The organism is Curtobacterium sp. MCBD17_003 (genome assembly GCF_003234885.2).
Classification (GTDB): Bacteria; Actinomycetota; Actinomycetes; order Actinomycetales; family Microbacteriaceae; genus Curtobacterium.
In genome coordinates this window covers 2,504,320-2,561,990 of record NZ_CP126275.1, presented here as the reverse complement: position 1 = coordinate 2,561,990, position 57,671 = coordinate 2,504,320, and the positions used below count along the sequence as shown (strand labels likewise).

At 72.6% G+C, this 57,671-nt stretch carries 46 protein-coding genes and 2 tRNA genes (1 of these 48 running past the window's edge); 28 read left to right on the top strand and 20 right to left on the bottom strand.

Translation table 11 applies throughout. The features are described 5' to 3' along the window. Positions 1-88: 88 nt before the first annotated feature. From DEI88_RS12050 to DEI88_RS12040, 3 genes are read right to left on the bottom strand one after another with little or no spacing between them, the layout of a single operon-like run. Positions 89-1,270 carry an Mrp/NBP35 family ATP-binding protein gene (locus DEI88_RS12050; RefSeq protein ID WP_111071245.1) on the bottom strand — a complete coding sequence of 394 codons (1,182 nt, stop codon included), beginning with the start codon at positions 1,268-1,270 and terminating at the stop codon, positions 89-91. Continuing rightward, the gene (locus tag DEI88_RS12045) at positions 1,263-1,808 is read right to left on the bottom strand and encodes a DUF1003 domain-containing protein (RefSeq protein ID WP_111013692.1); all 546 of its coding nucleotides are present in this window, start codon (positions 1,806-1,808) and stop codon (positions 1,263-1,265) included. The genes DEI88_RS12050 and DEI88_RS12045 overlap by 8 nt, the downstream gene beginning before the upstream one ends. A gap of 52 nt (positions 1,809-1,860) precedes the next feature. Continuing rightward, positions 1,861-3,189 (bottom strand): magnesium transporter MgtE N-terminal domain-containing protein, encoded by a 1,329-nt coding sequence (locus DEI88_RS12040; protein WP_111010847.1) that lies wholly within the window; start codon positions 3,187-3,189, stop codon positions 1,861-1,863. A gap of 68 nt (positions 3,190-3,257) precedes the next feature. On the opposite strand from DEI88_RS12040, the gene DEI88_RS12035 reads away from it, so the two are divergent. After that, the gene (locus DEI88_RS12035; protein ID WP_111071246.1) at positions 3,258-4,205 is read left to right on the top strand and encodes a YflT domain-containing protein; all 948 of its coding nucleotides are present in this window, start codon (positions 3,258-3,260) and stop codon (positions 4,203-4,205) included. Between the two features lie 42 nt (positions 4,206-4,247). Here DEI88_RS12035 and DEI88_RS12030 read toward each other — a convergent pair whose 3' ends face one another. Continuing rightward, positions 4,248-4,733: a GNAT family N-acetyltransferase gene (locus DEI88_RS12030; protein ID WP_111013639.1), complete on the bottom strand. Its 486-nt coding sequence runs from the start codon at positions 4,731-4,733 to the stop codon at positions 4,248-4,250. A 30-nt stretch (positions 4,734-4,763) separates the two neighbouring features. Continuing rightward, positions 4,764-6,242, bottom strand: coding sequence for an aminopeptidase P family protein (locus tag DEI88_RS12025; protein WP_181441158.1), 1,479 nt, complete (start codon positions 6,240-6,242; stop codon positions 4,764-4,766). Positions 6,243-6,335: 93 nt separating this feature from the next. Between DEI88_RS12025 and DEI88_RS12020 the strand changes: the two genes are divergently transcribed. Beyond that, positions 6,336-7,211 (top strand): PHP domain-containing protein, encoded by an 876-nt coding sequence (locus tag DEI88_RS12020; protein WP_111071248.1) that lies wholly within the window; start codon positions 6,336-6,338, stop codon positions 7,209-7,211. Between the two features lie 87 nt (positions 7,212-7,298). Here DEI88_RS12020 and DEI88_RS12015 read toward each other — a convergent pair whose 3' ends face one another. Next, positions 7,299-8,834, bottom strand: a complete 1,536-nt coding sequence (locus DEI88_RS12015; protein ID WP_111071249.1) for a DEAD/DEAH box helicase — start codon at positions 8,832-8,834, stop codon at positions 7,299-7,301. A gap of 119 nt (positions 8,835-8,953) precedes the next feature. Here DEI88_RS12015 and DEI88_RS12010 point away from each other — a divergent pair, with 119 nt between their 5' ends. Next, the gene (locus DEI88_RS12010) at positions 8,954-9,667 is read left to right on the top strand and encodes a ferritin-like fold-containing protein (protein WP_258368670.1); all 714 of its coding nucleotides are present in this window, start codon (positions 8,954-8,956) and stop codon (positions 9,665-9,667) included. A gap of 119 nt (positions 9,668-9,786) precedes the next feature. Here DEI88_RS12010 and DEI88_RS12005 read toward each other — a convergent pair whose 3' ends face one another. Both DEI88_RS12005 and DEI88_RS12000 read right to left on the bottom strand, forming a co-directional pair. After that, positions 9,787-10,089, bottom strand: coding sequence for a hypothetical protein (locus DEI88_RS12005; RefSeq protein ID WP_111071251.1), 303 nt, complete (start codon positions 10,087-10,089; stop codon positions 9,787-9,789). 13 nt (positions 10,090-10,102) lie between these two features. After that, positions 10,103-10,327 carry a DUF3107 domain-containing protein gene (locus DEI88_RS12000; protein ID WP_111010909.1) on the bottom strand — a complete coding sequence of 75 codons (225 nt, stop codon included), beginning with the start codon at positions 10,325-10,327 and terminating at the stop codon, positions 10,103-10,105. A gap of 103 nt (positions 10,328-10,430) precedes the next feature. Between DEI88_RS12000 and DEI88_RS11995 the strand changes: the two genes are divergently transcribed. Further along, positions 10,431-13,634: a UrvD/REP family ATP-dependent DNA helicase gene (locus DEI88_RS11995; RefSeq protein ID WP_111071252.1), complete on the top strand. Its 3,204-nt coding sequence runs from the start codon at positions 10,431-10,433 to the stop codon at positions 13,632-13,634. Then, positions 13,631-16,921, top strand: coding sequence for an ATP-dependent helicase (locus DEI88_RS11990; protein WP_258374905.1), 3,291 nt, complete (start codon positions 13,631-13,633; stop codon positions 16,919-16,921). The genes DEI88_RS11995 and DEI88_RS11990 overlap by 4 nt, the downstream gene beginning before the upstream one ends. 3 nt (positions 16,922-16,924) lie before the next feature. Here DEI88_RS11990 and DEI88_RS11985 read toward each other — a convergent pair whose 3' ends face one another. Next, positions 16,925-17,926, bottom strand: a complete 1,002-nt coding sequence (locus DEI88_RS11985; RefSeq protein ID WP_111071253.1) for a phosphotransferase — start codon at positions 17,924-17,926, stop codon at positions 16,925-16,927. A gap of 147 nt (positions 17,927-18,073) precedes the next feature. On the opposite strand from DEI88_RS11985, the gene nudC reads away from it, so the two are divergent. Both nudC and DEI88_RS11975 read left to right on the top strand, forming a co-directional pair. Then, positions 18,074-19,009, top strand: coding sequence for an NAD(+) diphosphatase (gene nudC / locus DEI88_RS11980; RefSeq protein ID WP_111071254.1), 936 nt, complete (start codon positions 18,074-18,076; stop codon positions 19,007-19,009). Positions 19,010-19,088: 79 nt separating this feature from the next. Then, positions 19,089-20,804 (top strand): ATP-dependent helicase, encoded by a 1,716-nt coding sequence (locus DEI88_RS11975; protein ID WP_111013632.1) that lies wholly within the window; start codon positions 19,089-19,091, stop codon positions 20,802-20,804. Here DEI88_RS11975 and DEI88_RS11970 read toward each other — a convergent pair. After that, positions 20,695-21,651: a hypothetical protein gene (locus DEI88_RS11970; RefSeq protein WP_181441159.1), complete on the bottom strand. Its 957-nt coding sequence runs from the start codon at positions 21,649-21,651 to the stop codon at positions 20,695-20,697. The two genes, DEI88_RS11975 and DEI88_RS11970, sit on opposite strands and share 110 nt — an antisense overlap. Positions 21,652-21,732: 81 nt before the next feature. Beyond that, positions 21,733-23,094 carry a zinc-dependent metalloprotease gene (locus DEI88_RS11965; protein ID WP_111036484.1) on the bottom strand — a complete coding sequence of 454 codons (1,362 nt, stop codon included), beginning with the start codon at positions 23,092-23,094 and terminating at the stop codon, positions 21,733-21,735. A 135-nt stretch (positions 23,095-23,229) separates the two neighbouring features. On the opposite strand from DEI88_RS11965, the gene DEI88_RS11960 reads away from it, so the two are divergent. The 4 genes from DEI88_RS11960 to DEI88_RS11945 all read left to right on the top strand — a co-directional run bounded on the left by DEI88_RS11960 (position 23,230) and on the right by DEI88_RS11945 (position 28,662). Further along, positions 23,230-24,342 (top strand): YlbL family protein, encoded by a 1,113-nt coding sequence (locus DEI88_RS11960; RefSeq protein ID WP_111071256.1) that lies wholly within the window; start codon positions 23,230-23,232, stop codon positions 24,340-24,342. A 162-nt stretch (positions 24,343-24,504) separates the two neighbouring features. Next, positions 24,505-27,555, top strand: a complete 3,051-nt coding sequence (locus DEI88_RS11955; protein WP_181441160.1) for a UPF0182 family membrane protein — start codon at positions 24,505-24,507, stop codon at positions 27,553-27,555. Between the two features lie 80 nt (positions 27,556-27,635). After that, positions 27,636-27,709, top strand: a tRNA-Met gene (locus DEI88_RS11950). Positions 27,710-27,855: 146 nt separating this feature from the next. Further along, complete coding sequence (locus tag DEI88_RS11945) at positions 27,856-28,662, top strand: carbon-nitrogen hydrolase family protein (RefSeq protein WP_111071411.1); 807 nt, start codon at positions 27,856-27,858, stop codon at positions 28,660-28,662. On the opposite strand, the gene DEI88_RS11940 is transcribed toward DEI88_RS11945, so the two are convergent. Further along, the gene (locus DEI88_RS11940; protein WP_111049532.1) at positions 28,649-29,854 is read right to left on the bottom strand and encodes an aminotransferase class I/II-fold pyridoxal phosphate-dependent enzyme; all 1,206 of its coding nucleotides are present in this window, start codon (positions 29,852-29,854) and stop codon (positions 28,649-28,651) included. The genes DEI88_RS11945 and DEI88_RS11940 overlap by 14 nt on opposite strands. Positions 29,855-30,144: 290 nt before the next feature. Here DEI88_RS11940 and DEI88_RS11935 point away from each other — a divergent pair, with 290 nt between their 5' ends. The 5 genes from DEI88_RS11935 to DEI88_RS11915 all read left to right on the top strand — a co-directional run bounded on the left by DEI88_RS11935 (position 30,145) and on the right by DEI88_RS11915 (position 36,236). After that, on the top strand, positions 30,145-31,893 hold the full coding sequence (locus DEI88_RS11935) for a S1C family serine protease (protein WP_258374906.1): 1,749 nt from the start codon (positions 30,145-30,147) through the stop codon (positions 31,891-31,893). Between the two features lie 176 nt (positions 31,894-32,069). Further along, positions 32,070-33,113: a glycosyltransferase family 2 protein gene (locus DEI88_RS11930; protein WP_111071257.1), complete on the top strand. Its 1,044-nt coding sequence runs from the start codon at positions 32,070-32,072 to the stop codon at positions 33,111-33,113. Position 33,114: 1 nt separating this feature from the next. Further along, positions 33,115-34,008 carry a CDP-alcohol phosphatidyltransferase family protein gene (locus tag DEI88_RS11925; RefSeq protein WP_111013627.1) on the top strand — a complete coding sequence of 298 codons (894 nt, stop codon included), beginning with the start codon at positions 33,115-33,117 and terminating at the stop codon, positions 34,006-34,008. Beyond that, positions 34,005-34,916, top strand: coding sequence for a glycosyltransferase family 2 protein (locus DEI88_RS11920; protein ID WP_258374907.1), 912 nt, complete (start codon positions 34,005-34,007; stop codon positions 34,914-34,916). The genes DEI88_RS11925 and DEI88_RS11920 overlap by 4 nt, the downstream gene beginning before the upstream one ends. A 45-nt stretch (positions 34,917-34,961) precedes the next feature. Next, positions 34,962-36,236 (top strand): CDP-glycerol glycerophosphotransferase family protein, encoded by a 1,275-nt coding sequence (locus DEI88_RS11915; protein ID WP_111071258.1) that lies wholly within the window; start codon positions 34,962-34,964, stop codon positions 36,234-36,236. Positions 36,237-36,259: 23 nt separating this feature from the next. Here DEI88_RS11915 and DEI88_RS11910 read toward each other — a convergent pair whose 3' ends face one another. The 4 genes from DEI88_RS11910 to DEI88_RS11895 all read right to left on the bottom strand — a co-directional run bounded on the left by DEI88_RS11910 (position 36,260) and on the right by DEI88_RS11895 (position 38,983). Next, a complete protein-coding gene (locus DEI88_RS11910) occupies positions 36,260-36,541 on the bottom strand; it encodes a hypothetical protein (RefSeq protein WP_111027115.1) in 282 nt (93 codons plus the stop codon). A 114-nt stretch (positions 36,542-36,655) separates the two neighbouring features. Then, positions 36,656-37,426 (bottom strand): ABC transporter ATP-binding protein, encoded by a 771-nt coding sequence (locus tag DEI88_RS11905; RefSeq protein WP_111071259.1) that lies wholly within the window; start codon positions 37,424-37,426, stop codon positions 36,656-36,658. Next, the gene (locus DEI88_RS11900) at positions 37,426-38,244 is read right to left on the bottom strand and encodes an ABC transporter permease (RefSeq protein WP_111071260.1); all 819 of its coding nucleotides are present in this window, start codon (positions 38,242-38,244) and stop codon (positions 37,426-37,428) included. The genes DEI88_RS11905 and DEI88_RS11900 overlap by 1 nt, the downstream gene beginning before the upstream one ends. A gap of 43 nt (positions 38,245-38,287) precedes the next feature. Further along, positions 38,288-38,983 carry a phosphocholine cytidylyltransferase family protein gene (locus DEI88_RS11895; protein WP_111010825.1) on the bottom strand — a complete coding sequence of 232 codons (696 nt, stop codon included), beginning with the start codon at positions 38,981-38,983 and terminating at the stop codon, positions 38,288-38,290. Between the two features lie 265 nt (positions 38,984-39,248). Between DEI88_RS11895 and DEI88_RS11890 the strand changes: the two genes are divergently transcribed. Genes DEI88_RS11890 through DEI88_RS11880 form a run of 3 tightly spaced genes read left to right on the top strand, consistent with a single transcriptional unit; the run spans position 39,249 to position 42,471 of the window. Then, positions 39,249-40,610: an ABC transporter ATP-binding protein gene (locus DEI88_RS11890; RefSeq protein ID WP_258374908.1), complete on the top strand. Its 1,362-nt coding sequence runs from the start codon at positions 39,249-39,251 to the stop codon at positions 40,608-40,610. A gap of 56 nt (positions 40,611-40,666) precedes the next feature. After that, positions 40,667-42,157 (top strand): ABC transporter permease, encoded by a 1,491-nt coding sequence (locus DEI88_RS11885; protein WP_111071261.1) that lies wholly within the window; start codon positions 40,667-40,669, stop codon positions 42,155-42,157. 50 nt (positions 42,158-42,207) lie between these two features. Further along, the gene (locus DEI88_RS11880; RefSeq protein ID WP_111010823.1) at positions 42,208-42,471 is read left to right on the top strand and encodes a DUF3039 domain-containing protein; all 264 of its coding nucleotides are present in this window, start codon (positions 42,208-42,210) and stop codon (positions 42,469-42,471) included. Positions 42,472-42,483: 12 nt separating this feature from the next. Here DEI88_RS11880 and DEI88_RS11875 read toward each other — a convergent pair whose 3' ends face one another. Continuing rightward, the gene (locus tag DEI88_RS11875; RefSeq protein ID WP_375334618.1) at positions 42,484-43,731 is read right to left on the bottom strand and encodes a nicotinate phosphoribosyltransferase; all 1,248 of its coding nucleotides are present in this window, start codon (positions 43,729-43,731) and stop codon (positions 42,484-42,486) included. Positions 43,732-43,965: 234 nt separating this feature from the next. On the opposite strand from DEI88_RS11875, the gene murI reads away from it, so the two are divergent. The 3 genes from murI to rdgB are packed head-to-tail and all read left to right on the top strand — an operon-like array spanning position 43,966 to position 46,288. Next, positions 43,966-44,823, top strand: a complete 858-nt coding sequence (gene murI, locus DEI88_RS11870; protein WP_111010821.1) for a glutamate racemase — start codon at positions 43,966-43,968, stop codon at positions 44,821-44,823. Continuing rightward, positions 44,820-45,569, top strand: coding sequence for a ribonuclease PH (gene rph, locus DEI88_RS11865; protein WP_111010820.1), 750 nt, complete (start codon positions 44,820-44,822; stop codon positions 45,567-45,569). Before murI ends, rph begins: the two co-directional genes overlap by 4 nt. After that, a complete protein-coding gene (gene rdgB / locus DEI88_RS11860) occupies positions 45,566-46,288 on the top strand; it encodes an RdgB/HAM1 family non-canonical purine NTP pyrophosphatase (RefSeq protein WP_111071262.1) in 723 nt (240 codons plus the stop codon). Before rph ends, rdgB begins: the two co-directional genes overlap by 4 nt. A 125-nt stretch (positions 46,289-46,413) precedes the next feature. Here rdgB and DEI88_RS11855 read toward each other — a convergent pair whose 3' ends face one another. The 3 genes from DEI88_RS11855 to DEI88_RS11845 all read right to left on the bottom strand — a co-directional run bounded on the left by DEI88_RS11855 (position 46,414) and on the right by DEI88_RS11845 (position 48,687). Beyond that, positions 46,414-47,115, bottom strand: coding sequence for a DedA family protein (locus DEI88_RS11855; protein WP_111011582.1), 702 nt, complete (start codon positions 47,113-47,115; stop codon positions 46,414-46,416). A 159-nt stretch (positions 47,116-47,274) separates the two neighbouring features. Continuing rightward, positions 47,275-47,355, bottom strand: a tRNA-Leu gene (locus tag DEI88_RS11850). Between the two features lie 48 nt (positions 47,356-47,403). Then, positions 47,404-48,687 (bottom strand): MFS transporter, encoded by a 1,284-nt coding sequence (locus tag DEI88_RS11845; RefSeq protein WP_111071263.1) that lies wholly within the window; start codon positions 48,685-48,687, stop codon positions 47,404-47,406. A gap of 39 nt (positions 48,688-48,726) precedes the next feature. Here DEI88_RS11845 and mnmA point away from each other — a divergent pair, with 39 nt between their 5' ends. The 6 genes from mnmA to gatA form a co-directional block, all read left to right on the top strand. Continuing rightward, positions 48,727-49,848: a tRNA 2-thiouridine(34) synthase MnmA gene (mnmA, locus tag DEI88_RS11840; protein ID WP_111071264.1), complete on the top strand. Its 1,122-nt coding sequence runs from the start codon at positions 48,727-48,729 to the stop codon at positions 49,846-49,848. Between the two features lie 886 nt (positions 49,849-50,734). Then, positions 50,735-53,227 carry an NAD-dependent DNA ligase LigA gene (gene ligA, locus DEI88_RS11835; protein WP_111071265.1) on the top strand — a complete coding sequence of 831 codons (2,493 nt, stop codon included), beginning with the start codon at positions 50,735-50,737 and terminating at the stop codon, positions 53,225-53,227. A gap of 210 nt (positions 53,228-53,437) precedes the next feature. Then, positions 53,438-54,850, top strand: coding sequence for an alpha/beta hydrolase (locus DEI88_RS11830; protein ID WP_146246002.1), 1,413 nt, complete (start codon positions 53,438-53,440; stop codon positions 54,848-54,850). A gap of 80 nt (positions 54,851-54,930) precedes the next feature. Beyond that, on the top strand, positions 54,931-57,120 hold the full coding sequence (locus DEI88_RS11825; protein ID WP_111013617.1) for a transglycosylase domain-containing protein: 2,190 nt from the start codon (positions 54,931-54,933) through the stop codon (positions 57,118-57,120). A 72-nt stretch (positions 57,121-57,192) separates the two neighbouring features. Further along, positions 57,193-57,492 (top strand): Asp-tRNA(Asn)/Glu-tRNA(Gln) amidotransferase subunit GatC, encoded by a 300-nt coding sequence (gatC, locus tag DEI88_RS11820; protein WP_111011576.1) that lies wholly within the window; start codon positions 57,193-57,195, stop codon positions 57,490-57,492. Between the two features lie 17 nt (positions 57,493-57,509). Then, positions 57,510-57,671, top strand: the 5' portion of a protein-coding gene (gene gatA, locus DEI88_RS11815) for an Asp-tRNA(Asn)/Glu-tRNA(Gln) amidotransferase subunit GatA (protein ID WP_111013685.1). Its footprint extends 1,362 nt past the window's final position; the window shows 162 of its 1,524 coding nt (coding positions 1-162); the start codon lies at positions 57,510-57,512; its stop codon lies off the right edge, out of view.

The window sequence follows — 57,671 nt, the reverse complement described above, 5'->3', positions numbered from 1 at the left end:
CGCACCGCTCGCTTCCGGTCGAACCGCGTGATCCCGGTGTTCGACCGGAATCCAGCGGTGCGACCGCGCCGACGCCCCGACGAGCGGGTCACCGCACGCCGAGCCCGAGCTTCCGGCCCGCCAGACCGCGGCCCATCGCGACGAGACGGTCCGCGACGGCGGTGAGCGCCACGGCAGCGGGGTCCTCGGGGTGAGCCGCGACGACCGGGACACCGGCGTCCCCGCCCTCGCGCAGCGCCACCGACAACGGCACGCTCCCGAGCACCGGCACGGGCTCGTCCTGCCCGACGGACAGCCGTCGGGCGGTCTCGGCACCGCCGCCCGACCCGAAGAGCTCGAGGACGCTGCCGTCCGGCTGCACGAGGCCGGCCATGTTCTCGACGACACCGACGACCCGCTGACCGGTCTGGCGCGCCACGACGCCGCTCCGCTCGGCGACGTCCGCCGCCGCCGCCTGCGGTGTGGTGACGACGAGGACCTCGGCGTGGGGCAGCAGCTGCCCGACCGAGATCGCGACGTCACCGGTGCCGGGCGGCAGGTCGAGGAGGAGGACGTCGAGGTCGCCGAACCACACGTCGGTGAGGAACTGGGTGATCGTGCGGTGGAGCATCGGCCCGCGCCAGGCCACGGCCGTCGAGGCGTCGTCGACGAACATCCCGATCGAGACGACCTTCACGTCGTGGGCCACCGGCGGCAGGATCATGCTGTCGACCCGGGTCGGCCGCGGCGCCCGCCCACGCTCGTCGGTGAGCCCGAGGAGGCCCGGCACGCTGAACCCGTGCACGTCCGCGTCGAGGACGCCGACGCGCAACCCACGGCGGGCGAGCGCCACCGCGAGGTTCACGGTGACGGTCGACTTGCCGACGCCGCCCTTGCCGCTCGTCACGGCGACGACGCGGGTGAGGGTCTCGGGGGTGAACTGCACCCCGCGCGGGCGCCCCGCGCGCAGCCGCTCCGTCAGGGCCGACCGCTGGGCCGGGGACATCACGGACAGGTCGACGACGACGTCGGCCACGCCGGGCACGCTCGCGGCGGCCGCGCGGACGTCGCGCTCGATGGTGTCGGCGGCCGGGCACCTCACGATCGTGAGCTGCAGGTCGACCCGCACCGTGCCTCCCGGCTCGGCGTCGACACTCCGGACCATGTCGAGTTCGGTCACCGGCCTGCGGATCTCCGGGTCGAGCACACGACCGAGCGCGGCCACGACGGCACCCGCGAGCGCGACGTCGCCGGTCGTCGCGGGTCGGCCGGGAGGCGCGACCTCAGCCATGCAGACCGCTCGCCGCCGTCTCCTGTCCGGCCTTCGCGGCGGCGTCGGCGGCGTCGGACGCCGCCGCTGCGGCCGCGGCGGCCGCTGCCTCGTCGCGACGATCCAGTTCCTCGAGGAGCGACCGGAGCTCGGAGCGGATGAAGTCCTTCGACGCCATGTCCCGGACGGCCAGGCGCAGCGCGACGACCTCGCGGGCGAGGTACTCCGTGTCCGCGAGGTTCCGCTCGGCGCGCTGCCGGTCCTGCTCGAACTGCACGCGGTCGCGGTCGTCCTGCCGGTTCTGCGCCAGCAGGATGAGGGGTGCCGCGTACGACGCCTGCAGTGAGAGCACGAGCGTCAGCGCGGTGAACCCGATCGCCGCGGAGTCGAACTGCCAGGCCGCGGGGGTGAGCGTGTTCCAGCCCATCCAGACCACGACGAACAGCGTGAGCCCGACGAGGAACCACGGCGTGCCCATGCCGCGGGCGATCGCCTCGGTCAGTCGGCCGAAGGCGTCCCCTCGGCCGCGGCGTCGGCTCGGCAGCACCCGCGTCCGCATGCCCTTCGGCGAGTCGAGGCGGAGCTCGTTGCGGTCGGTGCGGCGACGGTCGTCATCTCGTGCTCGTGCCACCTGTGGTCCTCCTTCCGGCTGTCACCGGGGTCCTGCGCGTGCGTTGCCGTGGTCTGGAGGCCGGGCCGGAGGGCCCGTCCTGACTTCGCCAGTCATCCGGCAGGACGTGGTCGAGGACGTCGTCGATCGTCACCACCCCGACGAGACGGTGGGCGTCGTCGACGACCGGAACGGACACGAGGTTGTAGGTGGCCATGATCCGCGTGACCTCGGCCGCGCTGGCGTCGACGCGGACGGGCTCGAGCTGGGTGTCGACGAGCGTGCCGAGGCGCTCGTTCGGCGGATAGCGCAGCATGCGCTGGAAGTGGACGAAGCCGAGGAACCGTCCGGTGGGCGGCTCGTACGGCGGCAGGGTGACGCACACCGCGGCGCCGAGCGCGGGAGCGAGCTCGTGTCGGCGGATGAGCGCCAGACCCTCGGCGACGGTCGCGTCGGCCGAGACGATCACCGGTTCCGTCGTCATGAGCCCGCCGGCGGTGTCCGGCGCGTACTCGAGGAGCATGCGGACATCGGAGGCCTCTTCCGGCTCCATGAGCTCGAGCAGGGCCTCGCTCCGCTCGTCCGGCATCTGCGCGAGGACGTCCGCCGCGTCGTCCGGCTGCATCTGGTCGAGGACGTCGGCCGCGCGGGCGTCCTCGAGGCCCGAGAGGATGGCGATCTGCTCCTGGTCCGGCATCTCCTCGAGCACGTCGGCGAGACGGTCGTCGGGGAGTTCGCCCGCGACCTCGAGTCGGCGCTCGGCGGGGAGATCGAGCAGTGTCGAGGCGAGGTCGGCCGGCAGCAGGTCGGAGTAGGCGGCGATGACGTGCTCGGCCGACTGGGACTCGCCGGGGAGCGTGTCCTCCTCGGTGACCTCGTTCCAGGACGCGAACGTCGTCGGGCCCTTGCCGAACGGCGAAGGGGTCGTCTTCGGCTTGCGGAGGAAGAGCTGCGCGACCTCCCAGTCACCCTGGCCGCGGTCCTCGATCGCGACGTCCTCGATCGTGGCGCGGACGCGGTCCCGCGTCACGAGCACCCGGCGACCGAGCATCTCGGCGATGACCCGGACCTCGCCCCCGCGCTGCTCGAAGCGACGCATGTTGACGAGCCCGGTCGTGATGACCTGTCCGGCGCCGATCGAGGTGATCCGGCCGATCGAGACGAAGATGCGGCGCTTGCCGGGGACCTCGACGATGAGCCCGACCACCCGGGGCGGATCCGCTCGGCGGTAGACGACGAGGACGTCACGGACGCGGCCCACACGATCGCCCGCGGGGTCGAAGACGGAGCACCCGGCCAGGCGGGCGACGAAGACCTTCGTGGCGCTCACCCGTCCAGCGTAGTCGCTCGCACCTGGTTCACGTCGGGCGCCAAGGGTGCTGGTGGAAGATGCCCTGTGTGAGTACTCAGAGCCCGTTCGGTCGTCCCGGCGCCGCGTTCCCCACCCCACCGCGCGGCGACGTCCTGGGCACGTACCAGACGTACCCCGAGGCCCAGCGCGTCGTGGCCCAGCTCGCCGCGGCGGACTTCCCCGTCCGACAGGTGTCGATCGTCGGCAACGACCTCAAGACCGTCGAGCGGGTCACGGGCAAGCTGACCTACGGACGCGCGGCGCTCGCCGGTGCACTCAGCGGGTTGTGGCTCGGGTTCTTCTTCGGGATCGTGCTGACGCTGTTCTCCGGAGCGCCGGGCGGGTCGTTCTGGGCCGCCGCGCTCATCGGCGCCGCGTTCGGCATGCTCTACGGGGTCGTGAGCTTCTCGGTGACGCGGCGGCAGCGCGACTTCACGAGCGTGCACCAGGTCCTCGCCATGAACTACCAGATCATCGTCGACCCCCAGCTCACGATGCGGGCCCGGCAGCTGCTCGGTCAGCAGCAGGGCGGTTGGGCGGCGGGGCCCCAGCAGTTCGGCGGGCCGCAGTACCCCGGCCGACCGCCCCAGGGTGGGCACGGCCAGGCTCCGTACGGGCAGCAGCAGCCGCCGTACGGGCAGCAGCAGCAGGCTCCGTACGGGCAGCAGCAGCCGCCGTACGGGCAGCAGCAGCAGCCGCCGTACGGGCAGCAGCAGCCGTCCGGACAGCAGCAGCCGTCCGGACAGCAGCAGCCGCCGTACGGGCAGCAGGGGCAACCGGGCGCCGTCCGGGCCGAGCGGCCGTCCGGACAGGAGGCCCGCCCCGGCCAGCCGGGCCCGCAGGCACCGGCGGACGAGCCGCCGCGCTACGGGGAACGGGTCAGCCCGACGCCGACGCCGACGCCCGCGCGGCCGGCATCCGACGACTCGGGCGACCACGAGGGCGCCGAGGACCGCCGTCACCAGGGCGGCCGGCGGGACGACCAGGCCGACTGAGCACGTGGACGGCGCGGGGCCAGCCGCACGCGGGTCAGTCGGTCACGCCTCGGGGGCCGTCAGCACCTTGGCGTAGCAGACCGACAACGGAGCGCCGACGTACGGGCCGAAGTTCGCGATGCGGGTGAAGCCCTCGCGCTCGTAGAAGTGGATCGCCCGACGCTGCTCCGTCCCGGTCTCGAGGACGAGCGCCGGAGCCCCCAGGGCCCGTGCGGCGACCTCGAGCTGGGCGAGGAGCGCCGCGGCGACCCCGGTACCGCGCGCCTCGGACCGCACGTACATGCGCTTGATCTCGACGACGCCGTCCTCGACCACCCGCAGTCCGCCGCAGCCGAGCGGCGCGCCGTGGGTGTCGCGGGCGACGAAGAACACCGCGATGGACTCGGCCGTGGGCTTCTCGCCGGGTTCGGTGTCGCGCCCGTACGTGCCGTCGATCTCGATGCGCTGGGCGGCGCGCAGGCGAACGGCGTCAGGGGCGTCGAAGTGCTCCGGGGCGATCGTGAACGGGCGCGTCTCGGGGGTGCTCACGGGCAGCAGGGTACCGGTCGGCCTCTGGGCTCAGCGGCTCGCGACCCAGGCCTCGACGTCCGAGGCGGTGCGGGGGATGCCGACGGACAGGTTCTCCGCGCCGTCCTCGGTGACCAGGATGTCGTCCTCGATGCGGACGCCGATGCCGCGGAACTCCTCGGGGACGGTCAGGTCGTCCTCCTGGAAGTACAGGCCCGGCTCGATCGTGAACACCATGCCGGCCTCGACCGTGCCGTCGAGGTAGAGCTCGCGACGGGCCTTCGCGCAGTCGTGCACGTCGAGCCCCAGGTGGTGGCTCGTGCCGTGCACCATGTAGCGGCGGTGGTACTGGGCCTCTGGGCGCAGGGACTCCTCGGCGCTCACCGGGAGGAAGCCCCACTCGGCGGTCCGCTCGGCGATGACGCGCATGGCGGTCGCGTGGACGTCGCGGAAGGTGATGCCCGGGCGCACGATGGCGAACGCGGCGTCCGCGGCTTCGAGCACCGCGTCGTAGACCAGGCGCTGCACCTCCGTGAAGCGTCCGGAGACCGGCAACGTCCGCGTGATGTCGGCTGTGTAGAGGCTCTCGACCTCGACCCCGGCGTCGATGAGGATGAGGTCGCCCGGCGCGACGGCGCCGTCGTTCCGGGTCCAGTGCAGGATGCAGGCGTGGGAGCCCGCCGCGGCGATGGTGTCGTACCCGACGGTGTTGCCGTCCGCCCGGGCGCGACGGTTGAACGTGCCCTCGACGATGCGCTCGCCGCGGGGGTGTGCCAGGACCGTGTCGAAGTCCGCGATGACGTCGTCGAACCCGTGCTTGGTCGCGGTGACGGCACGACGCAGCTCGTTCACCTCGTACGGGTCCTTGACGAGACGCATCTCGCTGAGGTCGCGGGCGAGCACGTCGTCCGTCGCGGGCGTGTCGCTCGTGGCGTCGATCCCGCCCACCGCGACCCCGAGCCGGCCGTCGAGCGCCTCGGTGAACGCGGGGTCGGCGTCACGGACGAGGAGCGCGTGGGTGTCGAGCCGGTCCGCCACGTCGGCGAATGCGCCGAGATCGCGCGTCGCGATGCCGAGGTCCGCCGCGACCGCCTCCAGTGACGGGCGCGGTCCGACCCAGAACTCGCCGATCTCGGGGTTCGCGTAGAACTCCTCGGAGTCCCGGCCCGCACTCGCTCGGAAGTACAGCGTCGCGTCGTGGCCGTCGGCCCTCGGCGTCAGGACGAGGACCGACCCGACGACCGCGTCCGTGCCCCAGCCCGTCAGGTGGGCGAACGCGGAGTGCGGTCGGAACGGGTAGTCGCAGTCGTTCGAGCGCACCTTCGCCTGGCCGGCGGGGACCACGAGGGTCCGGCCCGGGTGCAGCGCGGAGAGCCGTGCCCGGCGCTCCGCAGCGAACGATGCCTGCTCGCGTGCGTCGGGCAGTGCGCGGTCGTGTTCCGCCCAGTTGGACGCGATGTGGTCCTTGAAGGTCGAGGACCCGGGGGTCGTCGATCGGTTGCTCGTCGCGCGGGGAGTCGGCTCGGCCATGCTCACATCATCCCACCATGCGTCGTGCACCGACCCGGGCGCCGTGGGCGTCGATCGCGGGGGCACCGGGGAGTCCACGGCTAGCATGGCCGGGTGCCCGATCCCCTCATCGACCTGCACACGCACTCGAGCGTCTCGGACGGCACCGAGCGGCCTGCCGACCTAGTGCGTGCGGCATCGTCCGCGGGCCTCGACGCGTTGGCGCTGACGGACCACGACACCACGGCCGGGTGGGACGAGGCCATCGCGACGGCCCGGACGCTCCCGATGACGCTCCTGCCCGGGCTCGAACTCAGCACGCGGATCGGCTACCGGAGCGTGCACGTGCTCGGGTACCTCGTCGATCCCACCCACCCCGAACTCGTCGCCGAGACGCAGCGGATCCGCGAGGGCCGCGTCGATCGTGCGATGCGCATGGTCGAGCGGATCGCCCGCGACCACCCGGTGTCGTGGCAGGACGTCATCGCCCAGGCGAGCCCGGGTGCCACGATCGGCCGACCCCACATCGCGGACGCACTCGTGGCCGCCGGGCTCGAGGCCGACCGCAGCGCGGCGTTCCGCGGCATCCTGCACCCCGCCGCGGGCTACTACGAGCCCCACGAGGCGCCGTCGCCGCTGGCCGGCGTCGAGCTCATCCGTGCCGCGGGCGGGGTCCCCGTGATCGCGCACCCGGCGGCGTCGACCCGGGGGATCGTGCTCGACGAGCGAGCGCTCGAGGACCTCGTCGAGGCCGGACTCGGCGGGCTCGAGGTCGACCACCGCGAGAACCTGACGCACGGCAAGCGCGTCCTGCTCGACTGGGCGGACCGCTACGGGCTGTTCGTGACCGGCTCGAGTGACTACCACGGCACCGGCAAGCCGAACCGGCTCGGCGAGCACCGCACCGCCGAGCGCGCGTTCCGGACCATCGTCGCGTCCGCGACCGGTTCCGAACCGGTCGTCGGCGACGGATCCCGACTCACCGTCTGACGAGCGAAGCGCGTCCGGCCGGGAGGCTGGACGCGCGTCGACGGGACCCGTCACGGTGGTCGTCGCCGGACGACCACCGTGTGCGGACTACTCGGCAGCCGGACCGCTCGCAGCGGACGAACTCGCCGCGGACCCCGCGGACTGGCCGCCGGTGGCCGCCGCATCGGCGGCCGTCGACCCTGCCTGACCACTGCCACCACGACGGCGGCGACGCCGACGCCGCGGCGAGCTGCCCTCGGGACCGGTCGTGCCGGCGGTGGTCTCCGCCGCCTCCGGCTCCGCGCCGATCGCGTCGGAGCCCGCGGCGGGCGCACTCGTCGTGATCGGGCCTCCCGACCGGGTGCGCGAGCGGGACCCGGACCGGCCGCCCTCGGACCGGCCGCCCTCGGAGCGGCCGCCCTCGGACCGCTGCTTGGTCGGCGCGGCCGCGTGCGGGGACGAACCGGGCAGACGGCCCTTGGTGCCGGCCGGGATGTCGAGGTCGGTGTACAGGTGCGGACTGGACGAGTAGGTCTCGGTCGGCTCCGGCTGCCCGAAGTCGAGCGCCTTGTTGATGAGCGACCACTTGTGGAGGTCGTCCCAGTCGACGAACGTCACCGCGATGCCGGTCTTGCCCGCGCGGCCGGTCCGCCCGGCCCGGTGCAGGTAGGTGTCCGGGTCGTCCGGGATCGTGTGGTTGATGACGTGGGTCACGTCGTCGACGTCGATGCCGCGCGCTGCCACGTCGGTGGCGATGAGCACGTCCCGCTTGCCGGCCTTGAACGCGGCCATCGCGCGCTCCCGCTGCTCCTGGTTCAGGTCGCCGTGCACCGCCGCGGCGTTGAACCCGCGGTCCTGGAGCTCTTCCATCAGCCGGGCCGCGGCGCGCTTGGTCCGCGTGAAGACGACGGTCTTGCCGCGCCCGTCGGCCTGGAGGATCCGGGCGATCACCTCGTCCTTGTCGAGCGCGTGCGCCCGGTAGATGACGTGCTTGATGTTCGCCTGAGTCAGGCCCTCGTCCGGGTCGGAAGCGCGGATGTGGATCGGCTTCGACATGAACCGCCGGGCCAGCGCCACGATCGGGGCCGGCATGGTCGCCGAGAACAGCATGGTGTGGCGCACCGCCGGGACCGACTGGAAGATGCGCTCGATGTCCGACAGGAACCCGAGGTCGAGCATCTTGTCGGCCTCGTCGAGGACGATCTCCTGCACGTGGCCGAGGTCGAGCACCCGCTGCCGGTGGAGGTCGATGAGGCGACCCGGCGTGCCGACGACGATCTGCGCGCCGTCCTTGAGCTGTTCGATCTGGCCCTCGTACGCCTTGCCGCCGTAGATCGCGGCGAGCTTGACCGGACGGTTCGACGCGGCGAGCTCGAGGTCCTCGAACACCTGGACGGCGAGCTCGCGGGTCGGGACCACGACGAGCGCCTTGACGCCCGGCTCGGGGTCGTGCCCGAGCCGTTGGATGAGGGGGAGGCCGAAGCCGAGCGTCTTGCCCGTTCCGGTCTTGGCCTGGCCGATGATGTCCTGGCCGGTGAGTGCGAGCGGGATCGTCTGCTGCTGGATCGGGAAGGGCTCCGTGATGCCCTTGGCCGCGAGCGCGTCGACGATGTCCTGCTCGATGTCGAGATCTGAGAAAGTCAAAGAGTTCAACCCTGTTCGTTGTCGGGGAGTCCGCTCAGTCTACCGTTCTGCGCATTTCCGCAGTTCGGGACGCTGGCGGACTGGGGATGGGGCACGCGCGCGGCCCCTATGCTGGTCCGGTGGTGTCGTGGTGGAACCGGAGACGCGCGCGTCTCGCGGCGAGCTGGCTGGCGTCGCGGAACCCCCGCGCGGCCGCGTCCGTCGAGCGGCTCCAACTCGACGACGTCTCGCCCGAACTGACCGTCTACCTGGGCCAGGCCGCGTACCTGCAGCTGTCGTTGTACGAGGCCATGGGGCGTGCCGGTGCCTCGGCGCCGACCATGTCGGGGCGCCTCGTCACGGGCGTGCTCGCCACTACCGCGCTCGATCGGCACCGCGCCATCGTGGCCGAGATCGAACGGTCCGGACACGAGCCGGCGGAACTCATGGAGCCCCACCGCGAGGCCATCGACGCGTTCCTCAGACGGACGGCCGGTGCGGACTGGGCGGAGTCGATCCTCACCGGTTACGTGACGGCCGGGATCCTCAACGACCTGTTCGCGAACCTCGCCCGGTCGCTGCCGACGGACGTCCGAAACCGCTTGCGTGGGGTGTTCGACGCACGCGAGGAGCCCGCTGTCGTCGAGGAACTGACGGCGGACATCGCCCGCGACCCGCTCGTGGCCTCGCGCCTCGCCATGTGGGGGCGGCGCCTCGTCGGTGACACGCTGCTCGTGGCGCGGTCGGCGCTCGCCTCGCACGCCCGTGAGGACGAGGAGCGCCTCGAGCCGGTGTTCACCGAGCTCATCGCGGCCCACACCCGGCGGATGGACGCCCTCGGGCTGACCGCCTGAGCCGAACCGGGTGACCGGACCCGGTGCGGATCCCGGACCCGGTGCGGATCCCGGACCCGGTCCGGGTCTCCGCTCCGGACCGTGGTGCTCCCGGCCGCCCGGGCCTCCCGGCCGATGCGTCAGGAAGCGGTACCGACGGTGCGGAGGCGCTCGAAGAACGCGGCGTCCGCGCGCTCCCGCCGGCGCCCGACCGACCACGCCGTCACCAGCGCGACGACCCCGGCGACCACGAGCGTGACCACCCAGATCCAGGGTTCGCCGTACGACCACCCGACCCAGGTGAGGGCCTCCCACAGCACGGCCGCGACGGCCCCGCCCACGGCGGGGGCGAGGAACACGCCCCGCGTCACGTGCCACGGCACGACGATCTGCGCGAACAGGCCGGTCAGGATCCCGCCGAGCACGGCGAAGAGGAGTTCCATGTGGACCGAGGGGTCAGGCGACGAAACCGATGCGGCGCGACTCCTCGGAGCCGACCTCGACGTACGCGAGGGACGCGACCGGGACGATGAACCGTCGGCCCTTGTCGTCCTGGAGCGACAGGTGCGTGGCGCCCGAGGAGAGCGCGGCCGACACGGCCTGCTCGATGTCGGCGGCCGTCTGCTTGGTCTCGAAGGCGATCTCACGCGGGCTGTTGGTGATGCCGATCTTGATGTCCACGAGCACAGCGTATCCGAGGGCCCAGGGGCGGGCTCCGGCGTTCACCCACAGCGCACATGCGCGCCGTCCCGGTGGTGTCGGCGGCCCTCGGTAGCGTGACGGCGTGCCGACCGCGACCTCGACGACCAGTGCGCCCCGCCGTGCCGTCCTGCGCGACGCCGGGCTGACCGGTCGCGGGCGGGCGGGTGCCGCGGTGGTCGTCGCCCCGGTCCTCCTGGACCCCGCGCAGCGGTCCGTGCTCGCGCTGCCGCACGACACGTGCGCCGCCGTGATCGGTGCGCCGGGCACGGGCAAGACCACGGTGCTCGCGCAGCTCGTCGCCCACCTGCTGTCCGAGCCCGGGGGCGTCAGCGCCGACGGGTACACGAGCGTCCTGACCCTGACGTCGTCGCGTCCGGCCGCCACCGCCCTGCGGGACCGCCTGGCGGCGGCCGCGGACCGCGTGGTGCCCGGCGCGCTCGCCCGGACCGTGAACTCGCTCGCCTTCCAGGTCGTCACGCACGCCGCAGCGCTCGTCGGGCAGGAGGCCCCGACGTTGCTGACCGGTGGGGAACAGGACGCGGTCCTCGCCGACCTCATCGCCGGGCACGCCGTCGACGGCACCGGCCCGGCCTGGCCCGATCCGATCACCCCTGCCGTCCGCGAACGTGCCGGCTTCCGGACCGCGCTGCGCGACGTCATGATGCGCACGGTTGCCGCCGGCATCGAGCCCGACGACATGCGCGAACTCGCAGGCGACCACGGGCGCCCGGAGTGGGCGGCCGTCGGGGACCTCGTCGACGAGTACCGCGCGGCGGTCACGGCGTACCGCGAGACCGCGCTCGACGCGGCGGAACTCGTGGCGTTCGCCACCGCGGCCGTGGCGCGGGGCGAGGTGCCGCCCGCGGTCGCCGCGCTCCGCCACGTCCTCGTCGACGACGCCCAGGAACTCGTGGAGGGCGAGGTCGCGTTCCTCGGTGCGCTCGCCCGAGGGGGCGTGCGGATCGTCGCCTTCGGCGATCCGGACATCGCCTCGAGCGCGTTCCGCGGCGCCGAGCCCGACGTGCTCGGCCGCCTGGCGGTCCGGCTCGGCGTGCCGGCCGTGCACGAGGTCGTGCTCGACACCGTCCACCGACACCCGCCCGCGATCCGGGCGCTCGTGAGCGCCGTCACCGCCCGGATCGGTGCTGCGGCCGCGGGGCGGCAGCGGGTGGCGGCCGCCGCGGGTGCGGACGACCGGGCCGACGCCGTGGTGCACCTGGAGGCTCCGAGCCGCGCCGGCCTCGTGGCCGCCGTCGCCCGTCGGTTGCGGGAACACCACCTGTTCGACGGCGTGCCGTGGGAGCGCATGGTCGTCGTCACGCGGAGCGGGGCAGCCGTGCCGGACCTCGTCCGCGCCCTGGCCGTTGCCGAGGTCCCCGCCACCGCCGCGAGTGCTCCGGCGCGCCCGCGGGACGACGTCGCCGCTCGGGCGCTCATCGACGCGGCGGCGGTCGCCCTCGGGGTCCGCGCGCTCGACCCCGCCCTCGCCACCGCGTTCGTGTCCGGGCCGCTGGGCGGCCTCGACGCCCTCGCGGTACGGCGGCTGCGGCTCGCCCTGCGCCGCGAGGAGCTCGCCGCCGGGGGCACGCGTCCCGCGGACGACCTGCTGGTCGAGGCGCTCTCCGGCCCGGACCGCTTCACGACGATCGACGCGGGCTTCGCGCGCCGAGCCGGACGCCTCGCGGCGAGCCTCGAGCGGGCGCGCCGCGATGCCGCCGGGGGCGCCAGCATCGAGGAACTGCTCTGGGGGCTGTGGGAGCGCAGCGGACTCGCCCGCACGTGGGGCGGGCAGTCGGCCGCCGGCGGTGTCGGCGCGGCCGAGGCGGACCGGCATCTCGACGCGGTGGTCGGTCTGTTCACGGCGGCGAAGCGGTTCGTCGAACGCACACCGGACGCCCCGGCGCGTGTGTTCGTGGACGACCTGCTCGGCGCCGACCTGCCCGAGGACACGATCGGACCCGACCGGACCGCCGGCCGGGTCCGCGTGGTGACGCCGCTCGCGACCATCGGGGTGGAGTGCGACGTCGTGGTGGTGCTCGGACTCCAGGACGGCGTGTGGCCGAACACCCGCGTCCGTGGCAGCCTGCTCGACCCCGACGGCCTCGTCCGGGCCGCCGCCGGGATCGAGCGCACACCGACCGACGAGCGCGCCGCCGTGGTCGCCGACGAGCTGCGGCTGTTCGCCAGGGCGGTGTCCCGCGCGACGACCCAGGTGGTGCTCGGCAGCATCGCCAACGACGACGAGGCTCCGAGCCCCTTCCTCCGGCTCGTCCCGGTGCCACCGGACCGCACGCCGAACCCCCACCCGCTCTCGCTCCGGGGCATGGCCGGGTCCCTGCGCCGACGGGTCGTGACCACCGGCGATCCGGAAGCGGCATCGGCCCTGGCACGCCTGGCGGCGGAGGGCGTCCCCGGGGCCGATCCGGACGAGTGGTACGGCATCGCCGAGCCGAGCACCGACCGACCCCTCGTCGACCTGACGGCGGAACCGGTGGTGCCGGAGGACGGCGGGGCGGCCGTGCCCCCGACCGTCGCTGTGTCGCCGTCGCGCATCGGGACCTTCGAGGAGTGCCCGCTGCACTGGTTCGCCCAGTCCTTCGGCGGTGGCGCACCGAGCCCGGCCATGGGCATCGGGACGATCGTCCACGACGCCATGGAGCACGCGACCGACGTCGACGTCGAGTCGCTCTGGCGCCGCGTCGAGGACCGGTGGTCCGAGCTCGTGTTCGAGTCCGACTGGATCGCCGAGCGGGAACGCGCTCGGACGCGGCGGATGATCGAGGGTCTCAGCGACTACCTCCGCACGGCTGCCGCCGCCGGCCGTCGGGTCCTCGGTGCCGAGGCGTCGTTCGTGCTGGTGACCGGCCCCGCTCGCCTCCGCGGCAGCATCGACCGGATCGAGGAAGCGCCGGACGGCACCGTCAGCGTCGTCGACCTGAAGACGGGGACGACGATGCCGGGCAAGTCCGCCATGCCGGAGCACGCACAGCTGGGTGCGTACCAGCTCGCGCTCGCCGACGGGGCGGTGGAGGGCCTCCCGGCCGACGTCCCCGTGTCGGACGCACGGCTCGTGTTCGTCGCGAGCGGGCAGGGTGGGCACGCGTTCACGGAACGGATCCAGCCCGCGTTCGACGACGATGCCCGCGCGTCCTACCGGGAGCGCCTGCACACGGTCGCCGAAGGCATGGCGGGGCGGGTGTTCGTCGCCCACGTCGACGACCACTGCGAGCGCGCCCGGACCGGTGTCGAGTGCCGGATCCACGTCGTCGGGGAGGTCACCTGGTGAACGGCGTCCCCACCGCGGAGCAGGACCGGCACGCCGAGGTCGCGCCGACGGCATCGGCGGAGGCGGCGGTCCCGTCGGCTGCGATGCACGCGGCAGCCCGCCCTGCGGCCCGGTACTCGGCGGACGCGATCGCCGACGCCCTCGGGCGGCCTCGCCCCACCGACCAGCAGCGCGCCGTGATCGAGTCGCCGCTCGCGCCGGCGCTCGTCGTGGCGGGCGCGGGGAGCGGGAAGACCGAGACCATGGCCTCCCGGGTCGTGTGGCTGCTCGCGAACGGCGCGGTGCGCCCGGACGAGGTGCTCGGCCTGACCTTCACCCGCAAGGCCGCCGGTGAGCTCGGCGTGCGGATCAACGACCGGATCGCCGCGCTCGAGGGCGCCGGGCTGATCGAGCCCGCCGACGCCTTCGAGGCCCCGACGGTCTCCACCTACAACGCCTTCGCGAACGCGGTGTTCCGCGAGAACGCCCTGCTCGTCGGGCGTGACGGCGAGTCGCAGGTCCTCACGGAGCCGTCGGCCTGGCAGCTCGCGCGACGCGTCGTGGTCGCCGCGCAGGACGACCGCCTGGCGGGTCTGGGCCGGAACGTCGACACCGTCACCGCGGCGCTCGTCGCCCTCAACGGCGCGATGAGCGAGCATCTGGTCGACCCGGACCGGCTCCGTCGCTTCGCGGAGCAGTTCACCGCGCTGCTCGAGCTCCCCGCCACCCGGGGCAAGCCGTCGGCCGCGCTGGTCGGGACGGTGCCGGCCGTCGGCGGACTCGCGCCGCTGGTGGACCTGGTGGAGACGTTCCGACGCCAGAAGACCGAGCGGGGCTTCGTCGAGTTCTCCGACCAGATCGCCCTCGCCCTCGCCGCGGCCGAGGCGGCACCGCGCGTCGCGGACGACCTGCGCGCCCGCTACCGGGTCGTGCTCCTGGACGAGTACCAGGACACGTCGGTCGTCCAGACGCGGTTCCTCGCGCGGCTGTTCCGCGGGCACCCCGTCATGGCCGTGGGTGACCCGCACCAGTCCATCTACGGGTTCCGCGGGGCGAGCGCGGCCAACCTGGCACGGTTTCCCCGGGACTTCGGCGCGGACGACCCATCGCCCAGGACGTACGCGCTCTCGACGAGCTGGCGGAACCCCGTGTCGGTGCTCGTCGGGGCGAACGCCCTCGTGGCGCCGCTCACCGAGGCCGCGCGCGTCCGCGTCGAGGAACTCCGCCCCCGACCGGGTGCGGAGGTCGGCACGGTCGAGGCACGGTTCCCCGAGACCCTGCCGGAGGAAGCCGCTGCGGTCGCTGACTGGTTCGCCGCCCGCCGGGCGGCGCGACCCGGCACGTCGATGGCACTGCTGCTCCGGGCCCGGAAGGACCTCGCGGCCTTCACCGCGGCGTTGGGTCACCGCGAGGTGCCCTACCGCGTGCTCGGCACCGGCGGCCTGCTCCAGCGGCCGGAGATCGTCGACCTCGTGGCCTGCCTGCGGGTGCTGCACGACCCGTCCGCCGGCAACGAGCTCATCCGCCTGCTCACGGGCGCACGCTGGCGCATCGGTCCCGCCGACGTCGTCGCCCTGCAGCGCGTCGGCCGGTGGCTGTTCGAGCGCGACCACACGCACGCGCGTCTCGACCCCGCGGTCGCGGACGCGTTCCGGGGCTCGGTCGCGGCGGGCGAGCACGGGTCGCTCGTCGACGCCCTCGACTTCGTCGCGACCGCACCCGACGAGCACGGGGCGACCGCCGACATCAGCGCCGAGGGGCGACTCCGGATGCGGGCGCTCGGTGCCGCCCTCTCGGCTCTCCGCGCCCGCGCCGGCGGTGACCTGGTCGACTTCGTCACGCTCGTGGTGCAGGAGATGCGGCTCGACGTCGAGGTCGCGGCGCACGAGCAGGGCGCGTCCGACCACCTCGACGCCTTCCTCGACGAACTCGCCGGGTTCGTGGCGACGGACGACCGAGCTGATCTCGGCTCGTTCATCGGCTGGCTCGACGCGGCCGCGCGCCGCGACGACATGGGGCCGCGGAGCGAGGAGCCGGAACCCGGCACCGTCCAGATCCTGACCATCCACGGCGCGAAGGGGCTCGAGTGGGACGCCGTCGCGGTCCCGCGGATGGTGGAGGGCGCGCTGCCGGCCCGTCCGCAGGAGGGCTCGACCGGCTGGCTCGGCTTCGGGCGGCTGCCGTACGAGTTCCGCGGCGACGCCGACGAGCTCCCGCATCTCGCCTGGCGGGGTGCCGAGACCCAGAAGGCGGTCGCGGACGCGATCGCGACCTTCAAGGAGGCCGTCGGGCGCAGCAACCTCGACGAGGAGCGCCGGCTCACCTACGTGGCGCTGACCCGCGCACGGCAGGCGCTGCTCGTGACCGGCTCGTACTGGGGGACCGGCGTGCGCCCGACGGAGCCGAGTCGTTACCTCGCCGACCTCGTCGCCGCCGGTGTCGTGGATCCGGACGCGATCCCGGCGGGGACCGAGTTCGACGAGAACCCGCTCGCCGACTCCGGCGCGACCATGCCGTGGCCCCACCTGCCGTTCGGCGAACGGGGCGCGCGTGTCCTGGCGGCCGCCGACCGGGTGCGGGCAGCGCACCCGGGTGCCGCCGGACGGTACGCGGCCGACCTCGACCTCCTGCTCGCCGAGCGACGCGCCGCTCACCGCGACCGTCACGTCGTGACCGTGCCCCACCGGATCCCGGCCTCGGGGTTCAAGGACTACCTGACCGAACCCGCCGCGGTCGCGGAGCGGCTCCGTCGCCCGATGCCGGAGCGGCCCTACCGGGCGACCCGCCTCGGGACCCTGTTCCACCAGTGGGTCGAGCGCCGGGCCCGGCCGTCGGGGTCGCTCGAGACCCTCGACGCCTGGGACGGCGAGCTCGACGCCGACGTCGACGAGCACGGCGGCACGGCCGCTGCCCCGTCCGACGACGACGCCCGGCGGCTCGCCGAGTTCCAGGCCACGTTCGCACGGTCCCGCTGGGCCGACCGCACCCCGGTCGAGGTGGAGCGCGAGATCCACATCCCGTTCCTGGGGCACAGCGTCGTGTGCAAGCTCGACGCCGTGTACGAGATCGACGGGCGGATCGAGATCGTCGACTGGAAGACGGGGCGCGCGCCGTCCGGGGCCGAGGACCTGGAGCGGCGGCAGCTCCAACTCGCGCTCTACCGCGTGGCGTACGCGGAGTTCACCGGACGGCCGGTCGAGGACGTCGACGCGGTCTTCTACTTCGTCGCGGACGACCTCGAGGTGCGTCCAGCGGAACTGCTCGACCGAGCCGGTCTGGAGCGCGCGTGGGTGCGTGCGATCGGCTGATCGTCAGGCGTGCCGACGCTCCGTCGACGACAGCAGCTGCTCCACCTCGGTGATCTCCATCGTGTCCGGCGACGCGGCCTGGAGCGGCTGGGCGAGGGGCGAGTGCACCACGTCGACGAGGCGGTGCATCATCGCGACCGCGTCGTCCACGACCTCGGTGCTCTTCACCTGGACGCCGTGCAGGAGCCACTGGGCGGTCTCGAGCTCGTGGTAGAGCCGCGCCCGTTGCGGCACCTGCCGGTCCCGGGCGCCGCCGCCGGCCGTGTAGGCGTGCATGACCGTCTCGAAGGCGGACGCGTTCCGTGCGCTGAGGACCCAGGCGAGATCTCGTGCCGGGTCGCCCAGCCGGAGCTCGCCCCAGCCGAGGACGCCGCTGACGTGGTCGCCCACGACGAGCACCCGATCCGCGGCGAGACCGCCGTGCACCACCGTCGGGGTGAACTGCCACAGCTGTTGGTCGCGCGCGGCGCCCTCCCACCGTTCCGTGAGCGCCGCCGGCACGAGCCCGGTGGCGACGGCCCGGTCCATCACCGACACCGCCGAGCGGAGGATCTCGAACGGTGTCAGCGACGGCAGTCCCGCGTCCGTCACGAAGCTCGTGGGGAGCGCGTGGACCGCGGCGATCGCGCCGCCCAGCGCGGTCGCGAGATCGGGCTGCTCGACGAGCGCGCCGAGGTCGACGTGCGTGCCGTCCACGTAGGTGGTCACGATCGCACGGGTCTGGCCGATGGGCGCCTGTCCGCGGTACTCCGGCACCGCGAACGGGAGGCGCGTCCGGATCCCGGTGCTCAGCGCACGGATGGCGACGAGGTCGGCCGACTGGCGCCCCTCGGCTCGCTGGCTGCGTGGACGTCGGATGACGAGCTGCTCGCCCTCGGCGTCACGGAGGACCGCCGAGTCGTAGTCCCCGGCCTGCGCGGAACCGAGCGTCCGGGTGCCGGTGACCACGAGCCCCGGAACGGCCGTGGTGGCCAACGCCGCTAGAGTGAAGTGGGAACCCGCCATGTCCTCAAGGGTAGGTCGGTGCCCTGGTGTCGAACCGACGCCACGCTGTCTCCCGGACGATCATCGCCGCGTACTCGACGCGGCGGTCCCGCCTGGCGTCCCACCGTCTCGGCGTCCGCCCGGGCGCATCGCAGAGAGGACCGCATCGTGTCGCAGGAGTTCGTCGATCGTCTGCCGCTCGCCCGGAACGAGCTCGACCGCGACGGCGAGTACCGGGAGACACCGGACCTCGAGCGGCTGCTCCGAGCCGACCGCGAGACGCGGTTCCTGCCCGTCCGCCGCGCCGCGTTGCTGCGGGAGCCGGACGGTGTCCTGCGGTTCGTCGACGCGGCCGCGATCCCCGAGGGCACCACGCTGCTGTACCTGGGGCGCGCGCTCGCGGACGCCCCGGACGCACCGCGCGGTACGCGGTTCGTCGCGGCCTTCGTCGACGACGCCACTGCCACCGCCATCGAGCCGGACGACATGGCGTGGGAGAACCTCCGGATGTTCGGCACGGAGCTCTCGGCCCGTGACTCCGGCATCGCGGTCGAGGCCGTGGCCATGGCGAACTGGCACGCGGTGCACGGGTTCTCGCCGAGGACCGGCAGCGCCACGACGACCGAGCGTGGGGGGTGGGTGCGGCGCGACCCGGAGGGCCACGAGCACTTCCCCCGGACGGACCCGGCGATCATCGTGGGGGTCACCGACGGCGAGGACCGCCTGCTGCTCGGCTCGAACGCCGCCTGGGAGCCCGGCCGGTACTCGCTCCTCGCGGGCTTCGTCGAACCGGGCGAGAGCCTCGAGGACGCCGTGCGCCGCGAGGTCTTCGAGGAGTCGGGCGTCCACGTGGAGGACCCGGTCTACCTCGGATCCCAGCCGTGGCCGTTCCCCGCGTCGCTCATGCTCGGGTTCCGCGCTCGCGCCGTGGGCGGGGACGCCTCGACGATCCGGCCCGATGGTGTCGAGATCATGGACGTCCGCTGGTTCTCGCGTGCGGACCTCGCGGCGGTCGCCGGACGCTCGGTCCACCTGCCCGGTCGGACCTCGATCGCTCGCGCCATCATCGAGGACTGGTACGGAGCCGAACTCGACGTCCCCTGACGTCGATCGGCCCGGCGTCCCGGCGTCCTGGTGTCCCGCTGACGAGCCGGACCGAACCGCACGAGAGGGGAGATCGCCCATGGACCCCGAACGCCTGCTCGAGGCGCTCGACCCGGAGCAACGGACCGTCGCACGGCGCCTGCTCGGACCGGTGGCCGTCCTGGCGGGTGCCGGGACCGGCAAGACCCGTGCGATCACACACCGCATCGCGTACGGCGTGGCGACGGGGACGTACGCGCCGAGCCACGTGCTCGCGCTGACCTTCACGACCCGCGCGGCCGGCGAGCTCCGCGCGCGCCTCCGAGCACTCGGCGCCGGTCAGGTCGCGGCCCGCACCTTCCACGCGGCCGCCATGTCCCAGCTGAGCTACTTCTGGCCCGACACCATCGGGGGTCCGGCGCCGCGCATCGTCGAGTCGAAGGGCCGCCTCATCGCGCACGCGGCCGACACGATCGGCATGGGTGTGGACACCGCTGCCCTCCGCGACCTGGCCGCCGAGGTCGAGTGGCGGAAGGTGCAACGCCTGACGCTCGAGGAGTACGAGGCCGCCGCGGCCGATCGCGCGATCCCGACCGGGACGACGCCCCGCCGGGTCGTCGACCTCATGCGCGCGTACGAGGACCTCAAGGACGATCGTCGGCAGCTCGACTTCGAGGACGTCCTGCTCGCGACGCTCGGCATGGTCGAGTCGGAACCGCGGGTCGCGTCGTACGTCCGGCAGCAGTACCGCTTCTTCGTCGTCGACGAGTACCAGGACGTCTCCCCGGTGCAGCACGACCTGCTCCGAGCGTGGCTCGGTGACCGCGACGACGTGTGCGTCGTCGGGGACGCCTCGCAGACGATCTACTCGTTCGCGGGTGCGTCGAGCCGGTACCTCCTCGGTTTCGGCACCGACTTCCCCCGCGCCTCGGTCGTCCGCCTCGAGCGGAACTACCGGTCGACGACCGAGGTCGTCCACGTCGCGAACACGCTCATGCGCGGGCAGCCGGGGGCGCTCGACCTGGAGGCCCGCACGGACGAGCCGGGGCACCCACCGGAGGTCGTCCCGGTCGCCGACGACGCGGCCGAGGCGCGCGAGGTCGCCCGCCGCGTCGCCGATCGCATCGCCGGCGGGGCGCGGCCGTCGGAGTGCGCCGTGCTGTTCCGCATCGGAGCGCAGTCCGCGGCGCTCGAGGCGGCACTCGGACGCGCGGGTGTCCCGACGCGCGTGCAGGGCGGCCCACGGTTCTTCGACCGGCCCGAGGTGCGCCAGGCCGTGCTGCTCCTCCGGGGTGCGGCGATGAGCATCACGGACGAGCCGGTGACGAAGACCGTGTCCGACGTCCTGCGGTCCCTCGGCTGGGCCGCGTCGCCGCCCGATGCCGCCGGTGCGGGTGCGGTGCGCGACCGGTGGGAGGCGCTCCAGGCGATCATGGGCCTCGCTGAGCAGGCCGCGCCTGGCACCACTCTCCAGCGCTTCGCGGCGGACCTCGTCGACCGCGAGGCGACCCATCACGAGCCCGAGGTCGAGGCCGTCACGCTCTCCACCCTCCACTCGGCGAAGGGGCTCGAGTGGCCGCACGTGACGATCGTCGGGGCGTCGGAGGGCCTCTTGCCGATCTCGTACGCGACGACGGACGCCGAGGTCGACGAGGAGCGCCGCCTGTTCTACGTCGGGGTCACGCGGGCGCGGGCATCGTTGACGGTCACGTGGGCGCGGCGGGGATCGGGGCGCGGAGGAGACCGTCAGCCGAGTCGTTTCCTGGCAGCGCTCGGCACGCGCACCGTGGATGCGGCAGCAGCGTCCGGCTCGTGACCGCGAGCGTCTCGCGGTCGACGAACACCTGCACGCCAGCCGCGTGACCGGTGGTGGCGGCGTCCCGGTCAGCGGACGCGTCGCCGTCGCCGTCGCCGACGCCCTCGCCGTCGCCGTCGGTGACCGAGGTCGTGATCGGTCCGGCGCCCGTCCCGGTGCCCAGCCGGTCGAGCGCCAGGCGGCACGCGATCGCGGCCACCGCTGCCGCGCGGTGGGGTGACAGCGGCGCGGCGCGTCGCCCCCACAGTTGTGTCGCGAGCGTGGGCCAGTGATCGTCCTCGTCCACCCGCGCGAGCTCGACGCAGTGCAGGCACGGACCGCGGTCCGGCTCGACGACGGGGCCGACCCGGACGCGCCCGTCGCCGACGACGACGGTGAGCTGCGGGAGGTCGCGGAGCAGCCACGCCGACCGCAGGGCGGGATCGAGGACGTGGTCCGCGACCGCCAGAGCCAGGTCGGCCTCCGGGGTCGCCGGTCCAGGCGGTTCCCCCGCTGCAGGATCGGCCTGGGCCACCGTCACGCCCTCGCCGCGCAGGTGCCCCTGCAGCAGGTCGACGACCGGCCCGGATCCGTGGAGTTCGACGCACCGTCGGCGTGCGACCGGCCGGTCGACCAGCACGGGCGCGACCGCCGCGAGCACGCCGGCCGCCGCGGCCGGGCTGCACCGGGCCTGGGCGGCGAGAGCGGGGAGGGCCTCACGGCTCGTCTCACGCCGGAGGGACGTCAGGAAGCGCTCCTCCGCCACGGAGGCGACGGGGACCACAGCCCGTGGCGGATCCACCCCGATCTGCACCGTGTGCAGGTCGCGCCAGACGAACTCGAGCGACGGATCGATGCGGATGCCCATGTCCGGCAGTCTCGCCGGTCCGGGGCGGACGGTTCCCGGACCTCCCGGCAGTTGTGGAGAACCGGGACCTGTGGACGAGTGCTAGTCGTCGTCGCGCGCCGTGCCGTCCGGCGACTCGTGCGGACGGTCGTCCGTCGTGTCGTTGAGCAGGTCCTCGAGCGCGCGGTCGATGTCGTCGGAGGCCGTGCCCGGGTCCCGCAGCCGCGCGACGAGCGCGTCGGGGTCGTCGATGTCCGCGGACGTCGGGACGAGGTCCGGGTGCGACCAGAGCGCGTCGCGCTGCTCCGGGCCCAGCTCGTCGACGACCCGCTGCCACATGGCCGCGGCCTCGCGCAGCCGCCGCGGCCGGAGTTCGAGACCGACCAGCGTGGCGAACGCGGACTCCGCGGGACCGCCCGCGGCACGACGTCGACGCACCATCTCGGCGATGGCGGCCGACCGGGGCAGGCGCGTGGTCGCCGCCGCGGTGACGACGTCGACCCAGCCCTCGATCAGCGCGAGCATGGTCTCGAGTCGCGCGAGCGCCTGGTCCTGCTCGGGCGTCCGCGGGGGGATGAGGGCGCCGCTCGACAGGGCGTCGCGCAGCTCCTCGGCGTTCGAGGGGTCGAAGCCGCTCGCGAGCTCCTCGATCGCGGAGGTGTCGACGTGGATGCCACGTGCGAACTCGGTGATCGAGGAGATGAGGTGGAGGCGCAGCCACCGCGCCGAGCGGAACAGGCGCGCGTGCGCGAGCTCGCGGACCGCCAGGTAGATCCGGACCTCGTCGACGGGGACGTCGAGGCCCTCGGCGAAGGCGGCGACGTTCTGCGGCACCAGGGCGGCCTGCTGGTCGTCGAGGAGCGGGACCCCGACGTCGCCGCCGGACACGACCTCGGTCGCGAGCTGCCCGACGACCTGTCCGAGCTGCACCGCGAACAGGGCGCCGCCGACGCTCCGCATGATGCGACCGGCACCGCTGAGCATGCTCCGGAGCTCCTCGGGCGCCTGCTGGTCGATGACCTCGGTGAGGGCGTCGGCGATGCTCGTCGCGACGGGCTCGGCGATCTGGCTCCAGACCGGCATCGTCGCGGACGCCCACTGCTCGCGCGTCATGAGGCGCGGCGCCGCGGTGAGCTCGGCGACCGAGGTGACGTCGTCCAGCCACAGTGCGGCGACCTGGAACGCCTGCGTCAACGCGGCGCTCGTCGCCGGGTCGACGCCCTGGCCGCCCTCGCGAGCGATCGCGACCGCGCGCTCCGTGGCAGCCGAGAAGTCGATGCCGTCGCCGCCGCCCCGGACGGCGTCCTGCAACTGCCCCATCAGCCGGGCGACGAAGGCCGGGTCGTTCGGGAGCCCCGCGGCGCCCGCGAGCTGGGACGGATCGATGTCGGCACCGCCGGAGAGGAGGCGGCGCAGCATCTCCTGGAACTCGTCGTCCGGTTGCCGCTGCGGATCATCAGCCATGCGCACTACGCTAACCGCTGCCCTGCACCCGGACCTGGGACGTGCCCCTCGGACGCCCGTTCGCGCTGCGCCGTGGGCGAACACGCGCTCCCGTGACCGGGACGCGCGGAGCACCGGCCCGTCGGAAGGACCTCGTTGACCCTCTTCGCCCCGGCTCCTGCCCGCCCGCGTTCCCGCGCTCGCACCGTCGGCTGGGTGCTCGTCGTCGCCGCGGTCGTCCTCGCCCTCCTCGCCACCGTGCTGCCGAGCCCGTACGTCATCGAACTGCCGGGCCCGGTGTTCAACACCATCGGCACGCAACAGCAGGGCACCGCGGCGAAGCCGAAGCGGGTGCAGCTCATCCGGGTGTCGGGACACCCGACCTACCCCACGGCGGGCGCGCTCGACATGCTCACCGTGAGCGTCGAGGGCACCCAGACCGAACGCCCGTCGTGGCTCAGCGTCATCCGTGCGCTGTTCACGAAGTCCGAGGCCGTCGTCCCCGCCGAGGCGATCTACCCGACCGGCGAGACGACCGAGCAGGTGAACCAGCAGGACGCCGCCGACATGGCGGACTCCCAGCAGGCGGCGGTCGCGGCGGCCCTCGTCCACCAGGGGTTCACGGTCGGCTCCACGCTCACCGTCTCGGCGGTCGAACCCCGGTCGGCGGCCGACGGCGTCCTGCGCGAGGGCGACGTCATCGAGTCGATCAACGGGAGGTCGTTGACGCACGACAGCGACGCCAGCACCCTCCGCGCGCGCGTGACCGCGAACGGCGCCGGGACGGCCGCCACCCTCGTGGTCCGTCGCGACGGCGCCACCCGGACCGTCTCGATCACACCGAAGGCCTCCGACGGTGCGGTGCTCCTGGGCATCGGCGTCAGCCAGCACTACGACTTCCCGTTCTCGGTGAAGATCCGCCTGCAGGACGTCGGTGGCCCGAGCGCCGGCATGATGTTCGCGCTCGGGACCATCGACAAGCTGACGCCCGGGCACCTCAACGGCGGAGCCCACGTGGCCGGGACGGGCACGATCGACGTCGACGGCGACGTCGGTGCCATCGGCGGGATCCGGCAGAAGCTCTACGGTGCGCGCTCGGCGGGCGCGACGGTGTTCCTGGCCCCGGAGAGCAACTGCGACGAGGTCGCCGGACACGTCCCCGACGGGCTCGACGTCTACGCGGTGTCGACGCTCCGGCAGGCCGTGCACGACCTGTCCGTCGTCCGGAGCGGCGCGAGCACCGCCCACCTGGCGCGCTGCGGATCCTGACCGGGGTCTGCCGCCGTCCATGGCACGCCGGGGCGGCTCCGGGCGGTTCCACCGACGCTCCACAGCCTGCGCTCCGCCCAGCGTGATCGTCAGCCCGAACCCATAGGATCAGGGTCCCGACGGCTGCGACGCCGTCGTGTCGACACGTCTGGAGCTCACCTGGTGACGAACACATCGTCCGCTGTCCGGCGGCGCTCGCCGCGGATCCCGATCGTCGTCACGATCATCGTGCTGGCGGCGCTGGTGATCGCGTTCTTCGTCTTCGCGAGCCTGTACACCGACTACCTCTGGTTCGCGCAGCTCGGGTTCCAACGCGTCCTCACCACCCGGTGGCTCGCCGGCACCGCGATGTTCTTCGCCGGTTTCCTCGGCATGGCGGTGCCGGTGTACGTCAGCATCGCCGTCGCCTACCGGTTCCGGCCGGTCTACGCCAAGCTCAACGCCCAACTCGACCGCTACCAGCAGGTCATCGAACCGCTCCGCCGCGCCGTCATGTTCGGCGTGCCGTCGGTCCTCGGACTGTTCGCCGGCCTCGCGACCGCGCCGCGCTGGAGCCTCGTGCTCGCCTACTTCAACCGCACGCCGTTCGGCCGCGTCGACCCGCAGTTCCACCTCGACATCGCGTTCTACGTGTTCGACCTGCCGTTCTGGCGTGCGCTCGTCGCCTTCGCCTCCGCTGTCGTGCTCATCGCCGGACTCGCCGCCGTCGCCGCCAGCTACCTGTACGGCGCGCTCCGCTTCGGCAGCCGGGAGGTCCGGATCTCGCGGACCGCTCGGGTCCAGTTGGCCGTCACCGCGGCCCTGTACGTGGCCCTGCAGGCCGTCAGCCTCTGGCTCGACCAGTACGCGACCCTCTCGAAGGACAACTCGCTCATCACGGGTGCGCAGTACACCGAGGTCAACGCGACCATCCCCGGGCGCGAGATCCTCGCGGGCATCGCCGCCGTCGTCGCGCTCCTGTTCGTCGTGACAGCGGTCATCGGCCGGTGGCGGATCTCGGTCGTGGGCACCGCGCTGCTGCTCGTGTCGGCCATCGTCGTCGGCGGGATCTACCCCTGGGTCGTCCAGCGCCTGCAGGTGGCACCGAGCGAGCGCAGCTACGAGTCGGCGTTCATCCAGCGCAACATCGACGCGACCCGGTCCGCGTACGACGTCGCGGGAGTGAAGGAGCGTTCGTACGACGCCAGGACCGACACGCAGACCGGAGCGCTCGCGTCGGACGCGCAGACCACGGCGAACATCCGCATCATCGACCCGTCGATCGTGTCGGAGTCGTTCAGCCAGCTGCAGCAGTACCGCCAGTACTACAAGTTCCCCTCCACCCTCGACGTCGACCGCTACGACATCGACGGCACCTCCGAGGACACCGTGATCGCCGTGCGCGACATCGATGTGGACGGGCTCGGCTCCTCGGCGACGCAGTACAACCGCACGTTCGTGTACACACACGGGTACGGGGTCGTCGCCGCGTACGGCAACCAGCGCACGAGCGACGGCAAGCCCGTGTTCCTCGAGTCCGGCATCCCCTCGACGGGCGACCTCGGGGACTACCAGCCGCGCGTGTACTTCGGCGAGAGTTCGCCCGCGTACTCGATCGTCGGGGCGCCCAAGGGGACGAAGAAGATCGAGCTCGACTACCCCTCGGGCGCCGAGGACGCTGCGGCGAGCAACGCGACGACCACGTACCAGGCGAACGGCGGACCGAGCATCGGCAACGTGTTCAACCGGCTCGTCTACGCGGCCAAGTTCGGGTCGGAGCAGATCCTGCTGTCGAACGCGGTGAACGCGGATTCGCAGATCCTGTACGACCGCGATCCGCTCCAGCGGGTGCAGAAGGTCGCGCCGTACCTGACGCTCGACAAGGACGTCTACCCGGCGATCGTCAACCACCGGATCGTCTGGATCGTCGACGGCTACACGACGACCGACGCGTACCCGTACTCCCAGAGCGCGAGCCTGTCGGACAGCATCAACGGCACCACCTCGTCCGGGTACAACACCGACCAGGTGAACTACATCCGGAACTCGGTCAAGGCGACGGTGGACGCCTACACGGGCAAGGTCACCCTGTACTCCTGGGACGCGAAGGACCCGCTGCTGACGACGTGGAAGAAGATCTTCCCCGCGACCGTCCAGCCGATGTCGTCGATGAGTGCCGAGCTGCTCGACCACGTGCGGTACCCGACCGACCTGTTCAAGGTGCAGCGGACCATCCTCGGGACATACCACGTCACGAACGCGAACTCGTTCTACTCCGGCGACGACGCCTGGGTGACGCCGCAGGACCCGTCGTCGAGCTCGTCGAGTTCGTCCACGTCGAGGGTCACCAGCGCACTCGGCACCACCACGACGACCTCGAGCGCCGACCTGCAGGACCCGTACTACCTCACGATGAAGGTCCCGGGGGAGCAGACGGCCTACACGCTCTACTCGACCTACATCCCGCAGCAGTCGGGGTCGAACGCGCGGAACGTGCTGACGGGGTACCTGTCGGTCGACTCGGACGCTGGCGGCCGCGGCAAGGGCAAGCGCTCGAAGGCGTACGGGCGTCTGTCGCTCCTGACGATCCCGAAGACCGACAGCGTGCCCGGTCCGGGTCAGGTCCAGTCGTCGTTCAACGCGGACACCGACGTCTCCACCGAGCTGAACATCCTGAAGCGGGGTGACACGACGATCAAGCGCGGCAACCTGCTGACGCTGCCGATCGGCGGCGGCTTCCTGTACGTCCAGCCGGTGTACGTGCAGTCCACCTCGAACACGTCGTACCCACTACTGCAGAAGGTCCTCGTCGCCTTCGGGGACAAGATCGCGTTCGAGGACACCCTCAACGACGCGCTCAACTCGCTGTTCGGTGGGAACTCCGGTGCCGCGGCGGGCGACCAGGGCGCGTCGACGGGCTCGAGCGGCACCGGTTCGGGTACCAGCGGAGCCAGCGGATCCGGCTCGAGCGACACGGGTTCCGACTCGGGCGCGAGCGGCTCCGGTGGATCGAGCGGCGCGGGATCGGTCAGCGCGAACGCTGCCCTCCAGCAGGCGCTCCAGGACGCGAGCCAGGCGCTCCAGGACCGTCAGCAGGCCTACGCCGACAACGACCTCGTGGCGGCGGCCGAGGCCGACAAGCGACTGCAGCAGGCGGTGCAGGACGCGCTCCAGGCCGAGTCGAACGGAGCGACCACGGGATCGAGCAGCTCGTCGAGTTCCTCCTCCAAGTGAGCCGAATCGGGGCCGCTCGCTCGTGCGAGCGGCCCCGATTCGCGTCCTCGTCCGGGCCGTGTTAGGCTTCTGAACCGTGCCGCGGGGTGGAGCAGTTCGGTAGCTCGCTGGGCTCATAACCCAGAGGTCGTAGGTTCAAATCCTGCCCCCGCAACAAGATGAAGGCCCGGTCCGCCAGGACCGGGCCTTCTGCGTTCGCGCTCCGGTGTTCCCCGTTGCTGCGTTCCCGGTCGAGGGCGGAGCAGACGTCGCGCGTCGGTGGGGTCGCGTGCCTCCCGGCCGGTGTCTACGCTCGTGACCGTGCCCGCCACCCTGACCATCGCCGTCGCCCAGTTCGCGCCGGTCGCCGACGTCGCCGCGAACGTGGCGACCATCGGTGCGGCGGCGGACGCCGCCTCCGCCCGTGGTGCCGACGTCCTCGTCGCACCGGAGTACAGCTCGTTCTTCGAGCCCGAGCTCGGCCGTTCGTACGTCGATGCCGCAGAGCCGCTGGACGGCCCGTTCGTCTCGGGGCTCGCGCGGCACGCGAGGAGGACGGGCCTCACCATCGTCGCCGGCATGAGCGAACGCGGTACGGACGCCGACCGGTTCCGCAACACGGTCGTGGCGGTCGGCCCCGACGGTCACGTCGTGCTCGCCTACCGCAAGGTGCACCTCTACGACGCGTTCGGCGCTCGGGAGTCGGAGTGGATCGAGCCGGGGGATCCGGAGCAGGAGCCCGTGTTCGAGCGCGGCGGCGTACGGATCGGCGTCGAGACGTGTTACGACCTCCGGTTCCCCGAGGTCAGCCGTCGGCTCGCGGTCGCTGGCGCGGACGTCCTGCTCGTGCCGGCGGAGTGGGTCCGGGGGCCGGGCAAGGAGCACCACTGGCGGACACTGCTGGCGGCTCGGGCGATCGAGAACACCGTGTACGTGGTCGGTGCCGGGCAGACACCCCCGGTCGGCGTCGGCCACTCGGTGGTGCTCGACCCGTCGGGCGTCGTCGTCGCCGGGCTCGGAGCGGATCCGGGCCTCCTGGCCGCGACGATCGAGACCGCGACCGTCGAACGCGTGCGGGCGGTCAACCCGTCGCTGGCGTTGCGCCGTTACGCGGTCACACCGCGGTAGCGCGGAGTGCCGCGAGCCGGCCGGCGGCCTCCTCGAGCACCTCGCGGCGCTTGCAGAAGGCGAAGCGGACGAGGGAGCGGTAGCCGGCCGCGTGGTCGGGTCGGACGAATGCGGTCACGGGAACTCCGACGACCCCGGCGAGGCGCGGGAGGTCCAGGCAGAGCGCGCGGGCGTCCGGAGCGCCGAGGGGGGCCGCGTCCGCGATGACGAAGTACGTGGCGTCCGGCAGCATGACGTCGAAGCCGGCGGCGGTGAGGCCGGCCGCCAGCAGGTCGCGCTTGACGCGCAGGTCGTCGGCCACACCCTGGAACACGGCGTCCGGCAACCGGAGGCCGACCGCCACCGCGGGTTGGAACGGCGCGCCGTTCACGAAGGTGAGGAACTGCTTGACCGCGAGCGCCGCCTCCACGAGCGCGGCCGGGCCGCTCAACCAGCCGATCTTCCACCCGGTGGTGCTGAAGGTCTTGCCCGCGCTCGAGACGGTGACCGTTCGCTCCCACGCGCCGGGCAGGGTCGCGATCGGGACGTGCGGGACGCCGAACGTGAGGTGCTCGTAGACCTCGTCGGTGAGGATCACCGCGTCGTGCTGCTCGGCGAGTTCCACGATGGTCGCGAGGACCTCGCGCGGCAGGACCCGACCGGTGGGGTTGTGCGGCGTGTTGACGAGGATCACCCGGGTCCGGTCGGTGACCGCGGCGCGGAGTGCGGCCTCGTCGGGCAGGAAGTCCGGTGCGACCAGGGGGACGGTGACGTGCGTCCCGCCCGCGAGGCGGATGAGTGCGCCGTACGCGTCGTAGAACGGCTCGAAGGTGACGACCTCGTCCCCGGTGTCGACGAGGGCGAGCAGGGTGGCCGCGAGCGCCTCGGTCGCCCCGGCCGTCACGAGGACCTCGCGCTCCGGGTCGAGGTCGATGCCGTGGAACCGCCGCTGGTGCTCGGCGATGGCGGCGCGGAGGTCCGGGATGCCGCGGCCCGGCGGGTACTGGTTCACCCCGGCGAGCACGGCGGCGGCCGCGGCCTCGACCACCGCGGCAGGCCCGTCCTGGTCCGGGAACCCCTGGCCCAGGTTGATGGCGCCGGTGGCCGCCGCGAGCGCGCTCATCTCGGCGAACACGGTCGGGGCGGGTCGTCCGTCCGGGGCGAGCAGCATCGCTCCCTCCGCGGCGCGGAGCCAGGGTCCGGTGGTTCGCATGCTGCTCCCGTCTCTGGGCTGGTCGGTCCAACCTAACGGCCGCGGCGCACCCGGCGACGGATGTGTCCGGGCGTGACGACCACGACGTTCAGGTGGTGCTTATGCTCGACCTAGGGTCCTGCCAGGGGTGGCAGGACGACCGTTCAGGTGGGTGGGCGAGACTGCTCTGCGCTGGAAGGGAGCACGCCGAGCATGACCGACACCACCCCGACCGGGAACGACGACCGTCGAGCGGCCGCCACGGAGCGGGGCGCCGACGAGCCGACCGCGATGAGAACTGGAGCACGCCGATGACGGCCGACGACGACGAGGCCCGCACGACCGGGGCCGACACGGGGGACGCGGACCAGCCGCGGTACGGCGAGCGACTGCCGGGGTACGGCTCCGACGGTCGCGCGCAGGACGCGCAGCAGACCGATCGCTTCACGGCCCCCTACCCCCGCGACGCGGGCGGCCAGGGGCAGTACGGCCAGCAGGGGCAGTACGGTCAGGGGCAGTACGGCCAGCAGGGGCAGTACGGCCAGCAGGGCCACGACAGCGGCCAGTACGGTCAGTACGGTCAGGGCCACCAGGAGGGCGGCCAGTACGGCCAGCAGTCGCCCTACGGGCAGTCGCACGGCGGCTCGGCGTACGGCGCTCCGTCCGCCGGCGGCCAGGGAGCGACCGACCAGTACGGACACCCGATCGGCTACGGACCGGGTGCGCACCAGACCACCGCTCCGGGTTCCTCGCAGGCGCCGACGAGCGCCTTCGGCGACGTGGACGGCGCCGACCGACGGAACGGGACGTACTTCGAGGGCGGCGACAGTGGTCAGCCGCGCGACGCCCGACGTCGTGGCGCGTTGCCGCTCATCGGGATGCTCGTCATCGGCGCGGTCATCGGCGGGCTGGGCGGGGCCACCGTGTGGGCGGTGGCCGACCGCGACGGCGGGACGACCACGACGACCTCGTCGGGCACCACCTCGAACGGGCACCTCACGGTGAACGACTACAACTCCGCGACCGTGGTCACCGCGGTCGCGGCGAAGGCCACGCCCTCGGTCGTCACCATCAACGTGACCGCGGGCGGCGAGGCCGGCACCGGATCCGGCGTCGTGCTCGACAAGGACGGCTACATCGTCACGAACACCCACGTGGTGACGCTCGACGGCGACAGCTCGAAGGGCACGATCCAGGTCACGACCTCGGACGGCAAGATCTACAAGGGCACGCTCGTCGGCACCGACCCCACGGTCGACCTGGCGGTCGTCAAGATCGACGCGAGCGGCCTGACCCCGATGGACTTCGCCAACTCGGAGAAGCTCAACGTCGGCGACACCGCCGTGGCGATCGGCGCGCCGCTCGGGCTGTCGAACACCGTCACCGACGGCATCGTCTCGACCCTGAACCGGAGCATCCAGGTCACGTCGAGCGCGCCGAGCAGCGGTTCCGGTGACTCGAACGACGGCGGCGGCAACAACGGCCAGGGCCCGTACGACTTCTGGGGCAACGGCGACAACGGCAGCGCGTCCACCTCGGACGTCGTGTCGCTGCCCGTGATCCAGACCGACGCGGCGATCAACCCGGGCAACTCGGGTGGTGCGCTGCTCGACTCCAAGGGGCGTCTCATCGGGATCAACGTCGCGATCGCGAGCGCGGGCAGCTCCTCGTCGTCGTCCGACTCCCAGTCGGGCAGCATCGGCGTCGGCTTCGCCATCCCGGCGAACCTCGCCAAGCGCGTGGCGGGTGAGATCATCGACAGCGGTTCCGCCAGCCACGGTCTCCTCGGCGCCACGGTCGGCGACGCGACCGACGACACGAGCGCCACGCAGGTGGGCGCGGTCATCAAGTCGGTGACGAGCGGTGGCGCCGCGGCGTCGGCCGGGCTGCAGAAGGGCGACGTCGTGACGGCGCTCGGTGGCGTCCAGGTCACCGACGGTACCGACCTCACCGCACAGGTGCGGTACCTCGCGGGCGGTGCGAAGACCACGGTCACGTACGTCCGGAACGGGCAGAGCCACACCGCCGACGTCACGCTGGGCACCTACAAGGCCAGCTGACGCCGGGCGGCCGACCGGGAGGCCCGGCCCACCTCGACGAGGTGGGCCGGGCCTCCCGCCATCCCGGCCCGGCGCAGGGGCGCGGTCGACGGCGCTGCTAGGCTCGTGCACGCTCTACGGGGCGGTCCCCGGTGGGCCACGGCTCCGTTCCGCGAGGACCACGAGGTACTGATCGAATGCAGCCAGACGGCCAGCCCCTGCCGGGGGTCTCGTACGTGATGCCGGTCCTCAACGAGGTCACCGAGGTCCGTGCGGCGGTCGGGAGCCTGCTCGACCAGGACTACGACGGACCGATCGAGATCATCCTGGCGCTCGGCCCCTCCATCGACGGCACCAACGAGCTGGTCGAGGAGATGAGCCGCGCCGATCCCCGCATCCGCGCCGTCCCGAACCCGGTCGGCTCCACGCCCGCGGGGCTCAACGTCGCCATCCGGCATTCGGTGCACCCGGTCGTCGTCCGCGTCGACGCCCACTCGGTGCTGCCGCCGGAGTACACGCGGGTCGCGGTCCGCGTGCTGCTCGAGTCCGGCGCCGACAACGTCGGCGGCATCATGCGGGCCGAGGGACGCACCCCGTTCGAGCGCGCGGTCGCGCTCGCGTACGGCAGCCGGATCGGGCTCGGTGGCACCCCGCACCACGTGGGCGGTCAGGCCGGTCCGGCCGAGACCGCGTACCTCGGCGTGTTCCGACGCGAGCGGCTCGTCGAGGTCGGTCTGTTCGACGAGGGCATCAAGCGCGGCCAGGACTGGGAGCTGAACCGTCGTCTGCGGATGACGGGCGGGACGGTGTGGTTCACCCCCGAACTCGTGGTGACGTACCGGCCCCGGCCGAGCCTGCGTCGCCTCGTGCGGCAGTTCGTGGCGACCGGTCTGTGGCGCGGCGAGCTCGCACGGCGCTTCCCGACGGGCAACGGTCTGCGGTACTTCGTCCCCCCGGTCATGGTCGTGGCGGTGTCCGGCGGTGTCATCGCCGGCATCGTCGGCGTCGTCGGGGCGATCCTCCGGTCGGCCCTCTCCTGGGCGATGCTCGGGTTCGTCGTCCCGGGCGCGTACCTGGCGTTCGTGGTGGTCGGTGCATCGGTCGTCGCACGCCGCAGTGACCCGGTGACGCGGGCGTGGCTCGTCGTCGTGCTGCCGTGCATCCACATCGGGTGGGGGATCGGGTTCGTCCTCGGGTTCCTCGCCCGCACCTCCGAACTCACGACCCACACCGGGAGGTGACATGACCGACGACCAGATCCCCGAGCACGTCCCGGGCGAGTCGGGAGCGGACGACGAGTCGCTGCCCCAGGACCGCCCCTTCGGCGACCACGGCGAGCACGCGTACGACCGGCCGCGGTCCATCGCCGAGCTCCGCGCGGTGACGCAGCCCGACGAGGTCCGCTCACGCGCGAATGCGGAACACTGGACGGCGTCGCTGTACCTGCGCGACGTCTCCCCGTACCTGACCTGGTTCCTGCTGCGCACCCGGATCAGCGCGAACCAGGTGACGGGCGTCATGATCCTCGTCGGCTGGAGCACGGCGGCCGCGTTGCTCGTGCCCGGACTCCTCGGGGCCGCGCTCGCGCTCGTGCTCGGACAACTCCAGATGCTCGTCGACTGCTCCGACGGTGAGGTCGCCCGGTGGCGGGGGACCCGGTCGCCCGCGGGGGTGTTCCTCGACAAGGTCGGGCACTACACGACTGAGGGCCTGATCCCGGCTGCGCTCGGCGTCCGAGCCGCGACCTGGCCCGTGCACGGCGGCGACTACGCGTGGACGACGATCGGGTTCGCACTGGCGCTCGTGATCGTGCTCAACAAGGCGCTCAACGACATGGTGCACGTGGCGCGGGCGAACGCGGGGCTGGATCGACTGGTCGACCGCCGCGACCACACGACGGTGCCGAGCGGCCGTCGCCTCGCGTCCCTCCGCCAGGTCGCGCGGTTCCTGCCGTTCCACCGGCTGTACCACTCCGTCGAGCTCACCATCCTCGCGTTCGTGTTCGCGCTCCTCGGGCTCGTCATGGGGCACCCGCTGGCGGACCGGATCCTCGTCGGGGCGCTCCTGCCGCTGTCGGTCCTGGCGCTCGCCGGGCACTTCCTCGCGATCATCGCCTCGAAGCGGGTGCGGGCGTGACCGGGCCCGGGACCCTGCGCCGCCGAGCGGTGCCGCACCGTGACCGTCCGCGGGTCGCGGTGGTGAGCCTCACCCAGGGCACGCGTCCGGACGACCTCCGGCGCGGGCTCGAGTCCGTGCTCGCACAGGAGCGCGTCGAGCTCGACGTCGTGTGTGTCGGCAACGGCTGGACCCCCACCGGCCTGCCCGAGGGCGTCCGACCGCTCGCGCTCGCCGAGAACGTCGGGATCCCCGCGGGCCGGAACGCCGGAGCAGCCGTCGTGGAGGGCGACTACGTGTTCTTCCTCGACGACGACGCCGCGATCCCGTCCCCGTCGTTCCTCGCGGACGCCGTGCGTGCCTTCGAGGGAGATCCGACGCTCGGACTCATCCAGCCGCGGGTCGTCGACCCGAGCGGGGCGTCCAACCCCCGCCGCTGGGTGCCCCGGATCCGCAAGGGCGACCCGCAGCGGTCCGGTCCGGTGTTCAGCGTGTGGGAGGGCGCGACGATGTTGCCGTTCGAGGTGTTCCGCGCCACGGGCGGCTGGGGGGACGTGTACTTCTACGCGCACGAGGGCATCGAGCTCGCCTGGCGCGTCTGGGGCGTCGGTCGGCGTGCCTGGTACGCGGGGGACCTCGTCGCGCACCACCCCGCGATCGACCCGGCTCGGCACCGCGAGTACTACCGGCTCAACGCCCGGAACCGGGTGTGGCTCGCCCGCCGGAACCTGCCGGCGGTGCTGCAGCCGGTGTACGTGGCGAGCTGGGCCCTCGTCCAGCTGATCCGGTGGCGTCGACACCCGCGACGACTGCTCGTGTGGTTCGCCGGTCTCCGCGAGGGCTGGTCCACCGACTGCGGCCCCCGCCGACCGCTCGGCCTCATCACCATCGCGCGCATGACCGCCGCCGGTCGGCCGCCCGTCGTCTAGCCCAGATCGAAGTGGTCGTCCCAGGACGGCCGGAAGGAGGGACCGTTGCCGATCCTCCGTGACGTCCGCACCGCGCGCCGGCTGGTCACCCGCCTCGTGCGCTCGCGCCGCAACCGCCGCGAACTCGACCGACGGCTCCCGTCCGTCGACGTCCCGGATCCCCGCTCGATCGAGGTCGCCGTGTACTTCGCCGACGGACCCGTGAACATGTACCAGATCCGGCAGTGGTACGCGCCGCTGGCCAAGCTCGCCAAGGAGCACCCGGTGGCGATCATCGCGCGGTCGCCCGGCACCATGCTGAGTCTGCTCGAGGAGGCGCCCGTGGCGGTCGTGTACGCGCGGCAAGTGGTCGACCTCGAGCGGTTCGTGGACGAACAGCGCCCGCGCATCGTCCTGTACGTCAACCAGAACGCCCGGAACTTCCAGATGATGCGGTACGGGCGCATGTGGCACGTCTTCGTCAACCACGGCGAGAGCGACAAGATGTACATGACGACGAACCAGTTCAAGGCGTACGACTACGCCCTGATCGCCGGGGACGCCGCGCGCGACCGGCTGTCGAAGGCGCTGTGGGACTACGACCTCGATCGCCGGACGATCGCCATCGGCCGTCCGCAGGCCGATCACTTCGCCGGCGCGGTGCCGTACCCGTCCGACGGGCGCACCGTGGTGCTCTACGCGCCGACATGGGAGGGCGACCGGCCGGCAGCCGCGTACGGCTCCATCGCCACGCACGGCGTCGAGCTCACCGAGCGCGTGCTCGCGTCGCCCCAGCACCGGCTGGTCTACCGGCCACACCCCCGCAGCGGCGTCCGCGACGCCGACTACCGGGAGGCCCACCAGCGCATCGTCGCCGCCATCACCGCCGCGAACGCCGCTGATCCGGCCGCTCACCACGTGTACGACGACGGTCCGGTGCTCGGGTGGCAGCTCGCCGACGCCGACGTCGCGATCACGGACATCAGCGCGATGATCTACGACCGGCTCGCCGTCGGTCGCCCGTTGATCGTGACGCGGCCCGTCCATCCGGACGCCGAGGTCGACGAGGGCGGCTACCTGACGGCTGCGGACTGGCTCCACGCCGAGGACGCCCCCGCCGTGCTCGACCGGGTCGACGCGGCGCTGCACGACGCCTCGCAGACCGAGCGGCTCCAGTACTGGGTGGGCCGGTACTTCGGGGACACGACGCCCGGAGCGGCGACGGCGCGGTTCCACGCCGCGGTCGAGCGGTTGCTCGCCCGCTGGCACGAGGTCGCGCGCGAACGCGGTGCCGATGACGCGCGCGGTGACACGCCCACCGCGCCTGCGCCCACCGCCTGACCTGCGCTCCGGCCCGGGCGCCCTCACAGGGCGACCCGCCAGAGGTACTCCTGCCGGTCGGGCCGGCGCCACCGGACGACGACCACGCCGGCGTCCTCCGGCGCCCCACCGAACACGGCGATGCCGAGTGCCTGACCGGGATCGAGCCGGCGGATGCGGAGCGGGGGAGCGTACCCGGTGCCGAGATGCGTGAGGGTGAGGCCGTCGAGTGGTTCGTCGCTCCGGTTCCGGAGGTCGTAGCGGTGCGGGCTGTCGGATCGTTCGAGCTGGAAGGGGACGGGGTACGCGGTCTCGGTGTGGAGCATGGGGCCGACGCTAGGGGGAGCGGCCGACGGTGGGGGCCGGGCGGACCCATGGGCCGACGGGGGTTGTGGAGCGGGGCGGTGCGGCTCCGGTTGTGGAGCGGGAGCGAGCGCGGGTCAGGCGCCGGCGCTGTCCGCCGCGTAGCGGTCGAGCGCCTCGTCGATCGTGCCGTCGAGCACGAGTGCTCCCTTGTCCAGGTAGAGGCCGCGCGTGCAGAAGCGGCGCAGGTCCTTGTCGTTGTGGGACACGAAGAACAGCGTGCGACCACCGGCGAGCATCTCGTCGATGCGGCGGTAGCACTTCTCGCGGAACGCCCTGTCGCCCACGGCGAGGACCTCGTCGACCAGGATGATCGGCTCCTCGAGGCGTGCGATCACCGCGAACGCGATCCGGACCTTCATGCCGCTCGACAGGTGCTTGTAGGGGGTGTCGACGAAGTCACCGATCTCGGCGAAGGCGATGATGTCGTCGAAGGCCGCCTGGATCTCGGCCTTCGACATGCCGTGGAGGCCGGCGGTGAGGAAGACGTTGTCGCGCACGGTCAGGTCGCCGACGAAGCCACCGGTGATCTCGATGAGCGGCGCGACCCCGGCGCCGACGTGGACCCGGCCCTCGTCGGGCAGCATCACCTGCGCCACGAGCTTGAGCAGCGTCGACTTGCCCTGGCCGTTGCGCCCGACCACGCCGATCGACTCGCCCGGCTGCACCGTGAACGAGACGTGTCGGAGGGCCCAGAACTCGTCGGGGCGTCGTCGTCGGCTCCGCCCCGCGAAGAGGTCCTTGAAGCTCCGGTGCGAGCGGCGGTTGCGACGGAACCGGATGCCCGCGTCCTCGACCGCGATCACCGGGGTCGTGCGGACGTCGACGGTGGCGACGGATGCGGTCATCAGAGCTCCTTCAGGACGCGGCGCTCACTCGCGCGGAACACGAGCAGGCCGACGCCGAGCACGACGAGGGTGACGACCGCGCCGACCACGATCGCCCGCTCGTTGAACTGGTTGGGGAAGAACCCCGACCGGTACATGCTGAAGATGCCCGTCAGCGGGTTGAACGACGACCAGCCGTGCAGGGCCTTCGGCAGGTTGAGGGGCGAGTAGATGATCGGCGACGCGTAGAAGGCGAAGCGGAGAACGAGCTTCGTCGCGCGCTCGAGGTCGCGGAAGAACACGACGAGGGGGGCGACGATCATGCCGATGCCGTAGACGAGCACGAGCTGCTCGACGATCGCGACGGGGAACCAGACGATCTGCCAGTGCACGGGCGCTCCGGAGACCACGGCGAACAGCGCGAGGACCGGGATGCTGAAGAGGAACTCGATGCCCTTCGACAGATCGACCCGCGCCACCCAGATGCTCCGCGGGATCGTCGTCGAGCGGATGAGCTTGGTCTCCTTGATGAACGCCCGCGTCGAGTCGGAGACGGCGCCGGTGAACCACATCCACGGCAGCAGGGCCGTGAGCAGGAACACGATGTACGGTTCCTCGCCGACGTCGCGGTGGAACACCTGCGTGAAGACGAACCAGTAGATGCCCGACATGACGAGCGGATCGAGGATCGACCACAGGTACCCGAGCGCGGAGGTCGAGTACCGGACCCGGAGGTCCCGCATCGTCAGGAGCCAGAGTGCGTGACGGTACCGGGTGCTCGCGGTCCGTGAGGCCGCCGGGGCGGTCGGTGTGATCACCGGCGCACTCGTCGTGGTCATGCGTTCCCTCGGCATCGAGCCGAGGCGACCCGGACGGAACGGATCAGACGAACAGGTCGTTCGCGCGCTCGAGGTCCTCGGCGAAGTCGATCTCGACCGCGTAGAGGTCGGAGATGTCTACGGGCGACCAGCGTAGCCCGTCCTCGGCGATGGCTGCCTCGATGCCGCCCTCGAAGTACTCCTGGTCGTCGACGCGACCGAGCTGACGGATGAGCGCCTGCTTGTCGGACGAGGAGACGTAGTTGATGCCGACGGCCTCACCGAGCCCACCGACGACCCGCTTCGAGAGCTTGTCGATGAAGCCCTCGGCGTCGACGGTGTACTTGACCTCTTCGTCCGAGACCTTCTCGGTGTTGACGCTGACGAACGAGCGGTCCTGGTCCATCATGTCCGCAGCGCGCACGAGCGCACGCGGGTCGAACACGACGTCGCCGTTCATCCAGAGGACTCCGCCCTTGCCGGACGCGCCGAGCGCACGGAGGAGGCTCTTCGAGGTGTTCGTGGAGTCGTAGGACTCGTTGTAGACGAAGGAGGCCTCGGGGAAGGCCTCGACGATGTACTCCGACTTGTAGCCGACGACGATCGTGACGCGTGCGGAGGACCCGAACGCGGCGCGGATGTTGTCGAACTGCTGCTGCATGATGGTCCGGCCGTCCGCCAGCTCGGTGAGGGGCTTCGGGAGCGAGCGACCGAGCCGGCTGCCCATGCCCGCGGCGAGGATCACGATCTGCGTGGTCATGCTGGTCTCCTCGGGGTCCGCCCGGGCGCCGTTGCGCGGTCGGGCTGATCGATCCTGCCCGAGACGTCTCTGAGATGCCCGAGAACATCGGTACCCCGGGGACGGACGAGCGCGGCAGGTTGCTGATTCGTGAACACACCGTTGTGTCTCGGTGAATCCTAGGCGCCCTCGTGCGCGGAGCGGCCGGGCACCGCGCATTTCGTGTCCGATTCGTGATCGTGCGGAGCCGGGCTCGCGTCATCCCTGGCGTTGGTACGGTGGGGCGGTGGGAGCTGTGACCGACGATGCGGACGACGCCGTCGGTGCTGCCACCCGGAACATGGATGGCGTCGACGAACGGCGCGGTACGGGGGACGACGTGACCGACGGCGAGCGGACCGACGGCGAGGGCGGCGCGCTGCCCGCCGCCGTCCCGAAGAGCACGACGCCGAAGCCCCGGGTCAAGCGACCGGCGGCACCGCGGACGGGTGCCGGTCGTTCCGGTGCTGCACGTCCGGGTGCACCGCGCGGTCGCGCCGGCGCTGCCCGCGGTGCGCGTGGCGCCGAGGAGGCGACCGCGGCCGCCGGCCCCGCTGCGGACGAGTCCTCGCCCTACGCGACCATGGACGCGACGGCGGACCTGTCGGAGTTCCCGCTCGAGGACGTCGGTGACCTGCCTCCCGCTGTCGGTGACGACGATGCGGTCGTGAGGTCCACGGACGCTCCGCCCGTCGGGGCCACGGCGCCCGCGGTTCCGGCCGAGCAGGACGACGCCACCCGGGACGCCCGGGGACAACGCACCACGGCCGCCGCCCCCGGCCCCGCCCGGACCGGCAAGAAGCGGGCCGCCCGACCCGTGACGAAGCGCACCTCGCCCCGGCCGCAGCAACCGGTCGTCCTGGCGGCCTCCGGACTCGTCAAGCGGTACGGCCAGACGGTCGCCGCCGACCACATCGACCTGGAGATCCGCAAGGGCTCGGTGTTCGGCGTCGTCGGTCCGAACGGTGCCGGCAAGACGACCACGCTCTCGATGCTGACCGGGCTCCTCCGCCCCGACGCGGGCAGCGTGACCGTCCTCGACCACGACGTCTGGTCCGACCCGACCGCGGCGAAGCGTGCGATGGGGGTGCTCCCGGACCGACTCCGCCTGTTCGACCGCCTGACGGGCGCACAGCTGCTCTTCTACTCGGCGACGCTGCACGGCCTCGACCGGGCCACGGCACGCTCGAGGAGCGCGGACCTGGCGCAGGCGTTCGACCTCGGCGAGGCCCTCGGTCGGCAGGTCGCGGACTACTCCGTCGGCATGGCGAAGAAGATCGCCCTCGCCGCGACACTGATCCACTCGCCGCGGCTCCTCGTGCTCGACGAGCCGTTCGAGTCGGTCGACCCGGTCAGTGCCGTCACGATCACCGACATCCTGCGCCGGTACGCCGCTGGCGGTGGCACCGTGGTGCTGTCGAGCCACTCCATGGAACTGGTGCAGCGCACCTGCGACTCGGTCGCGATCATCGTCGGTGGGCAGGTGCTCGCGTCGGGCACGATGGCCCAGGTCCGCGGGCGCAAGAGCCTCGAGGACAAGTTCGTCGAACTCGCCGGTGGCCGGGTCGTCGGAGAGAGCATGGAATGGTTGCACAACTCCTCCGACTGAGACTTGACTCGCTGGGCGGCGCGCTCCGCCGGTCCGCGTCCCGCTCCGTTCTCGTGGTGGTCGCCGCGCTGGCCGCGTTCGTCGCAGCCGCATGCGCCGCCGCCGCCGTGGCCGGGCTCCGCGATGACACGGCGTCCACGGCCGCGGCCCTCGTCGTGCCGGTCGGCGCACTCGTGGCGCTCGGCTTCACGCTCGTCCCGTTCGCGCTCGGTGAGGGGGACCAGCTCGACCCACGGCGCTTCGCCACGTTCGGCATCGGCCGTCGCGACCTCACCCTCGGGCTCGGCGTCGCCGGACTCGTCGGGGTGCCGACCGTGGCCGTGGCCGTCGTCGCCGTGGCGCAGGTGGTCGCCTGGAGCCGGGGCGTCGGCACGACACTGCTCGCGCTGCTGTCCGCCGTCCTCGTCGTGCTCACCTGCGCGCTCCTCGCACGGGTGACGGCGACGCTCGGCGCCTGGCTGTTCGCCGCGCACCGCACCCGCGACGCCGGCTGGCTCGTCGCACTCGTGGTGGTGGTCCTCGGCCTGCCGGCGCTCTCGCTCGTGGTCATGGCGGCCCGACACGACCCCGTGTCGGCGAGCGTCCGACACGCGGCAGGGGCCGCCGGTTGGACCCCGTGGGGTGCGGCGTGGTCGTTCCCCGCGTCCGCCGCGGCCGGGCACGTGGGGGCCGCCGTGGGGCAGCTCGTCGTCGCCCTCGCCGTCATCGGCGTGCTCGGGTGGGCGTGGTGGGCACTCGTCGGCACGCTGCTGGAACACGTCGACGCGGGTCGTCGCACCCGGCGCTACCGCACGCTCGGCTGGTTCGACCAGCTCCCGGCGCACCCGGTCGGCGCCGTGGCCGCGCGGAGCTTGACCTACTGGAGCCGCGACCCGCGCTACCGGTCGTCGTACCTCGTGCTCCTGTTCGTGCCCATCGTGGTGCTGCCGCTCGGCGTCGCGGGCATGCCGTGGCACTGGACGGCGCTCGTGCCGCTGCCGATCATGGCGCTCATCGCCGGGTTCCTGCCCCACAACGACGCCTCGTACGACAACACCGCGGTGTGGCTCCACGTCGCGTCGGGGGCACCGGGGTGGAGCGACCGGCTCGGTCGGCTCGTGCCCGTGCTCGTCGTCGGCGTACCCGCCCTGGTGATCGGCGCGGTGGTGTCCGTCTGGCTCTACGGCGACCCGTCGCTGCTGCCGGTGGTGCTCGGCGTGGCCGGGTGCGCACTGCTCACGGGCCTCGGGCTGTCGAGCATCGCGTCCGCGCTCCTGCCGTACCCGGCGGTCCGACCGGGCGACCACCCGTTCCGGCAGCCGCAGGCCACGGGCGCGCTCGCCGTCACCGCGCAGTCCGCGACGATCGTCGTGACCGTGCTGCTGACCCTGCCCGCCGGGTGGTTCGCCGTGCGCGCGTTCCGTGACGGTCTGCACCCCTGGGCGCTCGCGACGCTCGGCTCGGGCATCGCCATCGGGGTCGTGGTGCTCGTGATCGGCGTGTTCGTCGGCGGCCGGCTCTTCGACCGCTCCGGGCCGGACATCCTCGCTGCGGCGCAGCGGAACTGATCGGGCGGAGCCCACATCCGGTCCACCGGACGGCGACGTACCCTGGGTCCATGAGCACGATGGAACCGGGTGGTGGCGGCCTCGACGTGATGGACCGCGAGCTCGAGCAGCTCCTCGAGGACGAGGGCGTCGAGCCCGGGGACCACGAGCGCTTCTCGCACTACGTGAAGAAGGAGAAGATCCTCGAGTCCGCGATGACGGGCAAGCCCGTCAAGGCGCTGTGCGGCAAGAAGTGGACGCCGGGACGTGACCCGGAGAAGTTCCCGGTCTGCCCCACCTGCAAGGAGATCTACGAGCGCATGCGCGACGAGTAGTCCGTCCCGTCCTCACGCGTACAGCGTGGGGACGGCCGGTTCGCCGCGACCGATCCGTTCGGCGTCCGCCGGGAGCTCGGCCTTCGCCCGGCGGTGATGCCGGCGGGCAGCATCGACCCCGTGCACGCCGAGGAACGCGTCGTCGACCTCGCCGTGCGTCACGACCGGGACGAGCAGGGGCCGTTCGTCGTCCGCGGGAGCACCGCCCACGTGCAGGACCTCGGCGACCGCGACACCGTCCTGCAGCCGGCGCCCCGCGGTCTTCGCACCACCGACCGTCGCCTTGTCGGCGGACTTCTTGGCGACCGGCACCCACGCTCCCGAGGCGTCCTCGTGTGCAACGAGCTTGAACACCATGCCCGCCGCCGGGTGACCGCTCCCGGACACGACGCTCGTGCCGACGCCGTACGAGTCGACGGGGGCTGCCCGGAGCGCAGCGATCGTGTACTCGTCGAGGTCGTTCGTCACCGTGATCTTCGTCGACGTCGCTCCCAGGCGGTCGAGCTGCGCGCGCACGGTCGCGACGACGCTCGGCAGGTCGCCGCTGTCGATGCGGACCGCACCGAGGTGTCCGTCGGTCAGTCGGACCGCCGTCTCGACCGCGCGCTCGATGTCGAAGGTGTCCACGAGCAGGGTCGTGCCGTCACCGAGTGCCGCGAGCTGTGAGCGGAACGCGGCCTCCTCGGAGTCGTGGAGGAGCGTGAAGGCGTGTGCGGCCGTGCCCATCGTCGGGATGCCGAAGACGCGGCCGGCCTCGAGGTTGCTCGTCGCCCCGAACCCCGCCACGTAGGCCGCCCGGGCGGCGGCGACCGCGCTGCGTTCCCCGGTCCGGCGCGACCCCATCTCGGCGAGGGGGCGGCGGTCGGCCGCCGACACCATGCGCGCCGCGGCGGACGCGACCGCCGAGTCGGCGTTGAGCACGCTGAGCGCGAGTGTCTCGAGCACGACCGCCTCGGCGAACGTGCCCTCGATCTGGAGGATCGGCGAGTTCGGGAAGTACACCTCGCCTTCCCGGTACGCCCGGACGTCGCCACGGAACCGGTAGCCCGCGAGCCAGTCCGCGGTGCCGGGGGCGACGATGCGTCGGTCGCGGAGGAACGCGATGTCGTCGTCGTCGAAGCGGAACTCGTCGAGCAGGGCGAGGAACCGTCCCAGTCCCGCGGACACCCCGTACCGGCGGCCGTCGGGCAGGCGCCGTGCGAACACCTCGAACACGCAGCGGCGGTCCGCGGTGCCGTCCTTGAGGGCGGCGTCCACCATCGTGAGCTCGTACTGGTCGGTGAGGAGGGCCGTGGTCACCCGCCCGAGCGTAGTCCGGGCCGTCGTGCTGCCGTCGTGCTGCCGTCGTGCTGCCGTCGTGCTGCCGACCTGCCGCGCGCCGGACCGGCGAGCCGTCGGAGCGGCCGCGCGTCGGAGCGGCCGCGGGATGGGCGGGCGCGACCGCCGGACGGGTGTCGGGCCTCCCGGCCGAGCCGCGCGGGTACGCTGGGGGCCGTGACGGACGCGCCCATCGGAGTCTTCGACAGCGGTGTCGGCGGCCTCACCGTCGCCCGCGCGATCATCGACCAGCTGCCGCGCGAGTCGATGCGCTACGTCGGGGACACCGCGCACTCGCCGTACGGCCCGAAGCGGATCGCCGACGTCCGCCGGTACGCGCTCGAGGTCATGGACGACCTGGTGGACCAAGGGGTCAAGGCGCTCGTCATCGCGTGCAACACGGCGAGCTCCGCCGTGCTCCGGGACGCCCGGGAGCGCTACGAGCAGGCCTACGGGATCCCGGTCGTCGAGGTGATCCAGCCCGCCGTGCGCGCCGCGGTCAAGCAGAGCAGGACGCGCCGGATCGGCGTCATCGGCACGATCGGCACCATCGGTTCGCGGTCCTACGAGGACGCCTTCGCGGCGGCCTCGGACGTCACGCTGACCCTCGCCGCCTGTCCCCGGTTCGTCGAGTTCGTGGAGGCCGGGGACACCGCCTCGCCCGCGCTCCGTGCCGTGGCCGAGCAGTACCTCGCGCCGATCCGCGCCGCCGACGTCGACACGCTCGTGCTCGGCTGCACCCACTACCCGCTCATGTCCGCCGCGATCCAGTACGTCATGGGTCCGGACGTCACCCTCGTCTCGAGCGCCGAGGAGACCGCGAACGACGTCTACCGTCGGCTCGTCGAGCACGGCATCGAGCGGACGGCGACGACGCCGCCGACGTACGCGTTCGACACCACCGGGACCGACCGCGCCGGCTTCATCCGGCTCGCCCGCCGGTTCCTCGGACCGGAGGTCTCCCGCGTCGGTCATCTCGAGACCGGCGCGATCGACCTGCCACGCATCCCAGCCACCACCGGAAGGACACCATGACCGACGACGGCACCCGCATCGACGGACGCACCGCCACCGACCACCGTCCCGTGACCATCGAGCGCGGCTGGAGCGCCCAGGCGGAGGGCAGCGCGCTCATCGCCTTCGGCGGCACAAAAGTGCTCTGCACGGCGTCCTTCACGAACGGTGTCCCGCGCTGGATGGCGGGCAAGGGCACCGGGTGGGTGACCGCCGAGTACTCGATGCTCCCGCGCTCCACGAACGAGCGCATGCAGCGCGAGTCGATCAAGGGCAAGGTCGGCGGGCGGACGCACGAGATCTCGCGGCTGATCGGCCGGTCGCTCCGTGCCGTCGTCGACATGAAGGGACTCGGCGAGAACACCATCGTGCTCGACTGCGACGTCCTGCAGGCCGACGGCGGGACCAGGACCGCGTCCATCACGGGCGCGTACGTCGCCCTCGCCGACGCGATCGCCTGGGGCCGCGAGCGCGGGTTCGTCGGCAAGAAGGCGACGCCGCTCACGGACAGCGTCGCCGCGATCTCCGTCGGGATCGTCGGCGGCGTGCCGATGCTCGACCTGGCGTACGAGGAGGACTCGCGCGCGGACACCGACATGAACATCGTCACGACGGGCGCCGGGACCTTCGTCGAGGTGCAGGGCACCGCCGAGCACGCTCCGTTCGACCGGGCCGAGCTCGACACGCTGCTCGACCTCGGGCTCGCCGGAACGGCCTCGCTCGCGGCGATCCAGCGTGCGGTCCTCGCCGAGACGGCGACGGCATGACCGGGGCCGGGGCCGGGGCCGGGGCGGGGGCCGACGCCGCCGCCGCCGCCGGGGTCCACGCCGACGCCGACGTCGACGCCGCCGGGGTCCACGCCGAGGCCGGGGCGGCGCGCGACCGCGTCGTCGTCCTCGCGACGCACAACGCGCACAAGGTCCAGGAGCTGCAGCGGATCCTCGGCGACGCACTCGCGGGCATCCGCCTCGTCGCCTACGACGGTCCCGAGCCGGTCGAGGACGGCGACACCTTCGGCGCGAACGCGCTGATCAAGGCGCGGGCCTGCGCGGCGCACACCGGACTGCCGGCCCTGGCCGACGACTCGGGCATCGCGGTCGACGCCCTCGGCGGGGCGCCCGGCATCCACTCGGCGCGCTACGCCGGGACCCGCGACGACGGGGACAACCTGCGACTGCTGCTCGCGAACATGGCCGGCGTGGTGCAGCGCACCGCGGCGTTCGTGTGCGCCGCGGCGTTCGTCGTGCCGTCGTCCGACCCAGCGACGTCGGCGGAGTGGGAGCACGTCGAGGAAGCCGTGTGGAACGGCGAGGTGCTCGAGGCCCCCGCGGGGTCCGGCGGCTTCGGGTACGACCCGGTGTTCCGACCGGACGACGCCGGGGTCTCGGCCGCCGAGCTGTCCGCGGCGGAGAAGGACGCCCTCAGCCACCGGTCGAAGGCGTTCCGCGCGATCGCGCCGGTCGTCCGCGAGTACTTCGGCGTCTGACACCGGCGCCGGATGGATCGGCCCCGGTCGGTCGGGCTGCTGACGGGCCTCCCGGACGGCGGAGCGAGGAGGGGCGCGCGGGGTCGGCCCGACCTGGCGGGCCGCCGGCGGGCCTCCCGGCCGGGTCAGCGGGCGGTCGACTCGCCCGCGGTCCCGTGCTCGTCCGACTCGCGCTTCGCCTTGCGCGCGTTCCGCACGTAGGTCAGCGCGGCCGGGACGACCGTGACGACGACCGCTGCGAGCAGGATGACGTCGATGTAGTTGCGCACGAAGTGCGCGACCGGCGGGATGTAGCCGAGGACGTACCCGAGGAACGTCACCCCGGTGCCCCAGAGGAGCGCGCCGATCGCGTTGTACAGCGAGTACCGGCGGTAGGACATGCGGCCGACACCGGCGGCGATCGGCGCGAAGGTCCGGACGACCGGCACGAAGCGGGCCACGATGACCGCGAGTGCACCGAACCGGTCGAAGAACGCGTAGGTCCGGTCGACGTTCGACTTGGAGAACAGACCGCTCTCGCGTCGCTCGAAGATCGGGGGACCGACCTTGCGACCGATGAAGTACCCGACCTCGCCACCGAGGAACGCGGCAGCGCCGACGCAGAGGGCGATGAGCCAGATCGGCAGGCCGCCGAGGTGACCGTGCTGGTCGAACGCCGTGAGTCCGGCGATCACGAGCAGGGTGTCACCGGGGAAGATGAACCCGATGAGCAGGCCGGTCTCGGCGAAGATGATCGCGCACAGCACGAGGACCGCGATGGATCCGAAGTGGTGGAGGATGTAGGTCGGATCCAGCCACGGGATCAGGGCAAGGGCGACGGTCGTCATGACTCTCTTCCGGTCGTCGGGCGCTCGGCTGGCTGCGCGGCCAGCGGCGGCACGGCGGCTCGCGGGGCGGGCGCCCGCACCACGAGGGTAGCGGTTCCGCGGCCTCGACCAGTGGGACGGTCATGAGCCGGTCCACACGTCTGCTCGGTGCCGGCTCCGTGCGGGAGAAGGGACTCGAACCCTCACGCCTAGGGCACAGGAACCTAAATCCTGCGTGTCTGCCAGTTTCACCACTCCCGCCGGCACGGTCAGTGTAGCCAGCGGGTGGGACAGGACCCGCGGTGCCGGTCAGCGCAGCGGGCGCGGGAGGTACCGCGGCACGTACCGGAGCAGCACGCCGACGCCGACGATCCCGAGCACCCCCATCACGCCGCTCGCGACGGCGATGGACGCGACCGCCGTGACGCCCGAGATGACGAGGGGTGCTGCCGCGCTCCCGAAGTCGCCCGTGAACCGCCACGCGCCGAGGAACGGCGCGGGCGCCGTGCGCGGCGCGAGGTCGGCGCCGAGGGTCATGAGGATGCCCGATCCGACGCCGTTCGCGAGCGACATCAGCATCGCGACCCCGATGAACCAGACCACCCGGGTGTCGAGGTGGTCGCTCCACGCCAGGAGGAAGTAGCACAGGCTCAGGCCCCCGAGGCACGGCAGCGCGCTCGCGAGCCGGCCGAACCGGTCCATGATCTGACCACTCGTGTAGAACAGCGCGAAGTCGATCGCGCCGGCGATCCCGATCACGAGCGCGGCGGTCGAGTCGTCCATGCCGACGCTCACCGCCCACAGCGGCAGGATCACCTGACGCCCCGCCCGCATCGCGCCGATGAGGCCCGCGCCGCTGCCCAACCGCAGGAGCACCGCGCGGTGTCGGCGGATCGTGCCGAACAGGCCCTCGGCGCCCTCTCGGGCGGCCTCGCCGCCCGGGTCCGCGGACGCGGCAGCGGGACGTGCGGGCGACGGTCGGGAGGCCCGGGGCCGGATCCGGAGGCCGCGTGCGCCGTCGACCGGGTCGCGTACGACGAGGAGGACCCCGGCGGCCGCCAGACAGCAGACGACGTGGATCCAGAACGCGCTCTGCGTCGAGCCGGTCACGTGCGTCAGGCCCGCGGACAGGAACGGACCGACGAAGTAGCCGAAGCGGAACACGCCGCCGAGGGTCGAGAGCGCCCGGGCCCGGATCGCGATCGGCACCGAGGTCGTCATGTACGCGTGCCGCGCGAGGGCGAACACCGCCGTGGAGACCCCGACCAGGAACACCCCGACCGCGAGCACGACCGCGTTCGGGGACCACACCGCGACGAGGAGGCCGACGATGCTCACGAGCGCCGCGCCGATCATGGCGGTGCGCTCGCCGATCGCCGCCACCACCCAGCCGCTCGGCACGTCGCCGATGAGCTCGCCCACCAGGATGAGCGACGCGACGAACCCCGCGAACGCGAGCGTCGCCCCGAGCGAGTGCGCCGCGATCGGGATGATCGGGATGATCGCGCCCTCGCCGATGGCGAAGAGCGTCGCGGGCAGGAACGCGGACAACGCGACCGCGCGGAGGTCGAAGGTGGCGTCGCGCGAGCTCATGGCCCCTCCACGGTACGCCCGACGACGTACGCTTGAGGGATGAGGGTGCTGGCAGCGATGAGTGGTGGCGTCGACTCGGCCGTGGCCGCGGCCCGGGCCGTCGACGCCGGACACGACGTCGTCGGGGTCCACCTCGCGCTGAGTCGCATGCCGGGGACGCTCCGGACGGGCAGCCGTGGCTGCTGCACGATCGAGGACTCGATGGACGCCCAGCGCGCGGCAGCCGCGATAGGGATCCCGTACTACGTGTGGGACTTCTCCGAGCGGTTCGCCGAGGACGTCGTCGACGACTTCGTCGCCGAGTACTCCGCCGGCCGCACTCCGAACCCGTGCATGCGGTGCAACGAGCGGATCAAGTTCGCGGCGCTGCTCGAGAAGGCCCTGGCGCTCGGGTTCGACGCCGTCGCCACCGGGCACTACGCCTCGATCGTCACGGGTGCGGATGGTTCCCGCGAGCTCCACCGTGCCGCGGCCTGGGCGAAGGACCAGTCCTACGTGCTCGGGGTCCTGACGGCGGAGCAGCTCGCGCACGCGATGTTCCCGCTCGGCGCGACGCCGTCGAAGGCCGAGGTCCGGGCCGAGGCCGCAGCACGTGGCCTGACCGTCGCCCAGAAGCCCGACAGCCACGACATCTGCTTCATCCCGGACGGAGACACCCGTGGGTGGCTCGCGGACCGCGTCGGCACGGCGACCGGCGACATCGTCGAGCGCGACGGCACCGTGGTCGGCTCGCACGAGGGCGCCCACGCGTACACGGTCGGGCAGCGACGGGGGCTCGCCATCGGTCACCCCGCACCGGACGGGCGGCCGCGGTTCGTGCTCGAGGTGCGGCCGAAGGACAACACCGTCGTGGTCGGGCCGAAGGAGGCCCTGGCGATCGCGGAGCTCGCGGGTGCGCGCTTCACGTGGGCCGGTGCGGCCCCGGCCGACCCGACCCTCCCGTTCGACTGCGAGGTCCAGATCCGCGCCCACGCCGACCCCGTGCCGGCGGTGGCTCGGGTCGCCGCCACGCCGATCGGTGGGACGGAACTCGTCGTCACGCCGGCGGAGCCGATCGTCGGCGTCGCCCCCGGGCAGACCGCCGTCGTGTACGTCGGCACGCGCGTCCTCGGGCAGTGCACGATCGACCGCACGGTCTCGGCGGTGCCTGCGGTCCGCTGAGGCGGCGTGTCTGGGCGTGACGGGGGCGTGGTCCGGCGCTGGCCGCGGGGCCGTCAGCGCGCGGAGCGCGCGGCCGTACCCGGCCGGCGCGTCGGCGCGGGCCGTCCGGCCGTCTCCCGCCGTCGCGGCCCGCTGCGTTGGGAACTCAGGACCGTTGGTCGTGGGGCGGCGTCGGGTGGGGCCTCCCGGCGGGATCGTCCTGCGTTGTCGACGGGGCTGACGAGCGGGGCAGCCGCCGCGGCCGGGAGGCCCGGTGCGGCACCGGCGGGCCGGCGCGGCCCGGCTTGTTCCGCCCTATTGGCAATTCAGGAACGAGGTTGTGTGGCGGGGCCGCGTGAGCCCTCCTGGCCGGCTTGTCCTGAGTTGTCAACGGGGCTGACGAGCGGGGCAGCCGCCGCGGCCGGGAGGCCCGGCGCGGCACCGGCGGGCCGGTGCCGCCGGGCGGGCGGCGGGGCGGCCAGGCCAGGCGCGGTCGCGGTCGAGGTCGGGTGGACCGTCGGCCCCGTCCCGTTGGCAACTCAGGAATGTCAGCTGTGTGGCGTGGTCGAGTGGGGCCTCCCGGCTGGGTCGTCCTGAGTTGTGGATGGGGCGGACGCGCGGGTTGACGCGCGGGCCGTCGGGCTGCTGGGAGGCCGGTGCGGACCGGGTGACGGGGCGGGAGGGGGGCAGTCGCGGCGGACAACTCAGGAGGGTCGGTTGCGTGGCGGGGTGCGGGGGCTCTCCCGGCTGGATCGTCCTGAGTTGTCGACGGGGTCGGCGGCGTGGAGGGGCCGACGGATGGAGGGGTGACGAGCGCGGCAGGCGTCGCAGCCCGGGGACTCGACGCCGCCCGGAGGGAGGCCCCGCCGGGCGTCCCCGCGTCGGTGGCGACCGGTAGAACTGGACCATGAGCACCGAGCCCGCGGACGCCGCACCCGCCGTCGAGGAGACGTTCGAGACCATCGACGTCGGGGACCTCGACGGCCACCAGGCGCGTGAGGAGACCGACCGCCTCCGGACCCGGATCGCGGAGCTTCGGGACGCGTACTACGAGCAGAACGCCTCGACCGTCACGGACGCCGAGTACGACGCGATGGTCCGGCGTCTCGACGCGATCGAACAGCGGTTCCCCGAACTCCTGACGGCGGACAGCCCCACCCAGACGGTCGGCGGCCGGGCCGAGACGACGCAGTTCGCGCCCGTCGAGCACGCCGAGCGCATGCTGAGCCTCGACAACGTCTTCAGCCCGGAGGAACTGACCGAGTGGGCCGTCAAGGTGGAGCGTGACGCCGGTGCCGAGCGGGTCCGGTTCCTCACCGAGCTGAAGATCGACGGGCTCGCGATCAACCTCCGGTACGAACACGGCCGACTCGTCACGGCGGCGACCCGGGGCGACGGCGTGGTGGGCGAGGACGTCACCGGCAACGTTTTGACGATGGGCACCATCCCCGAGCGCCTCGCGGGGTCCGGACATCCACCGATCGTGGAGGTCCGAGGCGAGATCTTCTTCCCCGTCGCCGAGTTCGACGAGCTCAACGCGCGGCAGCGCGAGGCCGGCGAGCGCGTGTTCGCCAACCCGCGGAACGCAGCGGCCGGTTCGCTCCGTCAGAAGGAAGAGGGCAAGTCCCCGGCGAAGCGGGCGCTCATGGTCGACCGCCTCCGGCGGCTGCGGATGCTCGTGCACGGGATCGGCGCCTGGCCGGTCCGGGAGCTCGAGCGCGACACCGACGTGCGGGCGCAGTCCGAGGTCTACGACCTGCTCCGCGGCTGGGGTCTGCCGACGAGCACCCACTACCGGGTGTTCGACACGATCGACGAGGTCATCGGGTTCGTGCGGGACTACGGGGAGCGCCGCGCGAGCGTCGAGCACCAGATCGACGGCATCGTCGTCAAGGTCGACGACCTCGCGCTGCACGAGGAGCTCGGGGCGACCTCGCGCGCGCCGCGGTGGGCGACCGCCTACAAGTACCCGCCGGAAGAGGTCCACACGAAGCTGCTCGACATCGTCGTGAGTGTCGGACGCACCGGCCGTGCCACGCCGTTCGCCGCGATGGCGCCGGCCGAGGTCGCCGGGTCGGTGGTCCGGCAGGCGACGCTGCACAACCAGCAGGTGGTCAAGGCGAAGGGCGTCCTCATCGGGGACACCGTCGTGCTGCGGAAGGCCGGCGACGTCATCCCCGAGGTCCTCGGGCCCGTCGTCGAGCTCCGCGACGGCTCCGAACGCGAGTTCGTCATGCCGACGCGGTGCCCGGAGTGCGGCACGGAGCTCCGGCCGGCGAAGGAGGGCGACATCGACCTCCGTTGCCCGAACGCGCGGAGCTGCCCGGCGCAGGTCCGCGGTCGTGTGGAGCACATCGCATCGCGGGGTTCGCTCGACATCGAGGGGCTCGGCGAAGTCGCGGCGGCGGCGCTGACGCAGCCCCTGTTCCCCGAGACACCGCCGTTGGTGACCGAAGCGGGGCTGTTCGACCTGACGATGGAGGACATCGTCCCGATCGAGGTCATCGTGCGCGACGCCGAGACGGGCATGGTGCGACTCGAGGACGACACCGATGCCACCGGCCAGGCCGTGCCGAAGCGAGTGACGCCCTTCAGTCGCGCGCGCAAGAAGACCGATCCGCCGTTCGACCCGGAGGCTCGCGGAGTGGACTACCGGGGAGAGCCGGGGCGGTACCCGTCGAAGAACGCGTTCGAGATGCTGCGGAACATCGACGCGGCGAAGACGAAGCCGCTCTGGCGCATCCTCGTGGGGCTGAGCATCCGCCACGTGGGTCCGGTCGCGGCCCGAGCGCTCGCGTCACACTTCGGGTCCCTCGACGCCATCCGGTCGGCGTCGCGCGACGAGCTCGCGGCCGTGGACGGCGTCGGCGGGATCATCGCGGACGCGCTCCTCGAGTGGTTCGAGGTCGACTGGCACCGCGAGATCATCGAGCGCTGGACGGCGGCGGGCGTGCAGTTCACGACGCCCGACCACCCGGGCCCCGGCGGCGCGGCGGTGGAGGGCGGCGTGCTGTCCGGCATCACGGTGGTCGCGACGGGCTCGCTCGAGGGGTTCACGCGCGAGGGCGCCCAAGAGGCGATCATCGCCGCGGGCGGCAAGGCGGCGTCGAGCGTGAGCAAGAAGACCGACTTCGTGGCTGCTGGGCCAGGCGCCGGCTCGAAGCTGACGAAGGCGGAACAGCTCGGACTGCGGATCATCGACGCGGCCCAGTTCGCGGTGCTCGTGCGTGAAGGTCCTGCCGCACTCGAGCCGACCGATGGGGCGGACGGCGACCAAGACGACGCCACGGCAGGCGACCCGGAGGACATCGCGGCGGCCGACGTCGCATCGACGACGGAGGAGAGCGCTCCGGCGACGGAGGAGAGCGCTCCGGCGACGGAGGCGACCCCGAGCGAGTGACGCAGCATCGGTGAAACCGGTTCGGCGACGCCTGTTCATCCGGACGCGTGATCGTCCGGAGCGAGAGCGACACACGTCGCCCGGACCGGATGACGAGGACGTCCGTAGAATGGTGCGTGCATCACCCGTCGTCGACAGGGCGGCGACGGGCAGGCCTTCCCAGGGGAGACCGCTCTGCTGTTCCTCGTCGCAGCACTGCTCACCGCCTCGGTGCACTCACTCGGAGTGATCGAGGCCACGCCGCTGCCCGCGGCCGCGTCGAGCCCAGCTGCGGAGGTGGTCGTCGCGACGGCCCCGCGGGAGGCGGCGGCGCCGGACCCGACGGGCGTGCACCGGGCCTCCCGGGCGGAGCGGCTCGACGACCTGCACGGCCGTGCGCTGCTGACGGGACTGTCGTCGGCGTCGGACGCGACGCTGCGGCACGCCGCCCGCCTGGCGGGGCCGGTCATGCGAACGCTGCTCGACGCCCCGCCGGACGCCGGTGACGTCGCGCGGTGGTGGTCCGGACTCGGCCGGGAGGCCCGACACCGGTTGGTCACGTCCGCCCCGCAGGCGGTGGGGAACCTCGAGGGCGTCCCGTACCCGGTGCGTGACCGGGCGAACCGGCGGGTGCTGGGGGAGGACCTCCGGACCGCGCGTGCCCCGGACTCCGGGTCGACGTCCCGCCTCCGGATGCTCGAGCAGGTGCGGACCGCGCTCGTACGGGGGCCGGAGGACCCGCCGAAGCAGCTCCTGACCCTCGATCCTCGGGGGTCCGGGCGGGCGGCGATCGCGATGGGCGACCTCACGACCGCTTCGGACGTGACGGTGATGGTGCCCGGGATGTTCTTCACCGTCTCCGGGCAGTTCGCCGACTGGACCGCGACGGGCGCGGACCTGTACCGCGAGCAGGCGACCCTGACACCCCTCGCTCGTGGTGGCCGGGGCGGTGTGGCGGTCGTCGCGTGGCTCGGCTACCGCACGCCGGACCTGACGAACGTGTTGTCGGTGGGACTGGCCCGGGCGGGGGCGGTGCGTCTGGAGCGGGTGGTGGAGGGCATCGACGCGACCAGGACGGCGGATCCGGTGCGGGTGTCCGTCGTCGCGCACTCGTACGGGTCGACGACCGCCCTGCTGGCCTTGTCGTCGGGGCGCATCCACGTCGACAGCCTGACCGTGCTCGGGTCGCCGGGCAGCGCGGTCACCCGCGCATCCGAGCTGGCCGTGCCTGCGGGGCAGGTGTTCGTCGGCGCCGCACACTGGGATCCGGTGGCGGGAACCGGGTACTTCGGCACCGATCCGGCGGCCCCCGGGTTCGGGTCGACCGTGCTCGACCTGCGCGGCGGGGTCGATCACCGTGAGGACGAGGAGGTGTTCCGGCGCCCGTACGGCCACAACGAGTACCTCGTGCCGGGGACGGCATCCATCCACGACGTCGCGCTCATCGCGGTCGGCCGCTCCGACCTCGTCACGGGCGCGGACCCGTCGGGGCGGACCGTCCTGACCGCGGAAGGTGCGGTCGCTGGCACCGCTGCGAGCGGCAGCGGGAGCGGTGGTGGTGGTGGTGGTGGTGGTGGTGGTGGCGGGCCGGAGTCCCCCGACCTGCTGCTCGTGCGTCCGCAGGACGTCCAGCTGCGCGATTGACCCGCTGGGCCTGAGCATCCATGCAGATTCGGGGCGAGTCGCAGCGGCCCGGGTACAGCGGTAGTCCGTACCGTCATCACATGCGTGTCGTGCGGTGGCCTGGAGCGTTCCTCCTCTTCGTCGTCATGGCGGTCGTGGCAGGCGTCCTCGTCGCCGTCGCGGTCACGCCGGGCGTCGCGCTCGCCGGGCAGGGGGTGTCGTCGGCGGCCGAGTTCTTCGAGGACCTGCCGAGCTACCTCGACATCTCGACGCCGCAGCAGGTCTCGACGATCTACGCCAAGAAGGGCGGCCAGGACGTCGCGATCGCGTCGTTCTTCGCGGAGAACCGCGTGATCGTCAAGGACTCGGCGATCGCCACCACGGTGAAGCAGGCCGCGATCGACACCGAGGACCCGCGGTTCGCCACCGAGGGCGGGATCGACGTCGTCGGCACGCTCCGTGGTGCGGCGTCGACCGCCCTCGGCAAGGACGTCCAGGGCGGGTCGTCGATCACCCAGCAGTACGTCAAGAACGTCCTCGTCCAGCAGTGCGAGCAGCTCGGGACGCAGTCGAAGATCGACTCCTGCTACCAGCACGTCACCGAGGTGTCCCCGCAGCGGAAGCTGCAGGAGATGCGGTACGCGATCGCCGTGAACAAGAAGTACTCGAAGTCACAGATCCTCACGGGGTACCTCAACATCGTCGGGCTCGGCGGTCGTGTGTACGGCGTGGAGGCCGGTGCCGAGTACTACTTCGGGGTCACGGCCGCGCAGTTGAACCTGGAGCAGTCGGCGACGCTCGTCGCGATCCTCAACAACCCGGCGAACCTCCGGATCGACGAGCCGGCCGACACGGACAACGGCTCGGCGAACGGGTACGCGCTCACCAAGGCGCGCCGCGACTACGTGCTCAAGCGCATGTACGTGCACCACGACATCACGAAGCAGCAGCGCGACGCGGCGATCGCGGCCCCGATCACGCCGAAGATCACCGCGACGACGAACGGGTGCGCCGCGGCGGTCCAGTACGACGCGGGGTACTTCTGCGACTACGTGCGGAACGTCGTGCTCCACGACAGCGCCTTCGGCACCACCGAGGCCGACCGGATCACCACCCTCGACACCAAGGGCCTGAAGATCTACACGTCGCTCGACCTGGATCTGCAGGCGACGGCGCAGTCCGCGCTCTCGACCTACGTGCCGTCGACGATGACCTACGTCCACATCGGTGGTTCGAACGTCACCATCCAGCCCGGGACGGGTCGCGTGCTGTCGATGGTGCAGAACACGAGCTTCAACCAGTCGGATGCGGCGCCTCCGGGCTCGACCTCGGTGAACTACAGCACCGACCAGGCGTACGGCGGTTCCACCGGGTTCCAGACGGGCTCCACGTTCAAGGTGTTCACGCTCGCCGAGTGGCTCGCGTCCGGGCACACCTTGAACCAGTACGTGAACACGACGGAGCACACCTACCCGACCGCGGAGTTCACGAACACGTGCGAGAACATCGCGGGTGCCCCCTGGTCCGTCGCGAACGCCGAGGCGGTCCCAGCGTCGATGAGCGTCATGCTCGCGACGGCGGAGTCGATCAACACCGCGTTCGCCGCGATGGGCAAGCAGCTCGACCTGTGCCAGATCGCGAAGCTCGCCGAGGCGATGGGCATCCACAAGGCGAACGGTGCGAGCGGACTGTTCGAGGGGCCGTCGATGATCCTCGGCGTCAACGAGCTCTCGCCGCTCACCCTGGCGAGCGCCTACGCCGGGTTCGCGAACGGCGGGGTGTTCTGCACGCCGGTCGCGATCGACAAGGTGACGCAGGCGAACGGCAAGTCGATCGCGCCGACCCCGACGACGTGCACCCGCGGTGTCTCCGCGCAGGTCGCCGCCACGGTCGACTACGCGTTGCAGGGCGTCCTGCAGGGCAGCGGCACCGCGGCCTCGGCGAACCCCGGCGACAGCACCCCGAAGTTCGCCAAGACCGGCACGACCGACGCCGACGTGCAGAACTGGCTCGTCACCTCGACGACGAAGTACACGAACGCGACCTGGATCGGCAACGTGAAGGGGGCCGTCGGGCTCGCGAACGTCCCGATGCTCGCCGGGACCACCGGCTACAGCGCCAAGTTCGGCGTCGGCCGGACCATGATGACGACGCTCGACCAGAAGTACGGCGGCGATGCCCTGCCGACGCCCGACCCCACGATGGTCGGGTCGACCTCCGCGAAGTCGACCGCCCGGTCCGGCTCGTCCTCCACCACGGCGACGATCCCGGCCCCGTCCACCGGCAAGTGACCCGGCGGCCCGGTCGGCGGACGCCGCCGCTCTAGACTGGTCGGCATCCCACGAACCGATCGACGGAGCACCATGCCTGACATCACGAGCGAGCAGGTCGCGCATCTGGCGCACCTCGCACGCATCGCACTCACGCCGGACGAGATCAGCCGCCTGACCGGGGAGCTCTCGCAGATCGTCGAGAGCGTCGCCAAGGTGAGCGAGGTCGCGACGCCCGACGTGCCCTCGACCAGTCACCCGATCCCGCTGCAGAACGTGTTCCGACCGGACGAGGTCGGCCAGACGCTGACGCAGGAGCAGGCCCTCGCGGGTGCGCCGGACTCCGACGGCTCCCGGTTCCGGGTCACCGCGATCCTGGGAGAGGAACAGTGAGCGCCGAGATCACCGGGATGACCGCGGCGGCGCTCGCCGACGCGCTCGTCGCCCGTGACCTGTCGAGCGTCGAGGTCACCCAGGCCCACCTGGACCGCATCGCCGCCGTCGACACCGACGTGCACGCGTTCCTCCACGTCAACGAGTCCGCGCTCGCCGTGGCCCAGGCCGTGGACGCT

Excerpts from the sequence above, each read along its gene's own strand:
- DEI88_RS12050 (WP_111071245.1), bottom strand. The coding sequence starts at position 1,270 with ATGGCTGAGGTCGCGCCTCCCGGCCGACCCGCGACGACCGGCGACGTC.
- DEI88_RS12045 (WP_111013692.1), bottom strand. The coding sequence starts at position 1,808 with ATGCGGACGCGGGTGCTGCCGAGCCGACGCCGCGGCCGAGGGGACGCC.
- DEI88_RS12025 (WP_181441158.1), bottom strand. The coding sequence starts at position 6,242 with ATGGCCGAGCCGACTCCCCGCGCGACGAGCAACCGATCGACGACCCCC.
- DEI88_RS12005 (WP_111071251.1), bottom strand. The coding sequence starts at position 10,089 with ATGGAACTCCTCTTCGCCGTGCTCGGCGGGATCCTGACCGGCCTGTTC.
- DEI88_RS11985 (WP_111071253.1), bottom strand. The coding sequence starts at position 17,926 with ATGGCGGGTTCCCACTTCACTCTAGCGGCGTTGGCCACCACGGCCGTT.
- DEI88_RS11975 (WP_111013632.1), top strand. The coding sequence starts at position 19,089 with ATGGACCCCGAACGCCTGCTCGAGGCGCTCGACCCGGAGCAACGGACC.
- DEI88_RS11970 (WP_181441159.1), bottom strand. The coding sequence starts at position 21,651 with ATGGGCATCCGCATCGATCCGTCGCTCGAGTTCGTCTGGCGCGACCTG.
- DEI88_RS11965 (WP_111036484.1), bottom strand. The coding sequence starts at position 23,094 with ATGGCTGATGATCCGCAGCGGCAACCGGACGACGAGTTCCAGGAGATG.
- DEI88_RS11940 (WP_111049532.1), bottom strand. The coding sequence starts at position 29,854 with ATGCGAACCACCGGACCCTGGCTCCGCGCCGCGGAGGGAGCGATGCTG.
- DEI88_RS11935 (WP_258374906.1), top strand. The coding sequence starts at position 30,145 with ATGACGGCCGACGACGACGAGGCCCGCACGACCGGGGCCGACACGGGG.
- DEI88_RS11930 (WP_111071257.1), top strand. The coding sequence starts at position 32,070 with ATGCAGCCAGACGGCCAGCCCCTGCCGGGGGTCTCGTACGTGATGCCG.
- DEI88_RS11925 (WP_111013627.1), top strand. The coding sequence starts at position 33,115 with ATGACCGACGACCAGATCCCCGAGCACGTCCCGGGCGAGTCGGGAGCG.
- DEI88_RS11910 (WP_111027115.1), bottom strand. The coding sequence starts at position 36,541 with ATGCTCCACACCGAGACCGCGTACCCCGTCCCCTTCCAGCTCGAACGA.
- DEI88_RS11905 (WP_111071259.1), bottom strand. The coding sequence starts at position 37,426 with ATGACCGCATCCGTCGCCACCGTCGACGTCCGCACGACCCCGGTGATC.
- DEI88_RS11900 (WP_111071260.1), bottom strand. The coding sequence starts at position 38,244 with ATGACCACGACGAGTGCGCCGGTGATCACACCGACCGCCCCGGCGGCC.
- DEI88_RS11895 (WP_111010825.1), bottom strand. The coding sequence starts at position 38,983 with ATGACCACGCAGATCGTGATCCTCGCCGCGGGCATGGGCAGCCGGCTC.
- DEI88_RS11880 (WP_111010823.1), top strand. The coding sequence starts at position 42,208 with ATGAGCACGATGGAACCGGGTGGTGGCGGCCTCGACGTGATGGACCGC.
- DEI88_RS11875 (WP_375334618.1), bottom strand. The coding sequence starts at position 43,731 with ATGGTGGACGCCGCCCTCAAGGACGGCACCGCGGACCGCCGCTGCGTG.
- rph (WP_111010820.1), top strand. The coding sequence starts at position 44,820 with ATGACCGACGACGGCACCCGCATCGACGGACGCACCGCCACCGACCAC.
- rdgB (WP_111071262.1), top strand. The coding sequence starts at position 45,566 with ATGACCGGGGCCGGGGCCGGGGCCGGGGCGGGGGCCGACGCCGCCGCC.
- DEI88_RS11855 (WP_111011582.1), bottom strand. The coding sequence starts at position 47,115 with ATGACGACCGTCGCCCTTGCCCTGATCCCGTGGCTGGATCCGACCTAC.
- DEI88_RS11845 (WP_111071263.1), bottom strand. The coding sequence starts at position 48,687 with ATGAGCTCGCGCGACGCCACCTTCGACCTCCGCGCGGTCGCGTTGTCC.
- mnmA (WP_111071264.1), top strand. The coding sequence starts at position 48,727 with ATGAGGGTGCTGGCAGCGATGAGTGGTGGCGTCGACTCGGCCGTGGCC.
- ligA (WP_111071265.1), top strand. The coding sequence starts at position 50,735 with ATGAGCACCGAGCCCGCGGACGCCGCACCCGCCGTCGAGGAGACGTTC.
- DEI88_RS11825 (WP_111013617.1), top strand. The coding sequence starts at position 54,931 with ATGCGTGTCGTGCGGTGGCCTGGAGCGTTCCTCCTCTTCGTCGTCATG.
- gatC (WP_111011576.1), top strand. The coding sequence starts at position 57,193 with ATGCCTGACATCACGAGCGAGCAGGTCGCGCATCTGGCGCACCTCGCA.